Below are 54,486 nucleotides of genomic sequence, written 5' to 3'. Positions count from 1 at the left end.
GATTGGCTCGTAAGTAAGTGCATCACCTAATTGTTGCGCGAACAACGTATGGATCATCGGTGACTTTGAGTGTTTTATCGGGTTGCCTAATACCGCGTACTTATCCATTATTTGATTACTTTCTGGAACATCATGAAGCAGTTAATTAAACGCATCTTTCAAAAAGATGCAAGCGACAAAAACTCAAACACCGCCAGCACACCTGATACTCCATCTCCAGATAGAACGCCCTACGAGATAATGGGCGGAGAACCTGCGGTGCGAGCCCTTGCAAATCGTTTCTATGATTTAATGGAAACGGAAGCCTTTGCAAAACCACTTTATGATATGCACCCTCTTCCATTAGACCGTATTCGCCAAGTCTTCTTTGAATTTTTATCCGGTTGGCTCGGTGGACCCGACCTGTTCGCAGAGCAATATGGACACCCTAGATTACGTATGCGCCATATGCCATTTCCCATCGATAAAGCCTTGCGAGATCAATGGATGCACTGTATGAATAAAGCATTGGATATCGAAATTGATAATCCTTTATTACGAGAAGGACTACGTAACAGCTTGTCCCAATTAGCAAGCCACATGATAAACCAAGAATAAAGTATGATGTGTATAGCTTGGTTTGCTGAGCAATTATTGCGCTGAGTCAATATCTCCTTTTTGATTTACGCGCATAATTCACGTCCTTGTTAAGGAAAAAGAACCATGCGCGTGAAATCAATCCAACACAAAATTTATGCTTTACTGGCGTTGACGGGTGTCCTCGTCTTAATTGCATCTATTTTGTCGAATTCCAGACAACAACAATCGCTTGCACAGGAAACTGTCGAATCAAGCATTCGCCTGCTGGCGGACAACTACTTTGATTCAATCAACACCATGATGCTCACCGGTACAATGGCTAACCGAGAGATATTAAGTAATAAGTTACGAGCCCACCCAAACATTCGCGATGCTCACATTATTCGAGGCGCGCAAGTGATCAAACTTTTTGGGCCCGGCAATAGCAACCAGAAAGCCATTAGTGACGCCGAACAAGAAGCCTTGAATGGCCGTGAACAATTGGTCATCGAAAATCGTAAAAATGAACGTGTAATGACCTACCTGAAGCCGATGATTGCAAAGCAAGATTACAAAGGCACGAATTGTTTAGGTTGCCACGCTGCCACCGAAGGCCAAGTCTTGGGGGTCGTTCGGATCAGCTATTCACTTGATGACATCGACACAACCGTTAAGCAAAATACGTGGCTAAGTAGTGGATTGTTATCGGGCATATTCCTCACCACGTTTGTAATTCTTGGCATCCTATTTCGGAAAATCTTTATTGTGCGTCTGAAGACACTTGGTCGCACAATGCGTCTTGCAACCCAACACCAAGACCTTAGTTTACGTATCGATGACAATGTTGATGACGAATTAGGCCGTCTCGCAGACAACTTCAACAAAATGATGACCGGTTTTACGGAGAGTATCGCGAACGTATCTTCGTCTTCCCACATACTCATCGGTAGTGCAGAAAAAATCTATAACTCTGCCGATGAGACTGAACGCGCTATTTTAGAACAAAAGCAAGGCACCGACTCAGTTGCTGCGGCAATCAACGAGCTCGAAAGCTCATCCGCTGAAGTGAAAAATACCACGCATTTTGCGTCTGAGAAATCAGACAGTAGTAACCACTTAGCAGAAGAAAGCATGGCTGTTGCACACCGAACCGAGCAAAGCATCAATCAGCTAGCACAAGATGTCCGCACCGCAGCGACTCAAGTGAGCCAACTACAAGCACAAACACTTGAAGTTGGTAAGGTGCTGGAAGTGATCAGTAGTATTGCAGAGCAAACGAACTTGCTTGCCTTAAATGCCGCGATTGAAGCCGCTCGCGCTGGCGAAGCAGGACGAGGTTTTGCGGTGGTCGCAGATGAAGTGAGAACACTCGCAACTCGAACCCATGACTCTACCGATGAAATTAAACGCACAATTGACAAGTTGCAGTCAGAAGCGGCTCAAACGGTTAAAGCAATGAATGCCTCTTGTGAAGAAGCGGACGAACGCGCGATGCAAGTCAAACAAGTTGCGCAAGCTCTGAAAGACATTTCAAACCAAATGCATGAGATCAATGATTTGAACGTGCAAATAGCGGATGCTACAGAACAACAAAATTTGGCAGCTGAAGAAATCAACCGAAGTGTCGTGGCCATCAGAGACAATGCCGAACGCTCACTATTGGATGCACACGGCAGTAAACAGATAAGTGAAGAGTTGCTGCAGCTTGCAAGAGATCTAGACGATCAGGTACGTCGATTCAAACTACACTAATAAAAAAGGCGCTTCGGCGCCTTTTTTGTTCCAAACGAGGTGACTATTTTTATTAATCTAACCATGCCCTAGGCTTTAAAAAGTCCGTATACAATAACGCCTCTTTCGAACCTGGCTCTGGCGTATAGTTGTATTCCCAACGTGCAAGCGGTGGCATAGACATCAGGATCGATTCAGTACGACCACCTGTTTGTAAGCCGAACAAAGTGCCTCTGTCCCAAACCAAATTAAACTCAACGTAACGACCACGACGGTAAAGTTGGAACTGACGCTCCGCTTCACCAAAAGGTTCACTTTTTCGTTTTTCAATAATTGGCACATACGCGTCAAGGTAGCCATTTCCAACAGCTCGCATAAATGCAAAACTTTTCTCAAAACCCCATTCGTTTAGATCATCAAAGAATAAGCCACCAACACCGCGAGTCTCATCTCGATGTTTTAAATAGAAATAATCATCACACCATTTCTTGTAGTCGCTGTATACATTCTCACCAAACGGCTCACACAGTGATTTTGCTACCGTATGCCAATGTTTTACATCTTCCAAAACAGGGTAAAAAGGAGTCAGATCAAAACCTCCACCAAACCACCAAATAGGTGCTTCGCCCTCTTTCTCGGCAATAAAAAAGCGCACATTTGCATGACTTGTTGGAATATGAGGATTCTTCGGGTGAATCACTAAAGACACGCCACAAGCGTGAAAACTGCGCCCCGCCAGTTCAGGTCGATGCGCCGTCGCGGATGCAGGCATCGATGCGCCGTAGACGTGCGAAAAATTAACACCACCTTGTTCAATGACTGCGCCATCACGGATAACTCGCGTACGACCGCCACCGCCCTCTGTACGCTCCCACGCATCTTCGACAAATTTTGCTTTTCCATCCGCCGCTTCAAGTCCTTGGCAAATATTATCTTGAAGTGCGAGTAAAAACTGTTTAACAGCTTCCAATTGTGTGTTCGACATATTAGTTCCTAAGGATTGCGCCGCTTAGCGCATCAATAATTTGGCTTGGAGTGGCGTCATGGTTAACGTTGCCATCAAGATAAATCGCTACCTGATCCGAAAAATAACGTTGTGCCTCTTCTGAAGTGCGCGCCGCTGGTTGGCCACTTACGTTAGCGCTGGTCGAAACAAGCGGTTTTCCAAATTGTTGGCATAATGTTTTGACTGTTGGATGAGCGCTCACACGAATAGCAATTGACGAACGCCCTCCTGTAAGCCAACTTGGGGCGTGTTTGCTGGCCGGAAGTATCCATGTTATTGGACCTGGCCACGCTGAAAAAATGGCCGCTCGTTTGTCCATCGGAATTGCTGCATCGTCGACGTAAGGTAGGCATTGCCCATAATTGTCAGCAACAAGAATGAGCCCTTTACCCTGTGTGCGAGATTTTAACGCCAACAGCTGTGCGACAGCTGCCTGATTGTCAGGATCACAACCCAAACCAAATACGGCTTCAGTTGGATAGCAAATGACAGCACCTTGATTCAGTTTTAATACCACATCAGATAGAAGTTGCTCGGTGGTCATCGTGTTTACTCTTGTTTGTGCTGACACGTCTTTTGCGGGCATTGTAACACAATTTTTCCAGCCCGTTTTTTTTCCACCAGCAACCCAAATCCACATTGGCTACAAGTTCCATCGACAGGTTTGTCATTGACGCTGTATTTGCAACTTGGGAATTTGTCGCAAGAATAAAAATGCTTACCAAATTTATTTTGGCGTTTAACTAAATGACCTTTATGGCATTTGGGGCACGAAGGCAAAGCTTCAATATTTTCTTCTTCTCTATCTGGTGCAATGTAATGACAAGAAGGAAAACCCGAACAGCCTATGAACATACCGTAGCGACCGTTTCGTATTACCAAAGGGTGTTGGCATTCAGGACAAAGACTATCAAGTGTTTTAATAACGTGACCGTCATGATGATGCAAAGGACGTAAATAACTGCAAGCTGGGTAATTTGCACAACCCAAAAATGCGCCATTTTTGCCATGTTTAATCCGCAGCTCTGAACCACATTCAGGACAAACTTCATACTCTTTTTCTAAAGCATGGCTATCAGCATTAAACAACGAGTGATCTATTTTGCTCATCAATTATCGGGGCCTGGCACAAAATTGTGCCTACTATAGCGGCAATCTAAGCAGGGTCAAGTGGCCTTGACCCTTACAGGTATACAGATTAATGAAGTAGGCCGTTGGGCTCTTCGAAAATCAAATCCTCCATTTGCGCAAAGGCTTTTTCCTTTCCAGGTACATTAAAGAGCACCATCAAGATAACCCACTTTAAATCTTCAAGCGTAATGATGGATTTTTCTAGCGCAAAAATACGGTCGATAACCATTTCCCGTGTTGTGCTGTCAATTACGCCTATACGTTCAACAAACATTAAAAAACTTCGACATTCCAGATCAAGCACTTCGCACTCTTCTTGGCTGTATATGCGAATCGAATGGTCGGCTCTTGCGTTTAAGTAGGGGATTTCGTCACTGTGTTGTAGATCCGCTAACTGTTCTAACCAATTTAGCGCTTTGTAAATTTCGTCGTGGTTAAATCCAGCACGTTCGAGCTCTTTCGTTAATTCATTTTGCTCAACGTACACTTCAGATTCGTTGTGAATATAGTTTTCAAACAAATACATTAAAATATCAAACATCTCTACCCCTAGCGACTTTCATATAGCCTTCGGCAACCTTAGCTACTTTATCTTCAAGTTCTAAGTCCAATAATCGAGCGGTGAGCTCTTCAATTGGCCATTGGGTTCTTAGCTGTAAAGCATCAATAGATGTTGCTTCATAACCAAGACAGTTTAATACGGGGCACGCCTCCACCATTTTTTTAGTCGGCTCTACATTTATATATAGCTTGTTTTCATAAAAAAGGGCGAATTCTGAAAGAATATCCTCGGCATTTTCACACAATTTTGCGCCTTGCTTTATCAAATAGTGGCAGCCTTGGGCCATACTGTTTCGTATCGACCCAGGCACAGCAAAGACTTCTCGGTTTTGTTCCAATGCATAACGCGCCGTGATGAGCGAACCACTTTTAATTTCTGCCTCCACGACCAATGTTCCAAGTGACAAGCCTGAAACAATACGATTTCGGCGCGGAAAATGTTCAGGTTTAGGCACGGTTCCTGGTAAAAACTCACTGACCACCAGCCCAGCACCGATGATGTCACGGTAAAGTGATTGATTTCGCTTTGGGTAGATTACGTCGACACCAGTCCCAAGCACTGCCACGGTTTTGCCCTTTGCAGCTAATGCTCCCTGATGTGCGGAAGTATCGATACCCAAAGCCAAACCTGACGTGATAGTCAGTCCGGCTTCAGCACAGCGAAAGGCAAACTCATAAGCGGTCTCTTTACCACTAACAGTAGGGTTACGAGTCCCGACAATAGCCAGTTGTGGTGCCTGCAACAGTGAGACATCACCAAAGTAAAACAAGACTAATGGCGGCGCACTGATTTCTTTTAATCGGGTCGGATACGCCTCATCAAACAGACCTATCCATTGTATTTGCTTGGCTTCGATGTCAGCCATGTAACGTTTAATAAGTGCATAGGGAGGCGCCGCAAAATAAGCTTGGTGAGACTCATTGAGTAACGTGTGATCAAGATCTTGCCGTGATTCGATAGAATGAACATGAGCTGCAAGCCACTTTGACAACGTTTTTGGCCCAAGACCTGGACAAAGCAATAATGTGAGGTAGTCCTGTAACGAAAATTTATTCAACGCTCTCTCCTTAGAGCAAAACAAATTCTCTAGTTTGGCAAAGCCTCAACAAAATCGCCAATTCGAAGTGGCTCAGACGTTTTCGTCACTAAGGCATAACTGACCTTATCAAACACTCGAAATACCATGAGTTCACCTACTTTCTCTTTCGGCATCGTCCAAACAGTACTGCCCTCGGTATTGTCATCACCAAAAAACTCCGAGGTTGCCTTAATCAGCTTCTCGAGGCTGTTAGCATCTTCTACGTAGCGAGGGCCACTGTGACCTTCTATCACCGTTGGCGACTGACGTTTAATGTCAAACATAAACCCTTCATGCACTTGCTGCGCTTTACCCACGTTAAGCACGACAACGGACATCGAACTAAACTCACGCAATTGATTGTTCGTCGCGATAATTTGCCCAGACATCGCCGTAGATGGGCGACTCATTTTGAATTGCGCACTGTAATTAGCAAACGAGTTTAAGGGAATTAATCTGTCCCCTGCACGAATCTCTTGTTTCACTTCTTCAACGTAAACGGTACCAGGACTGCCGTTTGCAATATCACCACTTCGGATCCCTCGCGCGGTTGCCACTAAACGCATCTCTGTCGCCAAGATTTGCTGACTTTCCAATTCCTTGTAATCATCGCCTTTGCGGTAAATACCATAAAGCGCGTTATTTACTACATTCCCTTTCACATAGAGGAGTTGGTCGAGTGTGTTGATTTTAACATTGCGATTTGAGCCCAAAATAATTGGGTGCATGTCGATGTCCGCCTCGGTAAGCGCCACTTCATGCGTCAAATACGGTTCGATCACACTCAAAGGCAGTGTGGGTATGGCGATTTGATTCTTTTCGATAACACGTACTGTAGGAGAAAGTTTCACAACGCCCTTAACCAACTGTAGCTGTGGTTGTCCGTTGGCATCATAGACCAAAGCTAATACGTTACCAGGGTAGATGAGATTTGGATTTTTAACTTGCGGGTTCCACGACCATAGTTTTGGCCAAAGCCATGGACTCGATAGATAAAGATTTGAAATATCCCAAAGCGTATCTCCCTTTTTAACCACATACTGTGCTGGTGCATCCGGTTTAATTTGCAATTGTTCTGCTTGCACGCCAAATGCAACACAAGTTGCTAATAACAAGCCAGAAAGAGGGAGTCTCATGTGTGCTTCCTTGAGTTATTTTTCGATATTATCAACCAAAACCTGTTAAAGGTGAATGTGAATGGCTAAAATAAACACATACAATACCCTATTTTTATGACAAACGAAAAGGTTACTATGGCAAGGTTAGAAGTACTGAGGTTTCCCGATGAGCGCTTACGCACAGTGGCAGCACCTGTTGCGGAAGTAAATGATGAAATCCGCCAAATCGTCAAAGACATGCTCGAAACGATGTACGATGAAAATGGTGTCGGCTTGGCCGCGACGCAAGTCAATATTCATCAGCGTATCGTGGTTATTGACGTATCGGAAGAACGTGATGAACCTCTTGTACTAATCAATCCTCAAATTGTTGAAAAAGCAGGCTGCACTATTAGCGAAGAAGGCTGTTTGTCCGTTCCATCGTCTTACGCAAAGGTAGACCGTGCAGAAACGGTTACCGTGAATGCATTAAATGAAAACGGTGAACCCTATTCATTTGAAGCCGATGGTTTGTTAGCGGTGTGTGTTCAGCACGAATTAGACCACCTAATTGGTAAACTCTTTATCGATTACCTGTCGCCACTTAAGCGTCAGCGTATTCGTAAAAAGCTAGAAAAAGACGCCAAGTTGGCTGCTAAAGCTTAATCTTCTGAGCAAACCAAATTAGGACTTAACGTGACCACTCCTCTACGCATTGTTTTCGCGGGGACGCCGGATTTTGCCGCGCGTCACCTCGCCGCTTTGATCCACTCTCACCATGAAGTTATTGCTGTGTACAGCCAGCCAGATAGACCTGCAGGTCGAGGCAAAAAATTAAAAGCGAGTGAAGTTAAAGAACTCGCGCTTCAGCATAACATCCCTGTTTATCAGCCTGAAAACTTTAAGTCTGACGAAGCCAAAGCGGAATTGGCGGCGCTGAATGCCGATGTCATGGTCGTGGTCGCTTATGGTCTCTTGCTACCAAAAGCCGTGTTAGATATGCCTAAGTTTGGTTGTTTGAACGTACATGGCTCAATCTTACCGCGCTGGCGTGGTGCGGCACCAATCCAACGTTCAATCTGGGCTGGTGACGCGGAAACCGGTGTGACTATCATGCAAATGGACGTAGGTCTCGACACTGGCGATATGCTTCATATCGTGACCTGTCCAATTGAATCGACAGACACTTCAGCCTCGTTGTACGAAAAGTTGGCTCAAACGGGTCCATCGGCTCTACTTGAAACGCTCGACCAAGTGGCTTCAGGGTCAACTCAACCCGTAAAACAGGATGATGCAGAGGCAAACTACGCCAAAAAGCTGTCCAAAGAAGAAGCGCAAATTGATTGGACCATGAGTGCAGAGCAAATCGAACGAAATATTCGCGCCTTTAATCCATGGCCAGTGGCATTTACACAGATGCAAAACCATACCGTGAAAATTTGGCAAGCTGAAATAGACGTGCGCTCGGGCGAAGCCGGTAAAGTGCTTAGCGCAGACAAGTCAGGAATCGTTATCGCCACTGGCGACAAAGCACTGAGAATTACGTTACTTCAGCCTGAAGGCAAAAAGCCAATGTCTGCGCAAGATTTCCTAAATGGACGAGCTGATTGGGTTACTGTCGGTTCTTTGGTAGGTCATGCATGAGTAATGTAAGAGCCATTGCTGCACAAACACTATTCCAAGTAGTAGATAAAGGAGTGTCTTTATCTACCCAACTGCCTATTGCTGCAAAACTTGTTGCGCCGAAGGACAAGGCCTTGCTGCAAAACATGTGCTATGGCGTATTGCGTTATTTGCCAAGTTTGGAGCATTACTGCCAAAAACTACTCGAGCAACCGCTAAAAGGAAAAAACCGCGTTTTCCAATTTTTGCTGTATGTAGGTATTTACCAACTACAACACATGCGTGTGCCTTCACATGCAGCAGTTGCAGAAACGGTCAACGCACTAGCAGAACTGCGAGCCCCCGGCCTAAAAGGACTGATCAACGCCATTCTTCGCAATTTTCAGCGCCAACAAGCTGAATTGGAAGCCAGCGCCAATGACATTCCCGTATGCAAATACAATCACCCATCTTGGTTCATTAAAGCCGTGCAAGCTGGCTACCCTGAGTCGTGGGAATTGCTTCTTGAAGCGAACCAACAGCAAGCCCCGATGTGGCTGCGTGTAAACCAGCGCCAGAATTCAGCGGAGCAGTATGCAAACAAGCTAAACGAACAAGCAATTGGCTTTTCTCAGGACGACCGTTTTGTCGATGGGTTGTTGCTGAATGCCCCATGTGATGTCGACAAACTTCCTAATTTTAGCGTGGGCGCTTGTTCTGTCCAGGATGCCGCGGCTCAACTTGCCGCAAGACTACTTGCACCTGAAAACGGTGAACGAGTGTTAGACGCGTGTGCCGCACCTGGTGGTAAAACATGCCATTTGCTCGAACTAGCAGACTGCAACGTAGTCGCGATAGATGCTGACGAAATACGATTACAGCGAGTAGAAGACAATTTGGCGCGCTTGTCATTATCAGCACACTGTCTTCAAGGTGATGCCAGCCAACCGGATGATTGGTGGGATGGTGAGCAATTTGACCGTATTTTACTAGATGTTCCATGTTCAGCGACTGGGGTTATTCGCCGTCATCCAGACATAAAATGGCTACGCCGTGCCTCAGATATCGAAGACTTGGCGCTAATTCAGCGTAAAATCCTGAACAATATCTGGCCATTGTTGAAAGCCGGTGGCACACTGCTTTATGCAACTTGTTCGGTGTTACCTGCCGAAAACCGCAATCAAATAACCGCGTTTTTAGCCGAACACACGGATGCGCAGTTGGTTCCTTTGCATAGCGAAGACACCGAAACAACACCAGGCATGCAGCTGTTACCAGGTACTACTGACGGCTTTTATTACGCTAAATTGTTTAAAAAGAACTAAATACTGATATGAAAATCATCATTTTAGGCGCCGGTCAGGTCGGTGGAACGCTCGCTGAAAACCTTGTTGGTGAACAAAACGAGATAACGGTCATCGACATTGATGGTGACCGACTCAGAGAGCTTCAAGACAAATACGACTTACAAGTCGTACACGGCCATTCAGCTCACCCTGATGTATTACGCCAAGCCGGTGCCGATGATGCCGATATGATTATCGCTGTGACCAGTTCGGACGAAGTTAACATGGTAGCGTGCCAAGTTGCCTACAGTATTTTTAATACGCCAACTAAAATCGCTCGGATCCGCTCGGAACAATACCTGCGTCATAAAGAAAAACTATTCCACAATAACGACCTTCCGGTAGACCACTACATCGCACCGGAGCAGCTAGTAACAAACTACATTCGTCGCTTAATCGACTACCCGGGAGCTTTGCAAGTACTGCAATTTGCCGATGGTATGCTGTCCTTGGTTGCGGTAAAGGCCTACTACGGTGGTCTTTTAGTTGGTTATGCGCTGTCGGCATTGAAAGAGCATATTCCAAACGTGGATACGCGTGTTGCTGCGATTTACCGTCAGGGTAAAGCCATTAAACCGCTTGGTACAACGGTTATAGAAGCGGATGATGAAGTCTTTTTCATTGCTGCAACGAAACATATTCGCGCCGTGATGAATGAGCTACAAAAACTTGAACGCTCGTATAAAAAAATCATGATTGCAGGTGGTGGTAATATCGGCGCGGGTCTTGCTCGTTCTCTTGAAAAAAACCACAGCGTTAAACTCATAGAGCGAAATCCAACTCGCGCCGCTCAGCTATCCGAGATGCTTGATAATACAGTTGTGTTCAGTGGCGACGCGTCTGATCATGAGTTGTTATCCGAAGAACACATTGAACAAGTGGATGTTTTCATTGCTGTAACCAACGACGATGAAGCCAATATCATGGCCGCCATGTTAGCCAAGCGGATGGGTGCGGCAAAAACGATGGTACTAATCCAACGAAGCGCTTATGTTGACCTTGTTCAAGGGGGTGAAATTGATATTGCGATATCACCGCAACAAGCAACTATCTCTGCTCTGCTGACTCACGTTCGTCGAGGTGATATTGTCAACGTCTACTCATTGCGAAAAGGGGCAGCAGAAGCTATCGAAGCGGTTGCTCACGGCGACGAAAATACTTCTCGAGTGGTTGGCCGTGCAATTCGAGATATCAAGCTCCCAGCAGGTACGACCATCGGTGCCATTGTACGTGATGATGAAGTGTTGATTGCGCACGACGATACCATTATTGAATCCGGTGACCACGTGATCATGTTCTTAATTGATAAAAAGCACATCGGTATCGTGGAAAAGCTATTCCAAGTCAGTGCGCTGTTCGTCTAAATTATTTTCGGCATATCAGGGAGTTCTAACTCTATGATATCTATCTACACCACTTCAGTCTGCTCTATCACTGATAAATCTATTAGATAATCTTTGAGTACGTTTTCTATCTTACTCTGTTCGCACAATAACTTGATGCCTAGATGGGTCGTCACACTTTCCTGCTTGATACTACATACTTGTCCTTGCAACGTAATGTGCTCCTCATCCTTTCCTGTGAGTTTAATACTGCACAGCGTTTCCTTTAAATCTTCTGGTACGTGAGGCTCTTGTACGTGCAGTTGTAACCCTTTCAAACTGATGTCTTTAATCACACCTAAGGTATTGTAATTTGGAATACAAAAGGTGGCGGGAATGAGTGTCGGGATCCGAGTATGATTGCGCAGCTTGATCAGCTGAACGCTTTCTGGAAAATGAATAAAAATAAGCCGCGCGGGATGGACAGTCACCGACTTTATGTGTGCTTTAAATGCAATGATTTGCCCGCCACTTTGTTCAAGCAACGCTCGCACAATCACTTGCGCACCTTCTTTTATGTAGTCCAACGCCGCGCCTAATCGCTTAGGGTTGGGATGATTTAAAACGATAAACTGTCCCTCAAGCAGTCCGACGAACTCGGTTTTCACCCGCTTGCTGGTGGCTGGCATTAAGATTTCTACATCAATTAAACTACCAGCGACAATTTTGTTTAAATGCGCTTTGCTTCCTGCAACTTCGGTTTTCAACATAATGGCGACAACTTCCAAACCCTTCTTGTTGCCATTAAAGATCCAAGCACCTCAAGTTGCAAGTTTAATAAACTAAAAAATAAAATGACGCCCGAGCTAATTCAGCAAAAAGTGGCCGCGCAATACTTGTGCACCTTCTCTTAAGGTCATCATACGACTTTGCGCTTCTAAAGTGCTCATCGACATATCCAGTTCATAGTGCTCTGTAAAAAAGACCATCGGCTCGCCATTACGCTTAAGTACAATGGTAATACCCGCCAACTCACTCTCATCACGCAGCGCGTTGATAATAGATGCGCCTTCTAGCGCCAATGGTGGCAGAGTTCTTTTTTGCCATAATTCAGCTTCATGAATAATTTTGACGACGAACCGCACCCCGAGCTCGCATCCAATTTGATGGTGCAAACCGAAAATAGCTAAATGACTGAGTCGAGGAGATGAAATCGCTTTTAATTGTCCATAATTCTCTAGGTGTTCGTTAATCACCTTTACACTATTCAACAAGCTGCACTCCGGCTTTTCACCCGAGTCAAACAAAAGCGTCTGATCTTCCACGACATTCCTTGGTTTTGAGTATGCAAACGCGAGCACTGTGACACTCCTAGTTAATCTATTGTGAACATATTTACGCAAATAACACCCGAAAATCCGAGTTTTTATCATTTTGTTAAAAATAGTTTTGTTACTAGGTTACAAAAAGCAGGAATAAAAGGGACAAACAAGGATTCCACCAGCAAACAAAAACTCTCTAATACACTAATTTAATTGGTTATATATATATTTCATTGATGGGTTGCGTAAAATTTACGAGTGCTTTTTAAACAAGAATAAAACGTTACAAATTTGCACTCGAATTAAAAATGGTAACAAGAAAGTGTCTTTTTTCACCCGTAAGCGGAGTTATTGATTTTATTAAACGCGCACAGTGCGTTTTGGGCCACGCCGTCCTGACACAGCGGTCCAGCTCGCAATCCATTGCTCGCGTTCGCCGAGCTGCGAAGCGCTGCTTCGGTCTCAAAGAAAGGAAGTGAAAGAGTCATCCTGACACAGCGGTCCGGCTCGCAATCCATTGCTCGCGTTTGCCGAGCTGCGAAGCGCTGCTTCGGTCTCAAAGAAAGGAAGTGAAAAAGTCATCCTGACACAGCGGTCCAGCTCGCAATCCATTGCTCGCGTTCGCCGAGCTGCGAAGCGCTGCTTCGGTCTCGGCTCACCCTCTCCAAAATGTGGGGGTAAAAAGGACAAGCAAGGTAAAGATTTCTAAGCGACCAAATACCATAGCGAGCGTTAGTAACCATTTTGCTGAATCCGTAATATCGCCATAGTGCGACGCAACCTGACCGAGGCCTGGACCTAAGTTATTTAAACATGCTGCTGTCGCAGAAAACGCAGAGATGTTATCTAAGCCCGTTGCAAGTAAACCCAACATGATGATCACAAAGACCAGTGCATACGCAGAGAAAAAGCCCCAAACCGCTTCAACCACTTTGTCAGGTAGCGCTTTACGGCCTAATTTTATCGAGTAAATCGCACGAGGGTGGACAAGGCGGTTTAACTCTCGGATCCCTTGTAAATAAAGTAAGAATACCCGCACGACCTTCATACCCCCGCCCGTTGAGCCGGCACATCCACCGATAAAGCTAGAAAAGATAAGTAAGATAGGCAAAAAAAGCGGCCAAGCTGAGAAGTTATCTGTCGCAAATCCTGCTGTCGTACTAATCGATACGGCTTGAAACAAAGCCTGATCTAATGTTTCATCACCATCCGCGTAAACGTGGTTAGATGAAAGCACCGCAAAACAAATCACCACCAACACAGCTTGAATGAATAAGAAGACCTTAAACTCCGGATCTCGTAGGTACGCTTTTACACTTCGACTTGCAACGGCCGCATAATGTAGCGAGAAGTTGATAGCGGCAATGAGCAAAAACACCACACAAATAAAGTTGATTAGTGGGCTATCGAAATGACCCATGGAAGCATCGTAGGTTGAGAAACCGCCGATCGCGATGGTCGCAAACGCATGGCAAATTGCGTCAAACCAACCCATACCAGCAAGCCAATAAGCAATGGTGCACGTTGCTGTCAACGTTACGTAGATGTACCACAAGTGCTTCGCGGTATCGGCGATTCGAGGGGTCATTTTTGAATCTTTTACCGGTCCAGGCGTTTCCGCCCGATACAACTGCATACCACCAACGCCAAGCATTGGTAAGACTGCGACGGCAAGTACGATGATCCCCATACCGCCAAACCATTGCAATTGTTGGCGATAGAAGAGGATTGATTTCGGTAAATATTCAATACCCGTCAGTACGGTCGCCCCTGTTGTCGTCAGTCCTGAGAATGCTTCAAACACGGCATCAGCCAATGATAAATTGGGTTCTTGCAAGAAAATAAGAGGCAAAGACGCGAACGACCCCAGAACCAACCAGAATAATACAACGATTAAAAAGCCCTCTCGCGCTTTTAAATCACCATGTTGGTGGCGGTTAGGGTAATAAGCGAGCAATCCGATAATAACGCTGAATATAAAGGCGAGGACGAATGGTACACCACCACCGTCTTTGTAAATTAACGACACTAATGCTGGCGGAACCATCGTGAGACTAAATAACACGACAAGTTGGCCAAGAATTTTAACTATAGTACGAAACTGCATGCGCCTTGCTGCTCACTTTTTATTATCATTCTGATTGTCTTATTCTTTGATTTTGAACTCAACTGTTCCATGGGTTAAATCATAGATTTCTTCGCATGCCGTCGTCGCTTCACGATAGTCTAATTCTACCAGCCATGCGACTTTATCACTGTAGTTTTTTTCCAACGCCAGTATGGTGAAGTGACTTTGCAAGTATTGTTCAATCTGACCTTGCTGCCCATAATCCGAGATACCTTCTAAATACGCTGGAGATATTTTCAAGCTCGTTTCAAGCTGTGCCAACGCATTGTTTAGCGATCCTCCGTAGGCTCGAACCAACCCCCGTACCTAGCTTAATCCCACCAAAATAGCGCGTGATAACTGCCGTGACTTCGCCAAGTCCAGAACCCATTAGAACATTAAGCATCGGTTTTCCCGCCGTGCCATTTGGTTCACCATCATCAGAAAAGCCATAAACATGACTCCCCTTTGGATGACCAGCGACATGGGCCCAACAATTGTGACGTGCATCTGGGTATTTTTGGCAAATGGAATTAATGAAGGCTTTTGCCTCTTCTAACGTCGGGGTGTGCGCAATATGCACGATAAACGTACTTTTCTTGATTTCTTCTTCGTAGGTAATAGAGGCCGCGGGAATGCGGTATTCAGACATGCGTTATGCTCTTACAGTAAAAGGGGCCATTGCCCCCTTTTCGCTCATCGATCTATGGTAAGGAGTATCGGGTAATAACATTACGTTACCCAATACGCCCTACTCAGCTGATGCGTATCGTACAATTTGTACTCGGATTATATGCCTAATCGAGTTTAAAATCCCGAGTCATGTTCTCAAGGCGATCCGCATGCACAATAATGTTGTCTTCAATTCGGATACCACCGTATGGACGGAATTGGTCAACTTTGTTCCAATTGATGTACTTCGTGTTTTCCGTCTTTTTCAGATCATCGAGCAATGAATCGATGAAATAGAGGCCAGGTTCAATGGTGAAGACCTGCCCCGCCTCAATTCTTCGCGTGCAGCGCAAGAACGGGTGGCCTTCTGGTGGCGCTTGGTGAGTACCACTTTCATCAGCCATAAAGCCGCCCATATCATGTACTTGCAGACCCAAATGGTGACCTAAGCCATGTGGGAAGAAGGTGCGACTGATCCCTCGTTCAACAATTTCCTCTGCGGGCAAATTCACAATACCAAAGCGAGACAGCAATTCAGCCATACGTTGATGGCAATCCATGTGTAATTCGCCATACAACTTACCTGGCGCAAGACCCTTACCTAACGCAATTTGGTGCTCGTTTAGGGCAACCACGAGTTCATGGAACTCTCCACGACGCTCAAAATCATAGGTGCGCGTAATATCCGCCGCGTAGCCGTTAAAATTTGCACCAGCATCAATTAAAAAAGACAGATGTGATTTCGGGGCGTGACGCTCAAAATGGGTGTAGTGCAAAATGGCACAGTTTTCATTAAGCGCAACGATGTTTCCATAGGGTGTATCGTTTTCCGCATGGTGTGTTGCACTGAGATACGCTTGCTGAATTTCATATTCAGACGCTTTTGCATAAAACGCGTCTTTCGCCGCAGTATGACCGAGCACCGCCAAACGGTTTGCTTCGCGCAAACACGCCTGTTCATAAGGTGTTTTATACGCACGATGGTAGTGGAAATAGTTCAGTACGGCTTCTGGGTTCATGTGCGTGAATCCAAGCGCTTGAGCAACCTCTAAATACTCACCAATGTAGGCAAATGAGGCTTTGTCGTAAGGCAAATATTTTTCAACTTGATCAGGTTGAACCAATAATTGAATATCGAAATAGTCAGCCCAAAAGTCACTTGGTACGTCAGGCACTTTGTGCCAAAAATCGACGGGTCGGTAAAACACAAGGCGCGGCTTATCGTTGCCATTTACCACCAACCAGCAATGCGGGTTGTCGATAACGGGTAACCAAGCTTTAAAGTGAGGATTCACTTTAAATGGATAATACATATCATCTAAAAATAAACGCTTTGCCTGACCTGAGTGGATCACTAATCCATCCAGACCCTGACGTTCTAGAATTACTCGTGTACGTTGCTGAAGCGTGTCGATATGTTCAGCGTATAATCCAGCTAATAGTTCCATGGTGTACCCATTTCATTTTATACGTTATGGTTTTGAGTCTATCATAGGCCTTAAACAAAAACGACGCATCGTCGTCGAACTGCGTTAGCCACCGATTGACAAGTCCAGCACCTCTTTAAGTAGATTATCGCTCTTGCCTAATCGTTGTCGATAGACTTGTCGATAGGCGTAAACATTTTTAACGTAATCTCTCGTTTCCGTGTATGGAATGAGCTCAATCCATACCTCTGCCGGCATGGGTTCCTTGGGTACCCAATTTTTGACACGATGGAAACCGGCGTTGTATGACGCCGTCGCCAATATTTCATTGCCATCATTTTTCGATTTAAGGTAATTCAAATAATGTGTCCCTAACCGAATGTTCATTTCAGGTTTCATTAATCGTGAATTCGAAATGCGCTTTTTACCGATGTATTTTGCTGTGCTGGGTAAAATCTGCATCAGTCCATAAGCGTTAGCGTGCGAACGCGCATCTGGTGCAAACGAGCTTTCTCGGCGGGCAATGGCAAAACTCCAATCCACGTCAACTTTATTGCTTGAGCTAAAACGCTCAAACAAGTCTTGAAATGCAAGCGGAAAACGCAGTTCAATGTGATCCCAAGCGCCAATTTCCGCTAACGTGAAAATGGTTGAGTCATACCAATCAAATTCCGCAGCTAACTGTGAGGCGGCAAGTTTTTCTTCTTGGCTGGAGGTATTGGTTAAATAATTCCACTCTCGGCGCGCTTCGGTATAACGCCCTAATTCATACAGCGCTTTTGCACGTTTAAAGCCAGGGGCCTTCGCTACTTTGCTCAACAACGCAGGCTCAAGGGTTAAAGGAACTTCGTTGAGCTGTGTTGGCAGCCCAAGTCGACCTGCCGCTAAGAAACCATAATAGTGACGTTCGTTTGCGACATCTTGCCATAACTGCTGTGCTTTAGCTTGCTCACCCAACTGATTATAGCTGTATGCCAGCCAGTACTTTTGACCACTGCTCATATGTTCATGACCCACAAAGAGCGCCTTAATGCCTTGCCAGTCTTGGTGTTTAAGTTTGTTCGCCAATAACCATTGCATCAGTTTTTCATCACGCAACGCTTTAGGCACTTTATTCAACCAAAATTCTGCTTCAGGCTCGCCCTTGGAAGCCAACGCAAGCGCAAAGCGATACGCAACTTTCGACTTTTGAGATTCGCTAAACGCAAACATGGTTTGCAATTTATCCCAAGCCCGAAGCGCAAGCTTCTTATCGCGCCAGATCAAACGATTCATGCCATAAACCGCAATCTCGGCTTCTTTGCTTGAACGATTTTTATATCGATAAAGACCCGCGGCAGCACTAGGATCTTGCCTGACAGCTAAATACAGATCGGCTAAATAGGCTTCGTCTTCTGGCAATAGAGTCTTGAGATAAGGAAGCAGTGCACTTTGCCCACCTTGTGCGGTACTGGTTATACGTTGCCAAACAAGTTCTTGAGTAAGGTAGCCCGCACTTTGCCATGTCGCAAACAAACTGTCGCATGCTTTGGGTTGTGATTTACCGACACGCCAAAGCTTGGCCACTTGATCTAAAATAGCGGGTTTCGGTGCGCCTAAGTCCAACTGATATCGTAAGTAGTAACACGTCAATTCAGCGTCACTGGTTTCTTTGTAGGCATTGATGAACAGCGCTTTTTTATTATGTCGACGCAAATAGTCCAACCAACTTTCACGAACCGGCCATTCCAACGGAGTGTGTTGGTAAACCGACAAGAAATGCTCTATTTGCTTTTGATAACGAAGGTGTGGATGGCGTTTGTAAAAGGCCATCTCTACATAAGGGGATAAAGGATGATCCAGTTCGCTGAGCGATGCTTGGACGGCCTTAAAATTGCCCGACCACGCGACGCGCTCTGCTTCTTTAAATTTATCATGATCATCCGCTTTGCTCGGCAACACAACCAACCCTAAGGTTAGCCACGTTGTTGTCAAAAACCATTTTTTTATCATACCAAGTACATTGTCCTCGGAAGTCGTCTACAGTTTTGGATGCGAAGGAAAAAAGGCGCGCATCAACAGTCCGTTATACAGAACACCACGGTAGTAGAATCAAGCTGAACCTACGCTTGTTTCCTTGACGCAGTATTACGCCTTCCACCTTAGCATCTCTGCGCCCCGATTTTTAGTTTGCGCGGTAAATTGCTGGTAAATTTTTCATTGCAATTTTTTTTAAAGCGGCCACACTGAGCGAAATAACAACTCATCGTACCAGTGAGCAACGAGGGAGATAAAAGCATGTTATACCAATGCGAGTCATTTGTAGTTGATTTCTACAAAGACAAAATCGCTGAATTTAAGTTTTGTATGCCAGGTTCGGTCAATAAACTTTCTCAGCAAACGCTACAAGAATGTGGCAAAGCGTTAGCAGAACTTGCGCAGCGCGGTGATATTGAAGGTCTTGTGTTTACCAGTGATAAAGACCATTTCATTATCGGTGCCGATATTTTCGAATTCCTACCGACATTCCAACTACCAGAAGAAGAACTTGTAGGCTGGATCAAAAACGCAACGGACGTATTTGACGCTATCGAAGATTTACCATTCCCAACCATCTCAGCAGTTAATGGGTTAGCACTTGGTGGCGGATGTGAGTGGTTACTAGCAACAGATTACCGCGTAGCAACACCTGCCGCGAAAATTGGTCTACCTGAAGTTAAACTTGGGATCATGCCAGGCTTTGGTGGCACAGTTCGTTTACCGCGTCTTATCGGTGCGGACAATGCCATGACATGGATTGCAACAGGTAAAGAAAATCGTGCAGACGAAGCGTTAAAAGTCGGTGCAGTTGATGCCGTTGTGAACCAAGAGAAGCTCGTCGAGGCTTCAATTAAAATGTTGGAACAAGCGATTGCTGGCAAGCTAGATTGGCGTGCAAAGCGCGCGAAGAAAATGTCGCCATTGCAACTAAACCGCACTGAACAAGGTATGTGTTTCGCGATGGCCGAAGGCATGGTGTTTGGCCAGACTAAAGGTCACTATCCTGCGCCAATGATGGCAGTGAAAACAATTAAAGCGGCAGCAAATCAAAGTCGCACAGAAGCGATGGCGCTTGAAAATGCCAATTTTGCTAAATTAGCGAAAACGCCAGAAGCAGCGGCACAAACAGGTATTTTCCTTGCTGACCAATACATTAAAGGTGTTGCAAAGAAACAAGCAAAACAAAATGACAAGCCGATAAAGCGCGCAGCAGTCCTTGGTGCGGGTATTATGGGCGGTGGTATTGCTTACCAATCCGCTTACAAAGGCATTCCGATTGTCATGAAAGACATTCAGCCTGCGGCGCTTGAATTAGGTATGGGTGAAGCTGCGAAAATATTGGGTAAAAAGGTCGAGCGTGGCCACATGAAACTCGACAAAATGGTTGCGACGCTGGGTAAAATTCAACCGACGCTTAATGACCGCGACCTCGAGGGTGTTGACGTGATTGTTGAAGCGGTAGTTGAAAATCCGAAAATCAAACAAGCTGTTTTGGCGAACCTTGAAACGCAATTACCTGCAGGTACCGTGCTTACGTCCAATACCTCGACCATTCGTATTGATGAATTAGCTACCGCATTGAAAAACCCGGAAAACTTCTGTGGTATGCACTTCTTTAACCCTGTACCAAAAATGCCGCTTGTGGAAATCATCCGTGGTGAGAAAACGTCAGAAGCGACGATTAACGCCGTTGTTGACTATGCTCTACAACTAGGTAAATCACCGATTGTTGTGAATGACTGCCCAGGTTTCTTCGTGAATCGAGTGTTGTTCCCTTACTTTGCCGGTTTCAGCCAAATGGTTGTTGAAGGTGCTGATTTCGCGGTTATCGACAAAGTCATGGAAGGTATCTTCGGCTGGCCAATGGGTCCTGCGTACTTACTTGATGTTGTCGGTATCGATACCGCAAATCACTGTACTGGTGTAATGGCTGATGGCTTCCCTGCTCGTATGGCGCGTCAAGACAAAGATCCTGTTGCTGTACTTGCCAATGCGGGTCGCTTTGGTCAGAAAAATAAACTGGGCTTCTATCAGTATGCTCCAGATCGCAAAGGTCGCTTGAAAAAAGCGAAAGACGCAGAAGCCGTTGCATTATTAAGTTCTATTTGCGATGCACCTGCGGACTTTGACAAGCAAACGATCATTGAACGCTGTATGGTCCCGATGCTGAACGAAGTGTTACTGTGTTTACAAGAAAACATCGTTGCGTCACCACAAGAAGCGGACATGGCATTAATTTACGGCATCGGATTCCCTCCATTCCGTGGCGGTGCGTTCCGTTACCTAGACCAAATTGGTCTTGCAAACTTCGTTGCAATGGCGGACAAATACGCTCACCTAGGTGCAATTTACCAAGTGTCAGAACAAACACGTCAATGGGCACAAGAAGGCAAAGTGTTCTACAAAGTGGAGGGTCAATAAGATGGCTAACACAATGAATAATGCAGTTATTGTTGATTGTATTCGTACTCCAATGGGCCGTTCTAAAGCGGGTGTGTTCAGATACCGCCGCGCCGAAGACTTAAGCGCTCATTTGATGAAAGGTTTGCTCGAACGTAACCCTCAAGTTGACCCAGCCAGTATTGATGATATTTACTGGGGCTGTGTTCAACAAACGCTAGAACAAGGTTTTAACGTAGCGCGTAATGCGTCACTACTTGCGGGCATTCCGCACTCGGTACCTGCGGTAACGGTAAACCGTCTGTGTGGCTCCTCAATGCAAGCTTTACACGATGCAGCACGAGCGATTATGACCGGTGCAGGTGACACCTACCTTATTGGTGGTGTTGAGCATATGGGTCACGTACCGATGACACATGGTGTGGATTTCCACCCAGGCCTATCGACTTCAGTTGCACAAGCAGCCGGGTCAATGGGTTTAACCGCGGAATACCTTGCGACTATCCACGGCATCAGTCGTGAACAGCAAGATGCATTTGCTGTTCGTTCTCATCAACGTGCTCACGCTGCGACGATTGAAGGCCGTTTCCGTCCTGAAATTTTAGCGACTGAAGGTCATGACGACGACGGCGTGCTTACCCTTGTGGAAGACGATGAAGTCATTCGTCCAGAAACAACGATGGAAGGTTTAGCGCAGCTACGTCCCGTATTCAATCCAGCAACAGGTACTGTAACTGCGGGTACGTCTTCAGCGTTGTCAGACGGCGCCTCTGCGATGTTGGTCATGAGCGAAAGTAAAGCGAAAGAACTCGGTTTACCTATCCGTGCGCGTATTAAATCCATGGCGGTAGCTGGTTGCGATCCATCAATCATGGGCTATGGTCCAGTACCCGCGACGAAGAAAGCATTGCAAGCGGCTGGTATTACGATTGATGACATTGACGTTGCGGAACTAAACGAAGCGTTTGCAGCTCAATCACTCCCTGTACTGAAAGATCTTGGTTTGTTAGACGTAGCAGACGAAAAAGTAAACTTAAACGGTGGAGCGATTGCATTAGGTCATCCACTGGGCTGTTCAGGTTCTCGTATCAGTACGACGCTTATCCACCTTATGGAAGCGAAAAACGCGAAATACGGTTTGGCCACGATGTGCATCGGGCTAGGTCAAGGTATTGCGACAATCTTCGAGCGCGTTGAATAACCAACAACGCACTCTCAATTCAACTTGGTGACCAAGGGCAAAGTACATTTTCGTGCTTTGCCTTTTTTCTTTGCAAGAAGCAAAACCCGCTCTTAGGTTTATTTGTCGCCGAATGCGCGATAAAATAGCAACTTCGTCAAAATTAGTAAGCCGAGTCAAGTTATGTCTTTTGAAAATCCCGATCACACATTAGATGCCATTGGTCTTCGCTGCCCGGAACCCGTCATGATGATCCGTGGTACAGTAAGAAAAATGCAAGACGGCGAAACCCTACTGGTGTTGGCGGACGACCCTTCGACGACTCGTGACATTCCGAGTTTTTGTGAATTTATGGACCATACGTTAGTTGCGAAAGACGTAGCGCAAGTTCCTTATCGCTACTTGCTAAAAAAGGGACTCTAAAGAGAAGTCGTGGTCGTCGTGATTAGAAAAACGATCGGTTCACCCCTTCTCAAACATAATTAGCTTAATAACAAGACAAGTGAAAGTTGGTTAGTTTGCAATTGATTGCATTCCAGAGTTTAACATCATGTGATCACATGAATAAATTGCCTCCATCTTTATGCTCTCAATTTAAGTCCGTGTATATTTATGTTGGGTTGTGCTGATATTCTGGCGATATCTCGCCCACTATACCGCCGTTATTTTTCCTCGTTGTTTGTAATTTGAACGCTGAATAATCAAGAGAAACTACGAATAGATACTTGATTTAAAAAAACTACTTTTTGGCTTGAACCTTTTACGCGTCAATTTAAATAAAAAGGACCTTTCGGTCCCTTTTACTTTTTACACGCGCTCTGTCTATGCTCTAGTTTGGCAAAACAGACACCAATGGTTGACTCGGTGTGCGGTAATCTAATTGAATAATAAAGACTCCCTTGCGTGCAGGAGTAAAACTAAAATAGTTATACACGGTCTGACAGTCGGCGACTTTTGGTTCGCCTAGTGCAAGCTTGCCATCAACCGCATAACCGCAGTTATAGCCTTCCGTCCAACTCGCGTCCGCGATTTTAAATTCGTATACCTTACCTGGCGTTGTAAACTTCACGCGTACTTGGTAAACCCCAGCACTCGTTTCTCGCATTTGATAAACCGCTTCCGCATCCCACAACGTGAAATCACCTCGGACAAACATCGGTCTATCAATACTTTTTACAACAGAGTTTGTGGTATTGCCACCACGCACGCTGACATTTGACAGCTGTGCACTACAGGCACTTAGTAGTAAGACTGTAAGTGCTAGAATAATGTGTTTCATCATATTAAATCAAAGCCCCACTTTCGTGGGGCCTTTACTCTTAGTTTTGTAAAACAGAAATGTCCGCCGTATTCATAAAGAGTCGGCTTAGTTCAGACAGTAGTGCCAGTCGGTTATTTTTAACCGCTTCGTCCTCGGCCATTACCATGACATTATCGAAGAAATTATCGACTGCTTCACGCAACGTAGCAAGACGTGTTAAAGCTTGCTGGTAGTCACCCGCAGCATAAACAGGCTCAAGTTCCGCAGTCAATGCTGCAACCTGTGCTGCAAGTACTTTTTCAGCTTCATCTTGTAGAAGTGCACTGTTCACAGCCGCTTCCGTATTCACGTTATTCTTAGCAAGAATATTGTTCACGCGTTTGTTTGCTGCCGCTAAACTTTCCGCTTCCGCTAATGTGCGGAAATGGCTTACTGCTTTCACGCGACGGTCAAAGTCAGCTGGTGAAGAAGGACGACGAACAAGTACTGCTTGAATCACATCAACTGCAATGCCATCGTCTTGATACCATGCGCGGAAACGACCAAGCATAAACTCAAAAACGTCTTCTGCTACATTGCTATTTGACAACTTATCGCCAAACAAGCTTTGTGCTTTTACGATAATTTTGAGCAAATCCAGTGGCAACGCCTTTTCCACCATAATACGCAGTGCACCGATCGCAGCACGACGCAGCGCAAACGGATCTTTGTCCCCTTTCGGTGCTTGACCAATGCCAAAGATACCAACCAGCGTATCAAACTTATCCGCAAGTGCTACGGCAAAACTGATTGGGTTGGTTGGCAGTGCATCACCCGCAAAACGAGGCATGTATTGCTCATTTTGAGCAAGAGCTACTTCTTCAGCTTCACCGTCAATACGCGCATAGTGCATCCCCATGACACCTTGTACATCCGTAAACTCCATGACCATATTAGTCATCAAGTCTGTTTTACAAAGTAAGCCTGCACGTTCCGCAAGTGTTTTATCTGCGCCCAATTGCTCAGCAATAAAACCAGCAAGCGCGGAAATGCGATCAGATTTGTCTTTTAATGTACCAAGTTGTTGTTGAAACAAGACCGTTTCCAACGACGCGAGACGACTTTCTAACGAGTGTTTCTTATCTGTTTCAAAGAAAAACTTCGCATCTGCGAGACGCGGACGTACCACTTTTTCATTGCCTGAAATCACCACTTGTGGATCTTTACTTTCAATGTTTGAAACGAACAGGAACTTATTCAATAAGTTGCCTTTCTCATCAAGCAATGGGAAATATTTCTGGTCGTCTTTCATTGTACAAATTAACGCTTCTGCGGGTACTTCAAGGAAAGACTCTTCAAACGACGCGGTAAGCGTTACTGGCCACTCAACAAGTGACGTCACTTCTTCAAGCAAATCTTCGTCCATCGCAACAACCGCATTAACCGCTTTTGCTGCAACTTCAATTTGTTCGCGGATCATCGCTTTTCGCGTTTCATAGTCCGCAATGACATACGCACCTTTTAGCGTGTCAAAAATTGCATCCGCATGAGCAAGCGTTGTACGAGCAGGATGATGGAAACGGTGGCCTTGTAATTCGTTGCCAATCGTTTTTCCAAGCACTTCACCTTGTACAACATCACCACCAAACAACGCCGCGACCGTATGAACTGGTCGAATGAATTGCGTTCTGTACGCGCCCCAACGCATCGGTTTTGGAATTGGTAATTTAGCCAATGCTTTGTTGATTGCGTCGCTCAGAAGCGTCGTCGTCTTTTGTCCTTCAACTTTCGCTCTGTGTAACAACCACTCGCCTTTATCCGTGGCAACGCGCTCAGCTTGGTCAACCGTAATACCACAACCACGCGCCCAACCTTCAGCCGCTTTGGTTGCGTTACCATCTGTGTCGAACGCAGCAGCAACTGCTGGACCTCGCTTTTCAACAACTTTATCTTGCTGTTGAGTTTCAAGTGCAATTACTCGTAACCCTAAACGACGGGGAGAGGCGTACCAAGACACTGACTCACAGGCGAGTTCGAGACTTGCCAATTCGTTTTTAAAATTCTCAGCAAACGCTTCCGCAAGTCCACGCAATGCTTTCGGTGGTAATTCTTCAGTACCGATTTCAATAGTTAAATTTTCAGTGGTCATGGTTAGTCCTTACACAGCGGGAAACCTAACGCTTCACGTGCCTCATAGTAGGCTTGCGCACATGCTTTTGATAGCGCTCGTACACGAAGGATATAACGTTGGCGTTCAGTAACTGAGATAGCGTGACGCGCATCGAGTAAGTTAAATGCATGTGATGCCTTCATTACTTGCTCATAGGCAGGGAGTGGTAAGCCTGCTTCGATCAGCTTTTGGCTTTCAAGCTCACACGTGTCGAATTGCTTAAACAATGCGTCGACATTTGCGTGTTCGAAGTTGTAAGCCGACTGCTCTACCTCGTTTTGATGGAAAACGTCACCATAGGTCACTTTTCCGCGCGGACCATCCGTCCAAACTAAGTCGTAAATACTGTCTACGCCTTGTATATACATTGCCAGACGCTCAAGACCGTAAGTAATTTCACCGGTTACAGGGAAACATTCAAGTCCGCCGACTTGTTGGAAATAAGTGAACTGTGTCACTTCCATACCATTCAACCAAACTTCCCAGCCAAGACCCCATGCACCTAATGTTGGAGATTCCCAGTTGTCTTCAACAAAACGAATTTCATTGGTAAGGATGTCAATGCCCATAGCTTCCAAAGAACCTAAGTAAAGTTCTTGAATATTGTCTGGAGAAGGTTTCATCACTACTTGGAATTGGTAGTAATGCTGGAGACGATTTGGGTTTTCACCATAGCGTCCATCTGTTGGACGGCGACATGGTTGAACGTATGCGCTTGACATAGGTTCTGGGCCAATCGACTTTAGAAATGTCATTGGATGGAATGTACCCGCACCCACTTCCATATCAAGTGGCTGGGCGATTACACAGCCTTGCTGTGCCCAATAGTCCTGTAAAGCCAGGATCAAACCTTGGAAGGTTTTAATATCGTATTTTTGCATAATGGCTTTTATTTGGTACAGAGTAATGCCTCATCTCTGACGCGATTAACACGTTAGATGAGAGCTGTTGTGATTGAAAATTACGCTCAGTATACCTTGTGCGCTAACAGGTTTTAAGCAATTTATCGGATGTTTAAATAAAAAAAGGAGGGTTTCCCCTCCTTATTTCATTGGACTTTAAAACCTATACGTCAAGGTTTACTACGCGTAGCGCATTCTGTTCGATGAACTCACGACGAGGTTCAACTTGGTCGCCCATTAATGTAGCAAATAACTGATCTGCACCAATCGCATCTTCAATTGTTACACGAAGCATACGACGTGCATTTGGATCCATGGTTGTTTCCCACAATTGATCAGGGTTCATCTCACCTAGACCTTTATAACGTTGTATATACAAACCACGTTTAGATTCGTGCATCAACCATTCCAGTGCTTCAACAAAGTTAGTCACTGGGTTTAGCTTTTCACCACGTTGGATTTGACCATCATCTTTGATTAATCCTGCGATGTGTTTGCCCGTTTGAGCAATGCGATTGTAATCACGTGAGGTCATAAAGTCGTAGTTAAGTACATAGGCTTTATCTACACCGTGCTGGCGAATATTCACGACTGGGTAGAATAAGTTGCGTTCTTCGTCATGTTGAGTTGCCGCTGAGAAAATCGTCGCATCAACGTCATTTTCAACCAAGTCGGCCACTAACGCATTGGTCCATGCTGTAACCACCGCTTCATCCGCCAACTGAGCTTCGGTTAACTCTGGCTGATAGATTAAGCGCGTCATCACGTCCAGTGGATATTTACGATTTAGACGCTCGATCACCTTAACAGTCGATTGGTAATCGCGTACTAAGTTTTCAAGTTTCGCACCTGAAATACCATCCGCACCCGCCGTTGGGATAATTTTCGCATCTTGAAGCGCTAAGGTCGTCAAATACTCAGTCAATACTGAGTCATCTTTAATGTATTGCTCTTGCTTACCTTTCTTTACTTTATAAAGTGGAGGCTGTGCAATATAAACGTATCCACGTTCGATAATTTCAGGCATTTGACGGTAGAAGAAGGTCAACAGTAACGTACGAATATGCGAACCGTCGACGTCAGCATCCGTCATAATAATGATGCTATGATAACGCAATTTGCTCGGGTCATATTCATCACGACCAATACCACAGCCTAGCGCAGTGATCAATGTCGCAACTTCTTGTGAAGACAACATTTTGTCAAATCGCGCCTTTTCTACGTTAAGGATTTTACCTTTTAGAGGCAGGATCGCTTGGTTTTTGCGGTTACGCCCTTGTTTTGCAGAGCCACCCGCAGAGTCACCTTCCACGATGTAAAGTTCAGATAATGCGGGGTCACGTTCTTGGCAATCGGCCAATTTACCTGGTAAACCACCCAAATCCATCACGCCTTTACGACGCGTCATTTCTCGCGCCTTACGAGCTGCTTCACGAGCACGTGCAGCGTCGATAATCTTACCAACAACGATTTTTGAGTCGCCAGGATTTTCTAATAGATACTCGCTGAACTTTTCGCCCATCGCTTGCTCTACCGCAGATTTCACTTCACTCGAAACAAGTTTATCTTTGGTCTGTGATGAGAACTTAGGATCCGGTACTTTAACGCTCACAACAGCGGTCAAACCTTCACGAGCGTCATCACCCGATGTCGCTGTATTGTTTTTGCCTTTCTTGTTGTAGCCTTCATTTTCCATGTAATTGTTTAACGTACGCGTTAATGCAGCACGGAAACCGGCTAAGTGAGTCCCACCATCTCGTTGTGGAATGTTGTTAGTAAAACAGTAAATGTTTTCTTGGAAGCCATCGTTCCACTGAAGAGATACTTCAACACTGATACCATCTTCACGTTCCATTGAAAAATGGAAAACGTTGTGGTGAACCGGTGTCTTTTTACGGTTAAGGTACTCAACAAACGCTTTAATACCACCTTCGTATTTAAAGTGGTCCTGTTTGTTTTCTTCACGTTCATCCATTAAGAAAATCGAAACGCCTGAGTTTAAGAATGATAACTCACGTAGACGTTTTGCAAGGATGTCGTAGTGGAAATTGATATCAGAGAACGTCTCTGCTGAAGGCCAAAAACGCAGTTCAGTACCAGTGCTATCGGCATCACCGATCACAGCAAGCGGAGCATCCGGCACACCATGAGTGTATTTCTGTTGATGCAATTTACCCGCACGACGTACAGTAAGCAAAAGTTTCTCAGAAAGAGCATTTACTACCGATACACCTACACCGTGCAAACCACCTGATACTTTATAGGAGTTGTCATCGAATTTACCACCGGCATGAAGTACCGTCATGATAACTTCAGCGGCTGAAACACCTTCTTCTGGGTGAATATCAGTAGGGATACCACGACCATTATCGCGAACAGACACAGAACCGTCAGAATGGATTGTGACAAAAATATCATCACAGTACCCTGCAAGTGCTTCGTCGATTGAGTTATCAACGACCTCAAACACCATGTGGTGTAAACCTGTACCATCGTCGGTGTCACCGATATACATGCCTGGACGCTTTCTTACAGCATCCAATCCCTTCAGTACCTTGATACTCGATGAATCGTAATTATTAGACATGGTTTCTTCCAATTATCTTGTTATTAGGTTGCCATGTTTCACGTGGAACATTTTCAGTTCACGTTCCATGGGTTCCACAACACGTGCAATACTTTGCTCATCAATGGCTGTTATAAATAGCTGTGACTGGCAAAGCTGCAGGAGTCTTGCTACTAATTCTATTGTTTCTGAACTCAGTTCAGATGGTAAATCATCGATTAAAAGAATCGACTGCTTTTTGCTTTGCGACTCAATTAAGTCAGTTTGTGTTATTTTTAAAGCGTAAAGCAAAAGCTTAAGTTGACCGCGAGACAGCACCTGTTCCACGCTCATTCCTTTGGTAAAAAAATTAAAGTCACTTTTGTGTGGACCTTTACTTGTATAGCCAAGTTTAACATCCCGCTCAAAGTGGCTTTCAAGTTCGTTTTGCAGAGCTTCGCCCTTTTTCCAACCTGATTGAAATCGAATTTCAAGCCCTTCACCAAAGGGTAAGTTGGCTATTATTTTACCAAAAAATACGTCATTAAACCTACTAATATACGCTTCTCTACAGCGATTTACGACCTCTGCCAGTCTAACAAATTCTTTATCCCAATACTTAATTTGTTCAGAATATTTCTGCGGCCGTGTTTTAAGTAACGCATTGCGTTGTTTTAACACTTGAGAAAACTGTTGCCACGCAGACATGAATTCATGTTCCACGTGGAACACCCCCAAGTCCAAAAAACGACGGCGCTCTTTTGGACCACCAAAAAATAAGCTATAGCTTTCAGGGGTAATAACTTGTACGGGCAGCAACTGCGCAAGCTCTGACATTCGTCTCGCGACTTTACCTTGGATTTTTATGATGCTCTCGCCTTGCTGGTTTTTACTTATACCAACAGGCACTAAAAGATGATGTAGAGACTTTTTACCATGAACAATGCATTGAGGCTGTTCATGACGAATGAGTAATTTTGAGTTAGTTGTTCGAAACGATTTACCATGAGACAGAAAATAAATAGCTTCCAGTAAGCTTGATTTACCGCTTCCGTTGGCACCTAGGATCACATTAATGTGTTCGCTAGGCTCCAAGGAAATAGCCTCAATGTTTCGAAATTGTGAAAGGCTGAGCTGATTAAGACTCATATTAAGAATTTCAAAACTACAGACGCATTGGCATTACAACATACATTGATTCTGACTCGTCAACGCCTTCGATTAAAACACTGCTGTTCGTATCCAACAGTGTAAATGTGACGTCTTCGGTTTTCAGCGTGTTCAGTACATCAAGCAAATAAGACACATTAAAGCCGATTTCCAAATCGTCACCCTGGTACATTACCTCAACGACTTCTTCAGCTTGTTCTTGCTCAGGGTTATTCGCACTGATTTTGAGCAGACCATTGGTCAGGTTCAAACGAACGCCTCGAAACTTTTCGTTTGAAAGAATAGACACACGTTGAAATGCACTACGTAACCACTCTCGGTTCGCTGTCACTATCTTATCCCCACCGCGCGGCAATACACGACGGTAATCAGGGAAACGACCATCCACTAATTTACTCGTAAATGTAAATTCAATGTCGATTATACGAATATGGTTCGCCCCGAACTGAATGGTAATTAGCGTATCGTCCGCAATCATCAAGCGCATAATTTCTTGCACGCCTTTACGGGGAATAATCAACTGACGTTGCATACCGACCGAACCAGCTAAATGTGTTTGAGACAGAGCCAACCGATGGCCATCTGTCGCAACCGTTTTAATGTCTTGATTGTCGACTTCAAAAGACATCCCATTTAGGTAATAACGAACATCCTGATTCGCCATAGAAAACGAAGTACTTTCTAACAGAGAGCGTAGCTCTATTCTGGTGAGTTGAAATTCGACCTCACCGTCCCAAGATTCTAAATTCGGAAAATCTTCAGCAGCCAAAGTTGTTAATGAAAAACGGCTCTGGCCACTCGTTAACAACAATTGGTGCTCTTGAGTCGCTAATGTGAGCGTAGCTCCATCAGGTAGACTCTTACAGATATCAAGCAATTTCTTTGCTGGCAGCGTAATTTTCGCATCTGGTGCAGGTTGCTCTAATTCAACGCACGCAACTAACTCGATTTCAAGATCAGTACCTGTCATAGACAAAATACCGTCCTTCACTTCAAGTAATACATTCGCCAATATTGGCAAGGTATGTTTGCGTTCAATAGCTCCAGACACTTGCATCAATGGCTTTAAAAACTGGTCTCTTGATATTGTTATTTGCATGAGTGTTTTGCCCTTTACGATGACAACGTTCTAATTAAGTTTTGGTAATCTTCTTTGACTTCATGAGATTCGTCACGCAATGCTTTTACCTTGCGGCAAGCATGCAGCACGGTTGTATGGTCTCGCCCACCAAATGCATCACCAATTTCAGGTAAACTGTGATTGGTTAGTTCTTTTGACAAAGCCATAGCCACTTGGCGAGGACGAGCAACCGAACGGCTGCGTCGTTTTGACAACAAATCTGACACGCGAATACGATAATATTCAGCTACTGTGCGTTGAATATTATCGATCGTCACTAATTTATCTTGCAGCGCTAATAAGTCACGAAGCGCCTCTTTGACAAAGTCGATTGAAATCGGACGACCCGTAAAATTCGCATTGGCGATAACACGGTTCAATGCACCTTCTAACTCACGCACATTGGAACGCAATTTTTTCGCAATAAAGAAAGCGACCTCATGCGGCAAGTTGATGTTACTTTGCTGCGCTTTCTTCATCAAAATTGCGACGCGCGTTTCTAGTTCTGGTGGCTCAATTGCGATGGTTAAACCCCACCCAAATCGAGATTTAAGTCTGTCTTCCACCCCTTCGATTTCTTTCGGGTACCGATCAGACGTCAAAATAATTTGTTGATTACCTTCTAACAACGCATTAAAGGTATGGAAAAATTCTTCTTGAGAGCGCTCTTTATTTGCAAAGAATTGAATGTCATCGATCATCAATGCATCCACACTACGGTAAAAACGTTTAAATTCTTCAATCGCGTTATTCTGTAGCGCCTTTACCATATCCTGAACAAAACGCTCTGAATGCATGTAGACAATTTTAGCATCTTGTTTTTTCGCTAAAATTCCATTGCCGACCGCATGAAGTAAGTGAGTCTTACCTAACCCCGTACCACCATAGATAAATACAGGGTTGAATGCCGAGCCTGGATTATCTGCGACTTGTACAGCCGCGGCTTTCGCCAACTGGTTTGACTTACCTTCAACAAAATTATCAAACGTGTAATTTTCTTTAATGTTCGTTTTAAAACCAGACTTCGGCGCAGGTTCTACTTTTTCCGGTTTTTCTTGCGCACGTAGCTCATTACTGTGCTGACTGACTACATCTACTTTAGCCGCTTGCACTTGTGGCATCATCGGTTTGCTGCCAACATCAAAGCGCAATTCTGGCGCCTCATTACCACAAATTTCAACGAGCAGTTCATTAATACGGTTTAGGTACTTTTCGCGTACCCAATCAAGAACAAAACGATTTGGTGCATAAATCGTTAAGGTATCTTCGGTGCTTTCCGCTTGTAGGGGTCTTACCCACATATTGAATTGCTGAGCTGGAAGCTCGTCTTGCAATACATATAAACAACTTTGCCAAACCGACAGATACACAATGCACTCCAAGTAATCATCGAAGTTATCCCCGGACATCAATAAATGTACGTGATAACCTGTTATTATCGTTCTAATAAGAGGTGAAAGCCGGATATTATGAAGCTACTTTATCCACAAGTTCAATATTGACTTTTTTGAAAAAGACGATCTCAACCAAAAAACAAATTAAAATGTTGATTATTAAGGTTATTTATTTTCACCAACTCATCTAGATCGTAGCATATTCTGGTTAAGATCTCACCTCGAAAATTCGATCATTTTTAGTTTTCCAGAGCTTTTGGCCACTTTATCTACATAAACTGTGGAAAACTCGATACATTATAGATCTTGCGAGATCTTCAAGTTGATCTTAAGATCAGCGCCGCTGCCGCAAAGATGGCTCAGAACTGCCAAGACATCCATTCGTCCTTGCCGAAATTTCAGCAACTTGCCTGAAAAACAAGCACTGAAGAGCAGATTATGATTGACTTTATTGAGTCGCAGCAGTAATATCTCGCGCTCGCAATGGCACCTGTGCCAGGATCGCGACCTGCATAGGATGTTTTAACCTTAACCGATCGGATGGAATTGTTATGAAAAGAACTTTTCAACCTAGCGTATTAAAGCGTAAGCGTACTCACGGTTTCCGTGCTCGTATGGCTACAAAGAACGGCCGTAAAGTTTTAGCGCGTCGTCGTGCTAAAGGCCGTAAAGTACTAAGTGCATAAGCCTTAGTGAAAAGCTTTAGCTTTGGTAGGGAGTTACGTTTGTTAACTCCCTCTCATTACTCCAGAATCTTCCAAGAGCCTGCAAGGGCAGCCACTCCTTTCTTTACCTTATTAGCAAAACCCAATGAACAAGACGTGCCTCGCCTTGGTTTAACGGTAGCTAAAAAACACGTAAAGCAAGCGAATCAACGTAATCGTATTAAACGTTTAGCGCGTGAAAGCTTCCGTTTAAATCGTCATTCCCTTGATAACATTGATATCGTATTAATGGTTAAAAAAGGTATCGATGAGCAGAGCAACGAAGAAATCACAAAGCAATTAACTAAATTGTGGCGCAAGATTAATGAACGTTGTCAGCCGGGTTACACCCCACCTCCTTTTACGCCACGTAACAACCAACGTAATAAGTCGAATAAAGGCAAGGACAAACGCTAAACATCCACAATCATGGTAATGATAGCCAGATTGCGGTACTCTTAGCTCACCTTTTAATCATCGCGTATTCACCTCATGCTAAATGCATTGCGGCGCATTCTAAAATTCGTCGCGTTATCCTTGATCCGTGGTTATCAACGCTTTATTAGTCCGATGCTAGGACCGCATTGTCGATTCAATCCGACATGCTCACATTACGCTATTTTTGCGATAAATTTGCACGGATTGCGAAAAGGGAGTTGGTTAGCAATGAAACGCATATTAAAATGTCACCCTTTAAATCCCGGTGGGGATGATCCTGTACCGGGAAAATCTGAGCCAAATAATCACCAACACGAGAAATAAGAGCTGTTATGGAATCGCAACGCACGTTTTTATTTATCGGTTTACTGCTTGTTTCTTTTTTACTATTCACTGAATGGCAAAAAGAAAACAACCAGCAACAAGCTGATACCAGTGCCACACAAACAGTGACATCACCGTCACAAACTGCTTCAAACGCAGATGTACCAACCTCTAGTACAGGTTTACCTGCTCAAACAACACACGTTGATCGCCAAGTGATCACGGTTAAAACGGATGTTTTGGCTGTGAAAATCGACACTAAAGGTGGTGACATTGTTGAAGCAAAACTTTTAAAACACATGGAAACGCACGGTAGTGATGTACCATACCTGCTACTCGGTGAGTTTGATGGTAAGCAATATGTTTCACAAAGTGGTCTAGTTGGTTTAAATGGCCCAGATGCAGCAGCACAAGGTCGTCCAGTCTATACATCGGACAAAAGTGAATACACACTAACTGGTGATGAACTTGTGGTCCCTTTACACTTTGTTGATGACAAAGGGGTACAGTTCACTAAAACGTTCACGTTTAAAGCGAATAACTATGATGTTGGCGTTCGCTATGACGTAAGTAACCAAACTGATGCGCCAATTCAAGTACAGCTGTATACGCAAATTAAGCGTACGGTACAAGATAAAGGTAGCATGGTAGACCAAACTTACCTTGGAGCGTCTTACGGTACAGCTGAAGAGCCATATGAAAAATACTCTTTCAAAAAAATGGCTGAAGCAAATCTAAATAAGACGACACAAGGTGGCTATATCGCCTTTATCCAACACTATTTTGTTAGTGCATGGGTTCCTGATCAAACAACCAACAACTTAATTTATTCTGCTGTTCGTAATGGCCAAGGCATCATTGGTGTGAAAGCCGATCCAGTGAATATTGCCGCTGGTGCAAATACGGCGCTTACGGCTCAGTATTATATGGGTCCAAAAGACACGGAGACGCTAGAAGCTATCCACCCTGATCTTCATTTAACCGTCGACTATGGCTGGTTATGGTTTATCTCTTTACCGTTACTGTCGCTTCTGAAGTTCCTTTATAGTGTCATCGGTAACTGGGGTGTATCTATTATTGCCATCACGATTGTTGTTAAATCGCTTCTTTACCCACTGACAAAAGCGCAATATACGTCGATGGCGAAAATGCGTATGTTGCAACCAAAAATGCAAGCGTTGAAAGAACGTTTTGGTGATGATCGCCAGAAGTTTGGTCAAGCAATGATGGAGCTTTATCGCAAAGAGCAAGTAAACCCTATGGGCGGCTGTTTCCCATTATTACTGCAAATGCCTATCTTCTTAGCATTATTCTACGTTTTCTTAGAATCAACAGAATTACGTCATGCTGAATTCGGTTTGTGGTTAACAGACCTATCGTCAAAAGATCCGTATTTTGTGCTACCAATTCTTTTTGGTGCGAGTATGTTCTTGACGCAAAAGTTACAACCAACAACGGTCACCGATCCAATGCAACAGAAAATGATGACTTGGATGCCTGTGATTTTCTCGGTATTTTTCCTTTGGTTCCCATCGGGCCTAGTACTCTATTGGTTGGTTTCAAACCTTATCTCTATCGCACAGATGCTTTTCATCTACCGTGGCATGGAGAAAAAAGGCTTGAAAGTTCGCGGCTAGTCCTGTTCGCAAATCACCAAACGCCTGCGCTATTGCAGGCGTTTTTGTTTATTCTAAATAAGATTCTGTTCTTATCCTTATTCAGCCTCTTAAACCTCATCTTTCTGTTTAATGCTGTCGAGACAACCCTATCGCTCAAGCAAAACCGAGTCACCTCCACCAGCACCTTACTATCTGAACTGACTGAACAAAGCCACCACATTCAGACTAACCAGCTTTTTTCATCCTTAAAATAACCATATAAAACAGTAGTTTGATAAATTTTGACACCGATTTGGGGTGGTTTTGATAGGGAATTATGGGACTCTCGGCCATGCTCGGCGTAAATTAATTTACAGCGAAGAGTAACCTATGATCGAAACCCTATTACTGGATAAGTTAGCGACTGCTGCCATCAGTTGGTGGCAATTACCACTGGCCCTTTTAGTCGGTGTATTAACAAGCTTTACCCCGTGTGTTTATCCTATCTTGCCAATTACCTTAGCGACACTCACGCAGCAGCGACATCAACGATTTGCGCCCTTTGTTTACTGCTTAGGCTTCGCAGCCATATACGCAGCGCTTGGCTTCATCGCAGCATGGACAGGCAGCCTATTTGGTCAAGTTGCAACAAACCCATGGGTACTACTCGTTTTTGCCAACGTACTACTGTATTTTGCCGCAGTCACTAAAGGATTTCTCACCTTACCGGCGCTTCCTTCTACCATATCGAACACACACTCTGCTCCATTGTTGATGGGTATGGCCAGCGCTTTAGTTGCAGCACCTTGCACTTCCCCCGTCTTAGGTGGTTTGTTGCTCTATGTCGCCAATGCACAACAGCCAATACTCGGCGCAGCGTTGCTTTTTAGTTTTGCCCTTGGCATGAGCAGCTTACTGCTTATTGCCGGCTTGAGTACGCGATTTATCGCTAAATTGCCCAAATCGGGCCCTTGGTTAAAGCACATCACCACCCTAACTGCACTGCTGCTTTTGGCGATGGCGCAATATTTTCTTATTCAAGCGGGCAAAAGCTGGCTTTAATTTCCACAGGAGGATTTATGAAACGATCACCATTACTTTTACTGATCACCTTACTCAGTTGTTCATTGATGGCAAAAGAGTATGCACCGCTAAATGCACAAACTCTTGATAGTCAAACTATCAAAAGCTTGGGCAAAGTGACTTACCTTAAATTCTGGGCGACTTGGTGTTCTTACTGTATCGAAGAAATGCCGTTATTAGAACGTAGTTATGAACAAGCAAAGGGAGGATATCAAGTTGTCGCCGTCAATATAGGCTTTAATCAATCCGAGCGAGGTGTACGCGCGTTTTTGCAAAAACACCAATATCAATTTCCAACCGTATTCGATGTCAGTGGAGAAATCACACAACAATTCAAAGTACTCGGTACCCCACAGCATATCTTAATCGACGAACATGGGCAGGAAATTTATCGGAGTGCACTTTTTACCGACGAATTAAAAACCTTGTTAGAAACCTACCAAGGAGGTAACTAATGTTACTAAGACACGCCCTACTCATCATCGTGTTATGCGTATTTAAATCGGCAATCGTCAATGCACAAACGAAAGAGTATGTATTTATTAATATTTGGGATGAGTATGAACAACCGACCACATTACCAGCCCCTCTAGCACCGCGAATCTTTTTGCAACCCGATCTCAATATTGATGCAGCTAGTCTCCAGCAATTTAAAGTTACCTATCCCGATTACGCAACGCTCAATATCGATAACCACAATCAACTTATGCGTACATTTGGTGTTCGACAAACGCCCTATCGCGTCATTGTTGAAGATGGCAAGGTGGTAAAGCGAGAAGCATTAATATCACCCCTTGCATCTCCTCATCTGGAGGAGAAAAAACCACTACAAACGCTGTCAGGTAAGTCGTTCGCTATCAACCACATTGATACCAAATACCGTGTGCTATTTCTCAGTGACAGCCTATGCCCATTCCATCACTTGCCGAACTGCGAAATGCGCGTAAAGCAAAACAACGAATTGGCATTTGCCTCTATCTACCCGGTTATTACCATCATTAAACCGTTTTACGTTGATATCCAAAATGCCTTTGATTACCAACAACGCTTCCAAGTGCAACAGGAAATTGTGTTCGATCATCACAATGAGGTATTTCGTCAGTTTGATGTTCATGAATTGCCTTATTGGCTCGTACAAAACCAACAAGGTCAAGTGATATACCGAGGAAATAAAATGCCAACGCTACCTGCGCTATTTCACTAGTTAATAGTCCATTTGCTTTGGCAATATACACTGTAAGGTGCGTCAATAAGCCCCGAGATCACACTCGGTGTTGCCGCACTTTGCTGTTCTAACTGTTGAAGTTGAGTTATCAGCAATGCACTATTTCTCAGATCCGCAAGCTGAGCGACCAACTGTTTCTTTAATTCTTCTTCATGATTCATTTGGGCCGCGACCGCTCCATACAACAACACCAATTGCGATTGGCTGTGTGCCGGCATCAGCAAAATAGCCTGTTCTGGTTCATTTTTTAATAGATGTATATACATTTGTGTGTACTGTGCATAGATTTCTACTTCACCTAATTGGAGCTGTTGATACGCCTCAAATGCCTGCTGTGTTAACTGTTCTGCCGCGGAGATATTTCCCGCTTTTAGCCAAGTCCACGCATATAATAATTTCACATTCGCGCGTGTCACGGGAGACAGATAATCACTGTCCAGCAACGTTTGATAAGCAGTTATTGCCTGCTGCAGCGCTTCCGTATCCCCACTTTGTAATGCCATGTCCATATAGGCCATGGCAATCAAAAGATGTCGTTGCTCGTAATTGGGTAAAAAACGCTTATCAATAGGCTTTTGCGTTAGATACTGAAGGGCCGTTTGACCTTGGTGCAGCTGGATATAGTAAAAGCCAAGATACGACAAAATTTGTTGTTCCAAGAATTCATAGCCACCTTGCTTTGCAAGTGTCAATGCGCGCAATAAGCTTGGTTCCGTAATAGCCACTGGTACTAAGTAATTTTGTCCATACGCAAAAAGCGCCTGGATTAAACTCATTGTTTGACCCGTTTGCTGATAATACGCAATGGCTTGCTCTAATACCGGTCTACTCTTTTGCAAATTCAGCAAGGTTTTTTCCATTGGACCTGCTGCGGGTGGATTGGCTAAATAAAAGCTGCGCTGCGCTTCGCTAAAGGCAAAAGAACGGCTCCCAATGAGCGTGTGTGCTGCGTTCATCGCGCGCTGATATGCTTCCCACCGTTGTAGCGTCCAATACAAGTCGGCTTGCAGTTGATAGGCCATCGCGATCAATTCAACTTGCTGGCTTCGCTGCGCTGACAATAAGGCTTGATCTGCTTGACTCAACGCCTTAGTAAATTGTCCTTGTGCCTTATAAAACTCACCATAATAGAGATGAAAACGCGCTTGGGTGGCTACTTTTGCTGAAGTCAGTGAAATCTCTGCAAAGCGTCGTTCCGCTTCCTCTATCTCGCCCAATTGCCAACTCAACTGAGCCAGCTCTAGTTGGCTCGGTAGATGGTCTGGCATTTGCAATAATGCTGCGTCGAAATACGCTTTCGCGAGTTTCGGACCGTGTTCCATCAGAGCCTGCACGCCTCGATAATAATCACTCATGCCCTGGTTTTGTGGTGTATCAGTGTTATCGTTAGGCTGCTTGCGCATTTTTAATTGGATAATTAACTGATTAGCAACACTCGGAAATTGCTCGTCTAGTTGCTCAACGACCAATTGCAGCGTTTGGTTTCCATAATGAGCTTCCAAGACAAAGCGCTGCTGCATGGGTTTAAGCTTAAGTGTGAGCTTATCAGTATTCTTTTCTGTTTCGAATTCGGCGTTTTGGCTTTTGGGCATCAATTGAAACTGGTCGTGCAATTGTTCTCGCAATGACGCTTCTAGGGCGTAACCCCACCACGTATTCGCGTCAACTCCAGTCTCATTTTGTAGAGGAAAAATGATCAGCCGCCTTTTATTGACCGACTGATAGGGTATCTGTTCTTCGGTAAAAAGCGTTTTCACACCCACCCCACCGACGATGAATAGCACCATCAAAATGGACGCCCATTTTGCTTTATTCAAAAGATCTACTCGACGCTTAATTCGGTTTTCGACGGGACAAATCCAATGATAGCCTTGTTGAGGCACCGTTTTGATGAAAATAGGTTGCTGTGCGCTGTCGTTTAACGCCTGACGCAGCTCCGTTATGCTTTGCGTCAGCGCGGCTTCGCGAAATTCACCATGTTGCCATAAGGCCGATAATAACGCCTCGCGCGTCACCGTTTGGTTGGGATGCGTCAGAAAGTAACTCAACAATTGCGCAACCTTAGGCCGCAAAGCTATCTGCTCTTCCTCCCTGTACAAACTTAACGAGGCTAAATCGAAGCGATACTGACGAAAATACAACACAGGAAGAATTGTCCTTAAACAAGTATTAAACAGCGGAACAAGATGTAGATATTGTCCACTTACTATACCTGACAAATCTCGATTGCTGTACAATTAAGCTTATTAAACCGTCAGTCAAAGAGTCGTCATGATCGCACAAGACACCATAGCCGCTCAGGCTACCGCACCCGGTCGCGGTGGCGTTGGCATTATTCGAGTATCTGGACAGCTTGCAAAACAGGTTGCTGAGCACATTTTGGGCAAGTGCCCTAAAACGCGATACGCCGAATATCTGCCGTTTAAAACCCTCGCGGGAGAACAACTCGATCAAGGTATTGCCTTGTTCTTTCAGGGTCCAAACTCATTTACAGGTGAAGATGTACTAGAATTGCAAGGCCATGGAGGTCCTGTCGTGATGGATATGCTGCTGCGCGAAATTAGTCAATTAGACGGCGTACGGCTAGCAAACCCTGGTGAATTCTCTGAGCGTGCCTTTTTAAACGATAAGCTGGATTTAACACAAGCTGAAGCAATTGCGGATTTAATTAATGCGACCAGCGAACAGGCGGCAAAAAGTGCACTTCATTCTATGCAAGGCAACTTTTCAAAACACATCCATACGCTGGTGGAGCAAGTGATCCACTTACGTATGTACGTTGAGGCCGCAATTGATTTCCCAGATGAAGAAATCGATTTTCTTTCGGATGGCAAAGTAGCTAACGATCTCAACAAAATCATCGATCAGTTGAGTGAAGTCCGCGTTCAAGCTAAGCAAGGCGCGATAATGCGCGAAGGCATGAAAGTGGTTATTGCAGGTCGACCAAATGCGGGAAAATCAAGCCTACTTAATGCTCTAGCTGGCCGCGAAGCCGCCATTGTCACTGATATTGCGGGTACAACTCGTGACGTATTACGTGAACACATCCATATTGATGGCATGCCGCTGCATATCATTGATACAGCTGGTCTTCGTGAAAGCCCAGATAAAGTGGAGCAAATCGGGATTGAACGTGCTTGGGATGAGATCCGTGGTGCGGACCATGTTCTCTTTATGGTTGATGGGCTCGAAACCCGCGAAAGCGATCCCACCAAAATTTGGCCAGATTTCATGGCTAAATTACCACAAGGAATGGCTGTAACCGTCGTACGCAATAAAATAGATCTCAGTGATGAACAAGCAGGATTGTGCCAGCAGGGTCACCACCCAGTACTGCGTTTAAGTGCCAAAGATGAGTTAGGCATTGACCTTCTTCGCGACCATTTAAAACGTTGTATTGGTTTCCAAGGCGCAACAGAAGGTGGTTTTATGGCTCGTCGTCGCCACCTAGACGCGCTTGAACGTGCAGCGGAGCATCTTGAGATTGGTCGAGATCAACTGGAAATGCATATCGCGGGAGAAATTTTGGCCGAAGAGCTGCGTCTCACTCAACAATATCTTAACGAGATCACTGGAGAATTCAGTTCGGATGATTTACTTGGCAAGATTTTCAGCTCTTTTTGTATCGGCAAATAAGCCCAAGTTCACTGAGTTGGCAGTTCAGCCAACTCAGCTTGCTTCACTCACTCTACCTATTTCCAAGTTCAAAAAAAGACAGATGCAAGCTCTGCAGCCTATACATTCACGCCTGAATTCACCACAACCTCAACTTCCGAAGACGTAAAAATGACTCGTAACGTGTCACTCGTAATTCTTCTTCGCACAAAATGATCTCAATAACACCCATGTTTAGCACTTTGACTCGGTCAAATTGTGCGCGATTTGAACCACAAAAAGCGATTCTACGCTCGCAGATGTTCTCTTTTTTACCATTCAATCCATTTTTTTAGATTTTTTTCTTATATTGATCATCTTTTTAGGATCCATTTCTAGAGACCTATTTATGTGGTTTTTGCCACTATCCACAGACTTTCTTCCACAGCTGACCATTACGGTATATTTCGATCAAAAACACCGCTATTTATGGCGAATTTTAATCGAAATGTTAGAGCCAACATTCCTGTTTTACGCATTTATCTCCCTGCTTATCCACAATTAGATCACTTTGTTACGCAACTATAAATATAATAAATAACAAACAAAATCAGGTAGTTATTTATTATATTTGCCATTTAGCCTAGTTTTATCGCGAAATGGCTTTATCAACAATCCGTTGATCACTTTTGTTCTAGGTAAAAGCACGGTAAAATCGCCGCATTGAATTTTTCATGTAATGAACAGATGCAGAACCTCGAGATCATTGTTGGTAGCCAAATGGGATCGGCCGAATATGTAGCAGAACAAGTACAGCAAGTTCTGGTAGATCAAGGGTTTGATGTGACTTTGCATTTACAGCCTGAGTTTAATGACCTTGTTCATTCAACATGGCTTATCGTGACATCAACTTACGGTGCAGGCGATTATCCTGACAATTTATTGCCTTTTATTGAACGGCTAAATAACACTGTGGATCTTACTGCTATTCAATTTGCAGTGATAGGAATTGGTGATTCAAGCTACGATACCTTTAATTTCGCAGCAAAAAATGTCGCACAGCTACTACTCAATAAAGGTGCAACGCAATTACTGCCAGCTCTTTACATTAACGTATTGGATCAATCCTTACCGGAAGATACCGCAGAAGCTTGGGCTCCTTCACTTGCCGATGTGCTACATACCTTATAGAGAATGATCGTTATATCCAACTTATTCACATTTAGATCTAAAATTAGTTCGCTATGTGGATAAGTTCTGATCTAACTGCGGATCTATGCATACTTATCCATTGGATAAAAATCCTCGAGATCGAGGCTGTGTATAAATAGCGATTTTGATCAAAGCTTATGCTTAGTTAGATCCGATCTAATTCACATCAATTGATCCGATCTAATTAACTGTTTTACAAAATGAAAAATGACTTACTCACAGATATTGGCTTGCTTAAATATAAGATCAATAAAGATCTCTTTAAAAGATCTTATATATTTTTAGTGATCCACTTTAGCTTCTGTACAATATTTAATCATTTCACTTCTCTCAATTTCTAGGTAGAATACGCTCCCTTTCAGAAATTACTGGTTAGTGTTTAATTAGGATCCCGTTAATGCTTTATCACGAACAGTTTGATGTCATTGTTGTTGGTGGTGGTCATGCTGGTACCGAAGCCGCTTTAGCGTCGGCTCGTATGGGTATGAATACGCTTTTATTGACCCACAATATGGATACGTTAGGACAGATGTCTTGTAATCCTGCGATTGGAGGGATCGGCAAAGGACATCTTGTTAAAGAGATCGATGCGCTAGGTGGCGCTATGGCGAGAGCCATCGATAAAGGTGGGATCCAATTTAGAACGTTGAACAGCTCAAAAGGCCCTGCTGTTCGTGCAACTCGTGCACAAGCCGATCGCCAACTGTACAAAGCGGCGATCCAAGACATTTTACAACACCAACCAAACTTGACGATTTTCCAACAATCTTGTGATGACCTAATTGTCGAAAACAACCGTGCAACGGGTGTTGTAACGCAAATGGGTTTGCGCTTTAAAGCCAAAGCAGTAGTACTGACGGTCGGTACCTTTCTTGGTGGCCGTATTCACATTGGTATGGAAAATTACAACGGTGGTCGTGCTGGTGATCCACCTTCTATCGCGCTTGCAAACCGTCTTCGTGAAATGCCTTTCCGTGTTGATCGTTTAAAAACCGGTACTCCGCCGCGTATCGATGCTCGTACGGTTGATTTTACTGTAATGCAAGAACAGCCAGGTGACACGCCGACACCGGTATTTTCATTCATGGGCAAACAATCGGATCACCCAACGCAGATCCCATGCTATATCACTTACACGAATGAAAAGACGCACGATACGATCCGTAATAACCTTCATCGCTCTCCTATGTATGCAGGCGTTATCGAAGGAATTGGACCGCGTTATTGTCCGTCAATTGAAGATAAAATTGTGCGTTTTGCGGACAAAGAAAAACATCAGATCTTCGTAGAACCAGAAGGGTTAAATACTTACGAGTTGTACCCGAACGGAATTTCGACGAGTTTGCCATTTGATGTGCAACTTGAAATCGTACGCTCGATTAAAGGGTTTGAAAACGCGCATATTTGCCGACCTGGTTATGCCATTGAGTACGATTTCTTTGACCCTCGTGATTTGAAACAATCTCTTGAAACTAAGTTCGTCGACGGACTCTTTTTTGCGGGTCAAATCAACGGTACAACCGGTTATGAAGAAGCCGGAGCACAAGGTCTTATCGCTGGTATGAATGCCGCATTACAAGTGCAAGATAAAGAAGCTTGGACACCACGTCGTGACGAAGCATACGTTGGCGTATTAATTGATGACTTAGCAACGCTCGGTACGAAAGAGCCGTATCGCATGTTTACCAGCCGCGCGGAATACCGTTTATTGCTTCGTGAAGATAACGCGGATCTGCGTTTAACCGCTAAAGGCCGTGACCTCGGCCTGGTTGATGATGCTCGCTGGGCTGCATTCAATGAAAAGTTGGAAGTTATGGAGCAAGAAACACAACGTATTCGTTCTACATGGATCCATAAAGATCACCCAGCTTTAAATGCGGTGAATAATTTATTAAAAGCGCCGCTTTCACGTGAAGCGAGTTTGGAAGATCTTTTGCGCCGTCCAGAGATCAATTATCACGATCTGATGGCGATAGAGGGTTTAGGATCTGAGTCTGAAAATCTTCAAGCGCTTGAACAAGTTGAGATCCAAACGAAATACGCAGGTTACATTGCTCGTCAACAAGACGAAATTGAAAAACAAATGCGCCATGAACAAACCGCATTGCCATTGGACTTTGATTATCGTCAAGTGAGTGGCTTATCAAATGAAGTCATCACGAAGTTGTCGGATGCTCGTCCTCAGACGATTGGTCAAGCTTCGCGTATTTCTGGTATCACGCCGGCGGCGATTTCGCTATTATTAGTGTATCTGAAGAAGCAAGGTCTATTACGCAAGTCTGCGTAACGAAAAGGTACACTGTGTTACAACAACAACTTTCTCGATTATTAGCGCAAACGGACATTGCGCTAACAGAGCATCAACAAAACCAACTCGTGAGTTATGTTGAACTGCTGAATAAATGGAATAAAGCATACAACCTTACCTCGGTGCGTGATCCAAACGAAATGATGGTTAAGCACATCATGGACAGTTTGGTTGTAGCGCAACATCTCAAAGGCAGTAACTACATTGATGTGGGTACGGGTCCTGGTTTACCTGGTATCGTGTTGGCCATTGCTCTACCTGATGTAAATTTTGTGCTTCTTGATAGCCTTGGCAAGCGTGTTCGTTTTTTAACTCAAGTAAAACATGCGCTTGATTTAAAAAACGTCACCCCAGTGCAGTCTCGTGTTGAAGAATATCAACCAAGTGTTAAATTAGATGGTGTGTTGAGTCGAGCATTCGCTTCTTTACAGGATATGGTTGACTGGTGTCAGCATTTGATTGATGATTCAGGATTCTTTTTGGCGCTCAAAGGCCAATTTCCTGTAGAAGAACTCTCGGGATTACCTACCGGGGTCACTATGGTTCAAGACATTGAACTGTCTGTTCCTGAGCTCGGTGCCGAGCGTCATCTCGTCATACTGGCCAAAAATCAATAAGCATCAGGGGATATCGTGGCTCGAGTTATTGCGATTGCAAATCAGAAAGGTGGAGTCGGAAAAACCACCACAGCAGTGAATTTGGCGGCGTCGATGGCTGCAACGAAGCGCAAAGTCTTGTTGATTGACCTTGACCCTCAAGGTAATGCAACGATGGGCAGCGGCGTTGATAAATACGGTGATGTCCCCACGATTTACGATTTATTAATTGAAGATAAGCCAATCCATGACGTGATCTCAAAAGAGACGTCAGGTGAATACCATTTAATTGCTGCAAATGGTGATGTAACTGCGGCAGAAGTGAAATTAATGGAATTATTTGCGCGCGAAGTACGGTTGCGCAATGCACTAGAAAGTGTATTGGCTGAATATGACTTTATTTTTATTGATTGCCCGCCTTCGCTTAACATGCTGACGGTCAATGCAATGGCCGCAGCAGATTCTATTTTAGTACCAATGCAATGCGAGTACTATGCGCTTGAAGGGTTAACGGCGCTCATGGACACCATCACTCAATTGTCTAAACTGGTAAACCCGAAACTCCAGATTGAGGGAATTTTGCGAACCATGTACGATCCTCGCAACCGATTAGCCAATGATGTTTCAGAACAATTGAAGCAACATTTTGGTGATAAGGTGTATCGTACGGTCATTCCACGTAATGTAAGACTCGCCGAAGCGCCTAGTTTTGGTGCACCAGCGATGTACTACGACAGAGCATCAAGTGGTGCGAAGTCTTATCTTGCATTGGCGGGTGAAATTCTGCGCAGAAAAGAAAAACAAGCAGCCGCAGTGGCATAATTTGAGGATAACAAAAACATGTCGGTGAAAAAACGAGGCTTAGGTCGTGGTTTGGATGCTTTGCTAAGTTCAGCGAAACCGAACGCGGTGGAACCCAAACTTGAACACGTAGAAACGACACAGGATGTCGCGACTGCCTCACAAGACAAAACCTTGCTTACCCTGCCTATCGAGTTTTTGCAGCGCGGTAAATATCAACCGCGTAAAGACATGTCAGAAGAAGCACTTGAAGAGTTGGCCAGTTCAATTCGTGCACAGGGTGTTATTCAACCTATCGTAGTTCGTCCGGTTGCCGAAAATAAATACGAAATTATTGCGGGTGAACGTCGATGGCGAGCTTCGCAATTAGCCAAGCTTGATGTCGTTCCGTGTATCATCAAGGATGTCGCGGATGAAGCGGCGGTTGCTATCGCGTTGATTGAAAACATTCAACGTGAAGATCTTAATGCCATGGAAGAAGCAATTGCGCTGCAACGCTTAATTGATGAATTTGCATTAACTCATCAGCAAGTGGCAGAAGCGGTTGGTAAATCTCGCACTACGGTCACCAATTTACTGCGTTTGAATAATCTTAATGATGATGTAAAAATTTTGTTAGAGCATGGTGACATTGAAATGGGTCATGCTCGTTGCTTGCTCGGCCTCGAAGGTGCGTCACAATCCGAAGCCGCAAATGCAGTCGTTGCCAAGGCTTTAACGGTTCGTGAAACGGAAAAACTTGTCCGTAAAATGCTTGAACCAATGCCTGAAAAGACGGTTAAAGACAAAGACCCTGATGTGCAGTTATTGGAACAACAATTAGCGGATAATTTAGGCGCGAAAGTTGAGATTAGTTACAACCAAAAGGGAAAAGGCAAGCTGGTTATTTCTTACGCTAGTCTCGATGAACTCGACGGGATACTCGGCCGTATCCACCCTGACCTCCAACAACCTTCCTAACGCTTATTTTATAGGCAAAAATGGTGCCGAAATGGCACCGTTGTCCACCGAGTCAAGTTGCAAAATCGCTAGAAACAAGTATAATTTCGCCAGTTTTAATACCCTGATTGATTTTTACACCATCGAAGGTTAACTAAAAGTGACTCAATCGTTAGCCAGCCCGTATCGAAGAGCTGCATTAAAAGGTGTTTTATCTCAGGGCGTCGTGGCATTCGCCATCGCAGTTATCGTTTTTGTTGGTTGGGGAGCTTTAGCCGCCCTATCGGCTCTGTCCGGTGGAGTGATTGCTGTGCTTCCCAATTTAATATTTGCCGTTTACGCCTTCCGATATGTGGGCGCGAGTAAGGCAAACCAAGTGCATAAATCGTTTAAACGAGGCGCTGGGCTAAAATTTTTGTTAACCGCTCTACTTTTTATTGTGGCGTTTAAAACATTGCAAGTAGAACCACTTTGGTTGTTTGTGAGTTTTATTAGCGTGACGGTAGTGAGCTGGTTTACATCGATTTTTTTTAATCATTAACTTTTAGGAAAAACAATGGCTGCAGAACAAAGCTTACAAGGCTATATTCAGCACCACCTTACCAATGCCAAAATGTGTACGACCGATTCAGGTATCGCATTTAACAAGGCATGTAGTGAGGCTGGTTTCTGGACTTGGCATGTAGATACTTTGGCTTGGTCAGTTCTACTAGGACTTGTTTTTATCTGGATTTTCAAAAGTGCCGCGAACAAAGCGACCACTGGCGTGCCAGGTAAACTACAGTGTTTTGTAGAAATGATCGTTGAATTCGTTGACTCGAACGTGAAAGATACTTTCCACGGTAAGAGTAAACTGATTGCTCCTTTAGCCTTAACGATTTTCGTTTGGGTATTTCTAATGAACTTGATGGATTTGATCCCAGTTGACTTCCTTCCATTTGCTGCAGGGCAAATTGGTGCGGCAACAATGGGTATGGATCCACACGACGTATACATGAAAGTAGTACCAACAACCGACCTAAACTTAACGGCTGCGTTGGCACTCGGTGTATTCGTATTGATCATTTTCTATTCTATCCGTACTAAAGGCATTTTAGGCTTTGTTAAAGAGCTTACGCTTCACCCGTTCTCAGCAAAGAACCCGTTTATTCAGGCGTTGCTTATCCCGGTGAACTTCGTGATGGAATTTATTACGTTGGTCGCACGTCCAATCTCGTTGGCACTGCGTCTACACGGTAACTTGTTTGCGGGTGAATTGATTTTCATCATCATCGCAGCAATCGGTATGTTCCAGTTACCACTGCACTTTATCTGGGCTGTGTTCCATATCCTAGTTATCGTGTTACAAGCATTCGTATTTATGATGTTGACGATCGTATACCTAAGTATGGCATCGACGGAAAGTCACTAATACACAATAAAACAAATTCATTACTTTTAATTTTTAAATAATCGGAGAAAAAAATGGAAGCTTTAGAACTACTTACAGGCTTAAAATTCATCGCTGTAGCACTTCTAATCGGTTTAGGCGCTCTAGGTACTGCAATTGGTTTCGGTACTTTGGGTGGTAAGTTCCTTGAGTCAGCTGCTCGTCAACCAGAGCTTGCACCACAACTTCAAGTTAAAATGTTCATCGTTGCGGGTCTTATCGATGCGATCGCGATGATCGGTGTTGGTATCGCAATGGTATTGTTGTTCGTAATGTAATAGCTGGTTTAATTAAACCAATTTGTTTGTCGAACAACTATTTGAGGAGGAGCGGTTGTGAACTTAAACGCCACTCTACTAGGCGAATTAATCGCGTTCATCGTTTTCGTTTGGTTCTGCATGAAGTATGTATGGCCACCGTTAAATGGTGCGATTGAAGCTCGCCAAAAGAAAATCGAAGACGGCCTTGCCGCTTCTGATAAAGCTGAAAAAGACTTAGAACTTGCTCGTCAAAAAGCAGCTGAGCAGCTTAAAGAAGCAAAATCGCAAGCGGCTGAAATCATCGAACAAGCTAAAAAGCGTGCTGCGCTTATTGTTGACGAGGAAACTATCCGTGGTCAGCAAGAGCGTGAGAAAATCATTGCTCAAGGTCACTCTGAAGTTGAAGCTGAGCGTAACCGTGCTAAAGAAGAACTACGTCAACAAGTAGCTTCTCTTGCGGTTACTGGCGCAGAAAAGATTTTAGGCCGTGAAATCAATGTAGCCGCGCACAGCGACATCGTTGAAAAACTTGTAGCTGAGCTTTAATTAGGAGGGTATGAGCATGTCAGAATTGACTACTATCGCTCGTCCTTACGCTAAAGCGGCTTTTGAGTTTGCTGTTGATAAGGGCGCTGTAGAAAGCTGGAACGATATGTTGTTCTTTGCAGCTGAAGTTGCAAAAAATGAACAAGTAGCGCAGTTTCTAGCAAGCAGCGCTTCTGCACAAAAACAAGCTGACGTATTCGTTCAGGTTTGTGCAGAACAAATCAACGAGCATGGCCAAAACTTGATTAAAGTAATGGCTGAGAATGGACGTTTGGTTGCACTACCAGCAGTTGCTAAATTGTTTGCTGAATTCAAAGCAGACTATGATAAAGAAATCGACGTTGACGTTGTTTCTGCAACTGAACTTGCTGCTGAGCAGCAAGCTAAATTAGTGACAGCACTAGAAAAACGTTTCGCACGCAAAGTTAAGCTGAATTGTAGTGTTGATGCCAATACTGTAGGTGGTCTTGTGATTAAAGCAGGCGACACAGTTATTGACGGATCAATTCGCGGCAAGCTAAATCGCTTAGCCACTGCACTACAATCGTAATTGGGAAGAAGAGCAATGCAACTTAATTCCACTGAAATTTCTGCGCTGATCAAGCAACGCATTGAGCAGTTCGAAGTTGTAAGTGAAGCTCGTAACGAAGGTACAATCGTATCTGTTACTGACGGTATCATCCGCATCCACGGTCTTGCTGACTGTATGCAAGGTGAAATGATCGAGCTTCCAGGCAACCGTTATGCAATCGCACTAAACCTTGAGCGTGACTCAGTAGGTGCGGTAGTTATGGGTCCATACGCTGACCTTAAAGAAGGCGTAAAAGTACAAGCGACAGGTCGTATCCTTGAAGTACCAGTTGGTCGTGCACTACTAGGCCGTGTTGTTAACACACTAGGTGAGCCAATCGACGGTAAAGGTCCAATCGCAAACGACGGTTTTGAGCCAGTTGAGAAAATCGCACCAGGCGTAATCGAGCGTCAATCGGTAGACCAACCAGTACAAACTGGTTATAAGTCAATCGACGCGATGATCCCAGTTGGTCGTGGTCAGCGTGAGCTTGTTATCGGTGACCGTCAAACAGGTAAAACTGCGCTAGCAATCGACGCTATCATCAACCAAAAAGGGACTGGTGTTAAGTGTGTGTACGTCGCTATCGGTCAGAAAGCGTCTACAATCGCTAACGTAGTTCGTAAGCTTGAAGAGCACGGTGCACTAGAAAACACTATCGTTGTAGTAGCATCGGCTTCTGAATCAGCAGCGCTTCAATTCCTAGCGCCATTTGCTGGTTGTACAATGGGTGAATACTTCCGTGACCGCGGTGAAGACGCACTAATCGTATACGATGATTTGTCAAAGCAAGCAGTTGCTTACCGTCAAATCTCGTTGCTACTACGTCGTCCACCAGGTCGTGAAGCTTACCCAGGTGACGTTTTCTATCTTCACTCACGTCTTCTAGAGCGTGCATCACGTGTTAACGCTGATTACGTTGAGAAGTACACGAACGGTGAAGTGAAAGGTCAAACAGGTTCATTGACGGCATTGCCAATCATTGAAACTCAAGGTGGTGACGTTTCTGCATTCGTACCAACTAACGTTATCTCAATCACTGACGGTCAGATCTTCTTAGAATCTGATTTGTTCAACGCAGGTATCCGTCCAGCGGTTAACGCTGGTATCTCGGTATCGCGTGTAGGTGGTGCAGCGCAAACTAAGATCGTTAAGAAACTAGGTGGTGGTATCCGTCTAGCTCTTGCTCAGTACCGTGAACTTGCGGCGTTCTCGCAATTCGCTTCTGACCTTGACGATGCTACGCGTTCACAACTTGAACACGGTGAGCGTGTAACAGAGCTAATGAAGCAGAAACAGTACGCACCAATGTCTGTTGCTGACATGTCGCTTTCGCTATTCGCAGCTGAAAAAGGCTACCTAAAAGACGTTGCTATCAACAAGATTGGTGACTTCGAAGCCGCAGCACTTGCTTACGCGAACAGCACATACGCAGAGCTTATGGCTAAAATCAATGAAACAGGTGATTACAACGCCGAGATCGAAGCGAAGTTAAAAGAACTTCTTGAGAAGTTCAAAGCAACGCAAACTTGGTAATGTATTAAAAGGTGAGTGGCAACACTCACCCTGATTCGGAGAAAGAGTCATGGCCAGCGGAAAAGAGATAAAAAGCAAGATCGGGAGTATCAAGAATACTCAAAAGATCACCAGCGCAATGGAAATGGTTGCCGCGTCTAAAATGAAAAAGGCGCAAGACCGTGTGGCACAAAGCCGTCCATATGCAGATGGTATTCGCAAGGTGATCGGTCATGTTGCTCAAGCTAATCTCGAGTTTCGTCACCCGTTCTTAGAAGAACGTGATGCGAAACGTGTAGGTTACATCGTTGTCTCTACCGACCGTGGTCTATGTGGCGGCTTAAACGCGAATGAGTTTAAGCGTGTAGTTCAACACGTTAAAGCGTGGAAAGAGAAAGGCGTAGACGCTGAGTTTGCTACCATTGGTGGTAAAGCGTCAGGCTTCTTCAAACGCTTTGGCGGTAATCTACTTGCCAAAACGGCTGGGTTAGGTGAAGCACCTTCTGTTCAGGACGTTATCGGTCCTGTGAAAGTTATGCTTGATGCATACGAAGAAGGCAAGATTGACCGTTTATACGTTGTGTATAACAAATTCGTTAACACAATGAAGCAAGAGCCAACTATCGATCAGCTATTGCCTTTGCCAAAAGCAGAGCAGCAAATTTCATCTCACTCTTGGGACTACCTATATGAGCCGGATCCAGAGCCAATTCTGGAAACGTTGATGGTTCGTTTTATCGAATCTCAGGTATATCAAGGCGTGGTAGAAAATGCAGCGTCAGAACAAGCCGCGCGTATGGTTGCGATGAAAGCCGCAACAGATAACGCAGGCAACATTATGGACGAACTGCAATTGAAATATAACAAGGCGCGTCAAGCGGCAATCACACAAGAAATCAGTGAGATTGTAGCTGGCTCGGCTGCTGTGTAACGCTTCGGCAAAGTTTATTAAGAGGAATAGACATGAGTTTAGGTAAGGTCGTCCAAATTATCGGCGCCGTTGTGGACATCGAGTTTCCACAAGACAACGTGCCAGCCGTATATGACGCACTAAAAGTAACAGACGGCGACCTAGCTGGTTTGACTTTAGAAGTTCAACAACAGTTAGGTGGCGGTGTAGTTCGTGCAATCGCACTTGGTACTACAGACGGTTTACGTCGTAGCGCGCAAGTACAAGGTACTGGCGAGCCAATCAAAGTTCCAGTAGGTACAGCGACTCTAGGTCGTATCATGAACGTACTTGGTGACGCGATTGACGAAGCAGGTCCAATTGGTGAAGAAGAGCGTTGGTCAATCCACCGTGAAGCACCAAGCTACGAAGACCAAAGCAACTCGGTAGAACTACTAGAAACTGGTATCAAAGTAATCGACTTAGTATGTCCATTCGCGAAGGGTGGTAAAGTAGGTCTATTCGGTGGTGCGGGTGTAGGTAAAACCGTAAACATGATGGAACTTATCCGTAACATCGCTATCGAGCACAGCGGCTACTCAGTATTCGCAGGTGTTGGTGAGCGTACTCGTGAGGGTAACGACTTCTATCACGAAATGAATGACTCAAACGTACTAGATAAAGTATCTCTAGTATACGGTCAGATGAATGAGCCACCAGGTAACCGTCTACGTGTTGCTTTGACTGGTCTAACAATGGCAGAAAAGTTCCGTGACGAAGGTCGTGATGTACTATTCTTCGTTGATAACATCTACCGTTATACACTAGCGGGTACTGAAGTATCAGCACTTCTAGGCCGTATGCCTTCAGCAGTAGGTTACCAACCAACACTAGCTGAAGAGATGGGTGTGCTTCAAGAGCGTATCACATCGACTAAGACAGGCTCAATCACGTCAATCCAAGCGGTATACGTACCTGCGGATGACTTAACTGACCCGTCACCAGCAACAACGTTTGCTCACTTAGACGCGACAGTAGTACTTTCACGTGATATCGCAGCACTTGGTATCTACCCTGCGGTAGACCCACTTGACTCAACGTCACGTCAGCTTGACCCATTAGTAATCGGTCAAGAGCACTACGACACTGCGCGTGGTGTACAAACACTACTACAACGCTACAAAGAGTTGAAAGACATCATTGCTATCCTTGGCATGGATGAGCTTTCAGACGACGACAAGCTTGTTGTAACACGTGCTCGTAAGATCCAGCGTTTCCTATCACAGCCGTTCTTCGTTGCTGAGGTATTCACTGGTTCACCAGGTAAGTACGTTTCACTGAAAGACACTATCT

51 protein-coding genes and 1 pseudogene (2 of these 52 running past the window's edge) are annotated in these 54,486 nt (G+C 44.5%); 31 read left to right on the top strand and 21 right to left on the bottom strand.

Features of this window, described 5'->3' with window-relative positions; all coding sequences use genetic code 11:
- Nucleotides 1-108: the 5' portion of a shikimate dehydrogenase gene (gene aroE / locus NI389_RS10395; protein WP_308359795.1), read on the bottom strand. The gene continues 714 nt to the left of window position 1, outside the view; the window shows 108 of its 822 coding nt (coding positions 1-108); its start codon is at nucleotides 106-108; the stop codon falls past the left edge of the window.
- A gap of 24 nt (nucleotides 109-132) precedes the next feature.
- Here aroE and NI389_RS10390 point away from each other — a divergent pair, with 24 nt between their 5' ends.
- On the top strand, nucleotides 133-597 hold the full coding sequence (locus NI389_RS10390; protein ID WP_308359793.1) for a group II truncated hemoglobin: 465 nt from the start codon (nucleotides 133-135) through the stop codon (nucleotides 595-597).
- Nucleotides 598-702: 105 nt separating this feature from the next.
- Nucleotides 703-2,310, top strand: a complete 1,608-nt coding sequence (locus NI389_RS10385) for a methyl-accepting chemotaxis protein (protein WP_308359792.1) — start codon at nucleotides 703-705, stop codon at nucleotides 2,308-2,310.
- Between the two features lie 52 nt (nucleotides 2,311-2,362).
- Here the strand turns inward: NI389_RS10385 and hemF are convergent, their stop codons facing one another.
- The 6 genes from hemF to NI389_RS10355 all read right to left on the bottom strand — a co-directional run bounded on the left by hemF (nucleotide 2,363) and on the right by NI389_RS10355 (nucleotide 7,202).
- The gene (hemF, locus tag NI389_RS10380; protein WP_308359791.1) at nucleotides 2,363-3,274 is read right to left on the bottom strand and encodes an oxygen-dependent coproporphyrinogen oxidase; all 912 of its coding nucleotides are present in this window, start codon (nucleotides 3,272-3,274) and stop codon (nucleotides 2,363-2,365) included.
- Between the two features lies 1 nt (nucleotide 3,275).
- Nucleotides 3,276-3,839: an L-threonylcarbamoyladenylate synthase gene (locus NI389_RS10375; RefSeq protein ID WP_308359789.1), complete on the bottom strand. Its 564-nt coding sequence runs from the start codon at nucleotides 3,837-3,839 to the stop codon at nucleotides 3,276-3,278.
- Between the two features lie 5 nt (nucleotides 3,840-3,844).
- Complete coding sequence (locus tag NI389_RS10370; RefSeq protein WP_308359787.1) at nucleotides 3,845-4,405, bottom strand: DNA topoisomerase family protein; 561 nt, start codon at nucleotides 4,403-4,405, stop codon at nucleotides 3,845-3,847.
- 88 nt (nucleotides 4,406-4,493) lie between these two features.
- Nucleotides 4,494-4,967: a DUF494 family protein gene (locus tag NI389_RS10365; protein ID WP_308359785.1), complete on the bottom strand. Its 474-nt coding sequence runs from the start codon at nucleotides 4,965-4,967 to the stop codon at nucleotides 4,494-4,496.
- Nucleotides 4,960-6,045 carry a DNA-processing protein DprA gene (gene dprA, locus NI389_RS10360; protein ID WP_308359784.1) on the bottom strand — a complete coding sequence of 362 codons (1,086 nt, stop codon included), beginning with the start codon at nucleotides 6,043-6,045 and terminating at the stop codon, nucleotides 4,960-4,962. The genes NI389_RS10365 and dprA overlap by 8 nt, the downstream gene beginning before the upstream one ends.
- A 29-nt stretch (nucleotides 6,046-6,074) precedes the next feature.
- A complete protein-coding gene (locus NI389_RS10355; RefSeq protein ID WP_308359782.1) occupies nucleotides 6,075-7,202 on the bottom strand; it encodes a LysM peptidoglycan-binding domain-containing protein in 1,128 nt (375 codons plus the stop codon).
- 117 nt (nucleotides 7,203-7,319) lie between these two features.
- Here NI389_RS10355 and def point away from each other — a divergent pair, with 117 nt between their 5' ends.
- Genes def through trkA form a run of 4 tightly spaced genes read left to right on the top strand, consistent with a single transcriptional unit; the run spans nucleotide 7,320 to nucleotide 11,475 of the window.
- Complete coding sequence (gene def, locus NI389_RS10350; protein WP_308359781.1) at nucleotides 7,320-7,829, top strand: peptide deformylase; 510 nt, start codon at nucleotides 7,320-7,322, stop codon at nucleotides 7,827-7,829.
- A 30-nt stretch (nucleotides 7,830-7,859) separates the two neighbouring features.
- The gene (gene fmt / locus NI389_RS10345) at nucleotides 7,860-8,807 is read left to right on the top strand and encodes a methionyl-tRNA formyltransferase (RefSeq protein ID WP_308359779.1); all 948 of its coding nucleotides are present in this window, start codon (nucleotides 7,860-7,862) and stop codon (nucleotides 8,805-8,807) included.
- Complete coding sequence (gene rsmB / locus NI389_RS10340) at nucleotides 8,804-10,090, top strand: 16S rRNA (cytosine(967)-C(5))-methyltransferase RsmB (protein WP_308359778.1); 1,287 nt, start codon at nucleotides 8,804-8,806, stop codon at nucleotides 10,088-10,090. The genes fmt and rsmB overlap by 4 nt, the downstream gene beginning before the upstream one ends.
- Before the next feature lie 8 nt (nucleotides 10,091-10,098).
- Nucleotides 10,099-11,475 (top strand): Trk system potassium transporter TrkA, encoded by a 1,377-nt coding sequence (gene trkA, locus NI389_RS10335; protein WP_208841986.1) that lies wholly within the window; start codon nucleotides 10,099-10,101, stop codon nucleotides 11,473-11,475.
- 44 nt (nucleotides 11,476-11,519) lie between these two features.
- Here trkA and NI389_RS10330 read toward each other — a convergent pair whose 3' ends face one another.
- The 6 genes and pseudogenes from NI389_RS10330 to NI389_RS10305 form a co-directional block, all read right to left on the bottom strand.
- Complete coding sequence (locus NI389_RS10330; RefSeq protein WP_308359776.1) at nucleotides 11,520-12,203, bottom strand: flagellar brake protein; 684 nt, start codon at nucleotides 12,201-12,203, stop codon at nucleotides 11,520-11,522.
- Nucleotides 12,204-12,299: 96 nt separating this feature from the next.
- Complete coding sequence (locus NI389_RS10325; RefSeq protein ID WP_308359775.1) at nucleotides 12,300-12,758, bottom strand: hypothetical protein; 459 nt, start codon at nucleotides 12,756-12,758, stop codon at nucleotides 12,300-12,302.
- Nucleotides 12,759-13,410: 652 nt separating this feature from the next.
- Nucleotides 13,411-14,862 (bottom strand): TrkH family potassium uptake protein, encoded by a 1,452-nt coding sequence (locus NI389_RS10320; protein WP_208841983.1) that lies wholly within the window; start codon nucleotides 14,860-14,862, stop codon nucleotides 13,411-13,413.
- 39 nt (nucleotides 14,863-14,901) lie between these two features.
- Nucleotides 14,902-15,514 (bottom strand): annotated as a pseudogene (locus NI389_RS10315) (YigZ family protein).
- Between the two features lie 145 nt (nucleotides 15,515-15,659).
- The gene (gene pepQ / locus NI389_RS10310; protein WP_308359773.1) at nucleotides 15,660-16,982 is read right to left on the bottom strand and encodes a Xaa-Pro dipeptidase; all 1,323 of its coding nucleotides are present in this window, start codon (nucleotides 16,980-16,982) and stop codon (nucleotides 15,660-15,662) included.
- Between the two features lie 84 nt (nucleotides 16,983-17,066).
- Nucleotides 17,067-18,950, bottom strand: coding sequence for a transglycosylase SLT domain-containing protein (locus NI389_RS10305; RefSeq protein WP_372588630.1), 1,884 nt, complete (start codon nucleotides 18,948-18,950; stop codon nucleotides 17,067-17,069).
- A 288-nt stretch (nucleotides 18,951-19,238) separates the two neighbouring features.
- On the opposite strand from NI389_RS10305, the gene fadB reads away from it, so the two are divergent.
- The 3 genes from fadB to tusA all read left to right on the top strand — a co-directional run bounded on the left by fadB (nucleotide 19,239) and on the right by tusA (nucleotide 22,983).
- Nucleotides 19,239-21,401 carry a fatty acid oxidation complex subunit alpha FadB gene (gene fadB, locus NI389_RS10300; RefSeq protein ID WP_308359771.1) on the top strand — a complete coding sequence of 721 codons (2,163 nt, stop codon included), beginning with the start codon at nucleotides 19,239-19,241 and terminating at the stop codon, nucleotides 21,399-21,401.
- 13 nt (nucleotides 21,402-21,414) lie between these two features.
- Nucleotides 21,415-22,581 (top strand): acetyl-CoA C-acyltransferase FadA, encoded by a 1,167-nt coding sequence (gene fadA, locus NI389_RS10295; RefSeq protein ID WP_308362542.1) that lies wholly within the window; start codon nucleotides 21,415-21,417, stop codon nucleotides 22,579-22,581.
- A gap of 162 nt (nucleotides 22,582-22,743) precedes the next feature.
- Nucleotides 22,744-22,983 (top strand): sulfurtransferase TusA, encoded by a 240-nt coding sequence (gene tusA, locus NI389_RS10290; RefSeq protein ID WP_308359769.1) that lies wholly within the window; start codon nucleotides 22,744-22,746, stop codon nucleotides 22,981-22,983.
- A 406-nt stretch (nucleotides 22,984-23,389) separates the two neighbouring features.
- Here tusA and NI389_RS10285 read toward each other — a convergent pair whose 3' ends face one another.
- The 7 genes from NI389_RS10285 to dnaA all read right to left on the bottom strand — a co-directional run bounded on the left by NI389_RS10285 (nucleotide 23,390) and on the right by dnaA (nucleotide 33,077).
- Nucleotides 23,390-23,839 carry a hypothetical protein gene (locus NI389_RS10285; protein WP_308362541.1) on the bottom strand — a complete coding sequence of 150 codons (450 nt, stop codon included), beginning with the start codon at nucleotides 23,837-23,839 and terminating at the stop codon, nucleotides 23,390-23,392.
- A gap of 40 nt (nucleotides 23,840-23,879) precedes the next feature.
- On the bottom strand, nucleotides 23,880-25,949 hold the full coding sequence (gene glyS, locus NI389_RS10280) for a glycine--tRNA ligase subunit beta (protein ID WP_308359768.1): 2,070 nt from the start codon (nucleotides 25,947-25,949) through the stop codon (nucleotides 23,880-23,882).
- A 2-nt stretch (nucleotides 25,950-25,951) separates the two neighbouring features.
- Nucleotides 25,952-26,851 (bottom strand): glycine--tRNA ligase subunit alpha, encoded by a 900-nt coding sequence (gene glyQ / locus NI389_RS10275; protein ID WP_208841978.1) that lies wholly within the window; start codon nucleotides 26,849-26,851, stop codon nucleotides 25,952-25,954.
- 184 nt (nucleotides 26,852-27,035) lie between these two features.
- On the bottom strand, nucleotides 27,036-29,459 hold the full coding sequence (gene gyrB / locus NI389_RS10270; RefSeq protein ID WP_308359766.1) for a DNA topoisomerase (ATP-hydrolyzing) subunit B: 2,424 nt from the start codon (nucleotides 29,457-29,459) through the stop codon (nucleotides 27,036-27,038).
- Nucleotides 29,460-29,471: 12 nt separating this feature from the next.
- Nucleotides 29,472-30,566 (bottom strand): DNA replication/repair protein RecF, encoded by a 1,095-nt coding sequence (gene recF / locus NI389_RS10265; RefSeq protein WP_308359764.1) that lies wholly within the window; start codon nucleotides 30,564-30,566, stop codon nucleotides 29,472-29,474.
- A 16-nt stretch (nucleotides 30,567-30,582) separates the two neighbouring features.
- Nucleotides 30,583-31,686 (bottom strand): DNA polymerase III subunit beta, encoded by a 1,104-nt coding sequence (gene dnaN, locus NI389_RS10260; RefSeq protein WP_308359763.1) that lies wholly within the window; start codon nucleotides 31,684-31,686, stop codon nucleotides 30,583-30,585.
- Between the two features lie 14 nt (nucleotides 31,687-31,700).
- Complete coding sequence (dnaA, locus tag NI389_RS10255; RefSeq protein WP_308359762.1) at nucleotides 31,701-33,077, bottom strand: chromosomal replication initiator protein DnaA; 1,377 nt, start codon at nucleotides 33,075-33,077, stop codon at nucleotides 31,701-31,703.
- 575 nt (nucleotides 33,078-33,652) lie between these two features.
- Between dnaA and rpmH the strand changes: the two genes are divergently transcribed.
- The 8 genes from rpmH (at nucleotide 33,653) to NI389_RS10220 (ending at nucleotide 38,452) form a co-directional block, all read left to right on the top strand.
- Entirely contained in the window at nucleotides 33,653-33,787 is a 135-nt protein-coding gene (gene rpmH / locus NI389_RS10250) for a 50S ribosomal protein L34 (RefSeq protein ID WP_010376846.1), read from the top strand.
- A gap of 6 nt (nucleotides 33,788-33,793) precedes the next feature.
- The gene (rnpA, locus tag NI389_RS10245) at nucleotides 33,794-34,222 is read left to right on the top strand and encodes a ribonuclease P protein component (protein ID WP_208841961.1); all 429 of its coding nucleotides are present in this window, start codon (nucleotides 33,794-33,796) and stop codon (nucleotides 34,220-34,222) included.
- A 75-nt stretch (nucleotides 34,223-34,297) separates the two neighbouring features.
- Nucleotides 34,298-34,567, top strand: coding sequence for a membrane protein insertion efficiency factor YidD (gene yidD / locus NI389_RS10240; RefSeq protein WP_308359753.1), 270 nt, complete (start codon nucleotides 34,298-34,300; stop codon nucleotides 34,565-34,567).
- Nucleotides 34,515-34,640, top strand: a complete 126-nt coding sequence (locus NI389_RS21145; protein ID WP_372588595.1) for a PQ-loop domain-containing transporter — start codon at nucleotides 34,515-34,517, stop codon at nucleotides 34,638-34,640. The genes yidD and NI389_RS21145 overlap by 53 nt, the downstream gene beginning before the upstream one ends.
- Nucleotides 34,603-36,204: a membrane protein insertase YidC gene (gene yidC, locus NI389_RS10235; protein WP_372588629.1), complete on the top strand. Its 1,602-nt coding sequence runs from the start codon at nucleotides 34,603-34,605 to the stop codon at nucleotides 36,202-36,204. The genes NI389_RS21145 and yidC overlap by 38 nt, the downstream gene beginning before the upstream one ends.
- Nucleotides 36,205-36,555: 351 nt before the next feature.
- Nucleotides 36,556-37,227 (top strand): cytochrome c biogenesis protein CcdA, encoded by a 672-nt coding sequence (locus NI389_RS10230; protein WP_308359750.1) that lies wholly within the window; start codon nucleotides 36,556-36,558, stop codon nucleotides 37,225-37,227.
- Between the two features lie 17 nt (nucleotides 37,228-37,244).
- Nucleotides 37,245-37,703, top strand: coding sequence for a TlpA disulfide reductase family protein (locus NI389_RS10225; RefSeq protein WP_308359748.1), 459 nt, complete (start codon nucleotides 37,245-37,247; stop codon nucleotides 37,701-37,703).
- Nucleotides 37,703-38,452: a hypothetical protein gene (locus NI389_RS10220; protein WP_308359746.1), complete on the top strand. Its 750-nt coding sequence runs from the start codon at nucleotides 37,703-37,705 to the stop codon at nucleotides 38,450-38,452. The genes NI389_RS10225 and NI389_RS10220 overlap by 1 nt, the downstream gene beginning before the upstream one ends.
- On the opposite strand, the gene NI389_RS10215 is transcribed toward NI389_RS10220, so the two are convergent.
- The gene (locus NI389_RS10215; protein ID WP_308359744.1) at nucleotides 38,449-40,617 is read right to left on the bottom strand and encodes a winged helix-turn-helix domain-containing protein; all 2,169 of its coding nucleotides are present in this window, start codon (nucleotides 40,615-40,617) and stop codon (nucleotides 38,449-38,451) included. The genes NI389_RS10220 and NI389_RS10215 overlap by 4 nt on opposite strands.
- 127 nt (nucleotides 40,618-40,744) lie before the next feature.
- Between NI389_RS10215 and mnmE the strand changes: the two genes are divergently transcribed.
- From mnmE to atpD, 14 genes are all read left to right on the top strand, one after another.
- On the top strand, nucleotides 40,745-42,109 hold the full coding sequence (gene mnmE / locus NI389_RS10210; RefSeq protein ID WP_308359743.1) for a tRNA uridine-5-carboxymethylaminomethyl(34) synthesis GTPase MnmE: 1,365 nt from the start codon (nucleotides 40,745-40,747) through the stop codon (nucleotides 42,107-42,109).
- Between the two features lie 705 nt (nucleotides 42,110-42,814).
- Nucleotides 42,815-43,258 (top strand): FMN-binding protein MioC, encoded by a 444-nt coding sequence (mioC, locus tag NI389_RS10205; protein WP_308359741.1) that lies wholly within the window; start codon nucleotides 42,815-42,817, stop codon nucleotides 43,256-43,258.
- Nucleotides 43,259-43,676: 418 nt separating this feature from the next.
- Nucleotides 43,677-45,566 (top strand): tRNA uridine-5-carboxymethylaminomethyl(34) synthesis enzyme MnmG, encoded by a 1,890-nt coding sequence (gene mnmG / locus NI389_RS10200; protein ID WP_308359739.1) that lies wholly within the window; start codon nucleotides 43,677-43,679, stop codon nucleotides 45,564-45,566.
- Nucleotides 45,567-45,580: 14 nt separating this feature from the next.
- Nucleotides 45,581-46,204 (top strand): 16S rRNA (guanine(527)-N(7))-methyltransferase RsmG, encoded by a 624-nt coding sequence (gene rsmG, locus NI389_RS10195; RefSeq protein ID WP_308359737.1) that lies wholly within the window; start codon nucleotides 45,581-45,583, stop codon nucleotides 46,202-46,204.
- 15 nt (nucleotides 46,205-46,219) lie between these two features.
- Nucleotides 46,220-47,005 (top strand): ParA family protein, encoded by a 786-nt coding sequence (locus NI389_RS10190; RefSeq protein WP_208841951.1) that lies wholly within the window; start codon nucleotides 46,220-46,222, stop codon nucleotides 47,003-47,005.
- 18 nt (nucleotides 47,006-47,023) lie between these two features.
- A complete protein-coding gene (locus tag NI389_RS10185) occupies nucleotides 47,024-47,944 on the top strand; it encodes a ParB/RepB/Spo0J family partition protein (protein ID WP_308359735.1) in 921 nt (306 codons plus the stop codon).
- Between the two features lie 139 nt (nucleotides 47,945-48,083).
- Nucleotides 48,084-48,464 carry an ATP synthase subunit I gene (locus tag NI389_RS10180; protein ID WP_208841949.1) on the top strand — a complete coding sequence of 127 codons (381 nt, stop codon included), beginning with the start codon at nucleotides 48,084-48,086 and terminating at the stop codon, nucleotides 48,462-48,464.
- Between the two features lie 15 nt (nucleotides 48,465-48,479).
- Complete coding sequence (gene atpB / locus NI389_RS10175) at nucleotides 48,480-49,334, top strand: F0F1 ATP synthase subunit A (RefSeq protein WP_308359733.1); 855 nt, start codon at nucleotides 48,480-48,482, stop codon at nucleotides 49,332-49,334.
- 53 nt (nucleotides 49,335-49,387) lie between these two features.
- The gene (gene atpE / locus NI389_RS10170; protein WP_208841947.1) at nucleotides 49,388-49,630 is read left to right on the top strand and encodes a F0F1 ATP synthase subunit C; all 243 of its coding nucleotides are present in this window, start codon (nucleotides 49,388-49,390) and stop codon (nucleotides 49,628-49,630) included.
- Nucleotides 49,631-49,687: 57 nt separating this feature from the next.
- On the top strand, nucleotides 49,688-50,158 hold the full coding sequence (gene atpF, locus NI389_RS10165) for a F0F1 ATP synthase subunit B (RefSeq protein ID WP_208841946.1): 471 nt from the start codon (nucleotides 49,688-49,690) through the stop codon (nucleotides 50,156-50,158).
- 16 nt (nucleotides 50,159-50,174) lie between these two features.
- Nucleotides 50,175-50,708, top strand: coding sequence for a F0F1 ATP synthase subunit delta (gene atpH, locus NI389_RS10160; protein WP_208841945.1), 534 nt, complete (start codon nucleotides 50,175-50,177; stop codon nucleotides 50,706-50,708).
- Nucleotides 50,709-50,723: 15 nt separating this feature from the next.
- Nucleotides 50,724-52,265 carry a F0F1 ATP synthase subunit alpha gene (gene atpA / locus NI389_RS10155; RefSeq protein WP_208841944.1) on the top strand — a complete coding sequence of 514 codons (1,542 nt, stop codon included), beginning with the start codon at nucleotides 50,724-50,726 and terminating at the stop codon, nucleotides 52,263-52,265.
- 49 nt (nucleotides 52,266-52,314) lie between these two features.
- The gene (atpG, locus tag NI389_RS10150) at nucleotides 52,315-53,175 is read left to right on the top strand and encodes a F0F1 ATP synthase subunit gamma (RefSeq protein WP_208841943.1); all 861 of its coding nucleotides are present in this window, start codon (nucleotides 52,315-52,317) and stop codon (nucleotides 53,173-53,175) included.
- Nucleotides 53,176-53,207: 32 nt separating this feature from the next.
- On the top strand, nucleotides 53,208-54,486 hold the 5' portion of the coding sequence (atpD, locus tag NI389_RS10145; protein ID WP_208841942.1) for a F0F1 ATP synthase subunit beta. Its footprint extends 107 nt past the window's final position; 1,279 of the gene's 1,386 nt are visible here — the first part of the coding sequence; the start codon lies at nucleotides 53,208-53,210; its stop codon lies beyond the right edge, outside the window.

This window comes from Pseudoalteromonas xiamenensis (assembly GCF_030994125.1).
Classification (GTDB): Bacteria; Pseudomonadota; Gammaproteobacteria; order Enterobacterales; family Alteromonadaceae; genus Pseudoalteromonas; species Pseudoalteromonas xiamenensis_B.
Note: the sequence above shows the minus strand (reverse complement) of the source record. Positions and strands in the feature narration are given on the sequence as shown.

Coding starts and splice junctions, on each gene's coding strand:
- NI389_RS10390 (WP_308359793.1), top strand. CDS start 133: ATGAAGCAGTTAATTAAACGCATCTTTCAAAAAGATGCAAGCGACAAA.
- NI389_RS10385 (WP_308359792.1), top strand. CDS start 703: ATGCGCGTGAAATCAATCCAACACAAAATTTATGCTTTACTGGCGTTG.
- hemF (WP_308359791.1), bottom strand. CDS start 3,274: ATGTCGAACACACAATTGGAAGCTGTTAAACAGTTTTTACTCGCACTT.
- NI389_RS10375 (WP_308359789.1), bottom strand. CDS start 3,839: ATGACCACCGAGCAACTTCTATCTGATGTGGTATTAAAACTGAATCAA.
- NI389_RS10370 (WP_308359787.1), bottom strand. CDS start 4,405: ATGAGCAAAATAGATCACTCGTTGTTTAATGCTGATAGCCATGCTTTA.
- NI389_RS10365 (WP_308359785.1), bottom strand. CDS start 4,967: ATGTTTGATATTTTAATGTATTTGTTTGAAAACTATATTCACAACGAA.
- NI389_RS10355 (WP_308359782.1), bottom strand. CDS start 7,202: ATGAGACTCCCTCTTTCTGGCTTGTTATTAGCAACTTGTGTTGCATTT.
- def (WP_308359781.1), top strand. CDS start 7,320: ATGGCAAGGTTAGAAGTACTGAGGTTTCCCGATGAGCGCTTACGCACA.
- rsmB (WP_308359778.1), top strand. CDS start 8,804: ATGAGTAATGTAAGAGCCATTGCTGCACAAACACTATTCCAAGTAGTA.
- trkA (WP_208841986.1), top strand. CDS start 10,099: ATGAAAATCATCATTTTAGGCGCCGGTCAGGTCGGTGGAACGCTCGCT.
- NI389_RS10330 (WP_308359776.1), bottom strand. CDS start 12,203: ATGTTGAAAACCGAAGTTGCAGGAAGCAAAGCGCATTTAAACAAAATT.
- NI389_RS10320 (WP_208841983.1), bottom strand. CDS start 14,862: ATGCAGTTTCGTACTATAGTTAAAATTCTTGGCCAACTTGTCGTGTTA.
- pepQ (WP_308359773.1), bottom strand. CDS start 16,982: ATGGAACTATTAGCTGGATTATACGCTGAACATATCGACACGCTTCAG.
- fadB (WP_308359771.1), top strand. CDS start 19,239: ATGTTATACCAATGCGAGTCATTTGTAGTTGATTTCTACAAAGACAAA.
- fadA (WP_308362542.1), top strand. CDS start 21,415: ATGAATAATGCAGTTATTGTTGATTGTATTCGTACTCCAATGGGCCGT.
- tusA (WP_308359769.1), top strand. CDS start 22,744: ATGTCTTTTGAAAATCCCGATCACACATTAGATGCCATTGGTCTTCGC.
- NI389_RS10285 (WP_308362541.1), bottom strand. CDS start 23,839: ATGAAACACATTATTCTAGCACTTACAGTCTTACTACTAAGTGCCTGT.
- glyS (WP_308359768.1), bottom strand. CDS start 25,949: ATGACCACTGAAAATTTAACTATTGAAATCGGTACTGAAGAATTACCA.
- glyQ (WP_208841978.1), bottom strand. CDS start 26,851: ATGCAAAAATACGATATTAAAACCTTCCAAGGTTTGATCCTGGCTTTA.
- gyrB (WP_308359766.1), bottom strand. CDS start 29,459: ATGTCTAATAATTACGATTCATCGAGTATCAAGGTACTGAAGGGATTG.
- recF (WP_308359764.1), bottom strand. CDS start 30,566: ATGAGTCTTAATCAGCTCAGCCTTTCACAATTTCGAAACATTGAGGCT.
- dnaN (WP_308359763.1), bottom strand. CDS start 31,686: ATGCAAATAACAATATCAAGAGACCAGTTTTTAAAGCCATTGATGCAA.
- rpmH (WP_010376846.1), top strand. CDS start 33,653: ATGAAAAGAACTTTTCAACCTAGCGTATTAAAGCGTAAGCGTACTCAC.
- yidD (WP_308359753.1), top strand. CDS start 34,298: ATGCTAAATGCATTGCGGCGCATTCTAAAATTCGTCGCGTTATCCTTG.
- NI389_RS21145 (WP_372588595.1), top strand. CDS start 34,515: ATGATCCTGTACCGGGAAAATCTGAGCCAAATAATCACCAACACGAGA.
- NI389_RS10230 (WP_308359750.1), top strand. CDS start 36,556: ATGATCGAAACCCTATTACTGGATAAGTTAGCGACTGCTGCCATCAGT.
- NI389_RS10225 (WP_308359748.1), top strand. CDS start 37,245: ATGAAACGATCACCATTACTTTTACTGATCACCTTACTCAGTTGTTCA.
- NI389_RS10220 (WP_308359746.1), top strand. CDS start 37,703: ATGTTACTAAGACACGCCCTACTCATCATCGTGTTATGCGTATTTAAA.
- mnmE (WP_308359743.1), top strand. CDS start 40,745: ATGATCGCACAAGACACCATAGCCGCTCAGGCTACCGCACCCGGTCGC.
- mioC (WP_308359741.1), top strand. CDS start 42,815: ATGCAGAACCTCGAGATCATTGTTGGTAGCCAAATGGGATCGGCCGAA.
- mnmG (WP_308359739.1), top strand. CDS start 43,677: ATGCTTTATCACGAACAGTTTGATGTCATTGTTGTTGGTGGTGGTCAT.
- NI389_RS10185 (WP_308359735.1), top strand. CDS start 47,024: ATGTCGGTGAAAAAACGAGGCTTAGGTCGTGGTTTGGATGCTTTGCTA.
- atpB (WP_308359733.1), top strand. CDS start 48,480: ATGGCTGCAGAACAAAGCTTACAAGGCTATATTCAGCACCACCTTACC.
- atpE (WP_208841947.1), top strand. CDS start 49,388: ATGGAAGCTTTAGAACTACTTACAGGCTTAAAATTCATCGCTGTAGCA.
- atpH (WP_208841945.1), top strand. CDS start 50,175: ATGTCAGAATTGACTACTATCGCTCGTCCTTACGCTAAAGCGGCTTTT.
- atpA (WP_208841944.1), top strand. CDS start 50,724: ATGCAACTTAATTCCACTGAAATTTCTGCGCTGATCAAGCAACGCATT.
- atpG (WP_208841943.1), top strand. CDS start 52,315: ATGGCCAGCGGAAAAGAGATAAAAAGCAAGATCGGGAGTATCAAGAAT.